The organism is Flavobacterium polysaccharolyticum (assembly GCF_038739875.1).
In the GTDB taxonomy this organism is placed as follows: Bacteria; Bacteroidota; Bacteroidia; order Flavobacteriales; family Flavobacteriaceae; genus Flavobacterium; species Flavobacterium polysaccharolyticum.
In genome coordinates, this window is sequence record NZ_JBCGDP010000024.1 from 1 (window position 1) to 57,671 (window position 57,671).

At 34.4% G+C, this 57,671-nt stretch carries 27 protein-coding genes (1 of these 27 running past the window's edge); 1 reads left to right on the plus strand and 26 read right to left on the minus strand.

All coding sequences use genetic code 11. The features are described 5' to 3' along the window. The 10 genes from WFZ86_RS17970 to WFZ86_RS18015 form a co-directional block, all read right to left on the minus strand. The coding region (locus WFZ86_RS17970) for a choice-of-anchor D domain-containing protein (RefSeq protein WP_342693215.1) at positions 1-1,582 on the minus strand (1,582 nt) is incomplete at its 3' end. Positions 1,583-2,295: 713 nt separating this feature from the next. Continuing rightward, complete coding sequence (locus tag WFZ86_RS17975) at positions 2,296-4,716, minus strand: glycoside hydrolase family 2 TIM barrel-domain containing protein (RefSeq protein WP_342693216.1); 2,421 nt, start codon at positions 4,714-4,716, stop codon at positions 2,296-2,298. Between the two features lie 117 nt (positions 4,717-4,833). Continuing rightward, positions 4,834-7,050 carry a glycoside hydrolase family 43 protein gene (locus WFZ86_RS17980; protein ID WP_342693217.1) on the minus strand — a complete coding sequence of 739 codons (2,217 nt, stop codon included), beginning with the start codon at positions 7,048-7,050 and terminating at the stop codon, positions 4,834-4,836. Between the two features lie 46 nt (positions 7,051-7,096). After that, positions 7,097-8,680: a glycoside hydrolase gene (locus WFZ86_RS17985; RefSeq protein ID WP_342693218.1), complete on the minus strand. Its 1,584-nt coding sequence runs from the start codon at positions 8,678-8,680 to the stop codon at positions 7,097-7,099. Between the two features lie 231 nt (positions 8,681-8,911). Further along, positions 8,912-10,555 (minus strand): glycoside hydrolase, encoded by a 1,644-nt coding sequence (locus WFZ86_RS17990; RefSeq protein WP_342693219.1) that lies wholly within the window; start codon positions 10,553-10,555, stop codon positions 8,912-8,914. A gap of 1 nt (position 10,556) precedes the next feature. Next, complete coding sequence (locus WFZ86_RS17995) at positions 10,557-12,164, minus strand: RagB/SusD family nutrient uptake outer membrane protein (protein ID WP_342693220.1); 1,608 nt, start codon at positions 12,162-12,164, stop codon at positions 10,557-10,559. 12 nt (positions 12,165-12,176) lie between these two features. Further along, the gene (locus WFZ86_RS18000) at positions 12,177-15,188 is read right to left on the minus strand and encodes a SusC/RagA family TonB-linked outer membrane protein (RefSeq protein WP_342693221.1); all 3,012 of its coding nucleotides are present in this window, start codon (positions 15,186-15,188) and stop codon (positions 12,177-12,179) included. 137 nt (positions 15,189-15,325) lie between these two features. Beyond that, on the minus strand, positions 15,326-16,723 hold the full coding sequence (locus tag WFZ86_RS18005; RefSeq protein ID WP_342693222.1) for a cadherin repeat domain-containing protein: 1,398 nt from the start codon (positions 16,721-16,723) through the stop codon (positions 15,326-15,328). A gap of 964 nt (positions 16,724-17,687) precedes the next feature. Next, complete coding sequence (locus WFZ86_RS18010; protein WP_342693223.1) at positions 17,688-21,764, minus strand: two-component regulator propeller domain-containing protein; 4,077 nt, start codon at positions 21,762-21,764, stop codon at positions 17,688-17,690. A gap of 105 nt (positions 21,765-21,869) precedes the next feature. Further along, a complete protein-coding gene (locus WFZ86_RS18015) occupies positions 21,870-22,139 on the minus strand; it encodes a type IX secretion system membrane protein PorP/SprF (RefSeq protein WP_342693240.1) in 270 nt (89 codons plus the stop codon). Here WFZ86_RS18015 and WFZ86_RS20450 point away from each other — a divergent pair. Then, positions 22,131-22,298 carry an integrase core domain-containing protein gene (locus WFZ86_RS20450; protein WP_425402887.1) on the plus strand — a complete coding sequence of 56 codons (168 nt, stop codon included), beginning with the start codon at positions 22,131-22,133 and terminating at the stop codon, positions 22,296-22,298. The two genes, WFZ86_RS18015 and WFZ86_RS20450, sit on opposite strands and share 9 nt — an antisense overlap. A 120-nt stretch (positions 22,299-22,418) precedes the next feature. Here WFZ86_RS20450 and ccrA read toward each other — a convergent pair whose 3' ends face one another. The 16 genes from ccrA to WFZ86_RS18095 all read right to left on the minus strand — a co-directional run. Then, entirely contained in the window at positions 22,419-23,666 is a 1,248-nt protein-coding gene (gene ccrA, locus WFZ86_RS18020) for a crotonyl-CoA carboxylase/reductase (protein ID WP_342693224.1), read from the minus strand. A gap of 62 nt (positions 23,667-23,728) precedes the next feature. Next, positions 23,729-24,427: a 4'-phosphopantetheinyl transferase family protein gene (locus WFZ86_RS18025; RefSeq protein ID WP_342693225.1), complete on the minus strand. Its 699-nt coding sequence runs from the start codon at positions 24,425-24,427 to the stop codon at positions 23,729-23,731. Between the two features lie 267 nt (positions 24,428-24,694). Then, on the minus strand, positions 24,695-24,871 hold the full coding sequence (locus WFZ86_RS18030) for a hypothetical protein (protein WP_342693226.1): 177 nt from the start codon (positions 24,869-24,871) through the stop codon (positions 24,695-24,697). Between the two features lie 197 nt (positions 24,872-25,068). After that, on the minus strand, positions 25,069-25,440 hold the full coding sequence (locus tag WFZ86_RS18035; RefSeq protein WP_342693227.1) for a hypothetical protein: 372 nt from the start codon (positions 25,438-25,440) through the stop codon (positions 25,069-25,071). Then, on the minus strand, positions 25,440-27,815 hold the full coding sequence (locus WFZ86_RS18040; protein WP_342693228.1) for a penicillin acylase family protein: 2,376 nt from the start codon (positions 27,813-27,815) through the stop codon (positions 25,440-25,442). Before WFZ86_RS18040 ends, WFZ86_RS18035 begins: the two co-directional genes overlap by 1 nt. A 153-nt stretch (positions 27,816-27,968) precedes the next feature. After that, positions 27,969-29,621, minus strand: coding sequence for a cyclic peptide export ABC transporter (locus tag WFZ86_RS18045; protein ID WP_342693229.1), 1,653 nt, complete (start codon positions 29,619-29,621; stop codon positions 27,969-27,971). Positions 29,622-29,763: 142 nt separating this feature from the next. Next, positions 29,764-30,492 carry a thioesterase II family protein gene (locus WFZ86_RS18050; RefSeq protein ID WP_342693230.1) on the minus strand — a complete coding sequence of 243 codons (729 nt, stop codon included), beginning with the start codon at positions 30,490-30,492 and terminating at the stop codon, positions 29,764-29,766. Positions 30,493-30,524: 32 nt separating this feature from the next. After that, a complete protein-coding gene (locus tag WFZ86_RS18055) occupies positions 30,525-32,900 on the minus strand; it encodes a TonB-dependent receptor (protein ID WP_342693231.1) in 2,376 nt (791 codons plus the stop codon). Between the two features lie 63 nt (positions 32,901-32,963). After that, entirely contained in the window at positions 32,964-34,586 is a 1,623-nt protein-coding gene (locus tag WFZ86_RS18060) for an MBL fold metallo-hydrolase (RefSeq protein WP_342693232.1), read from the minus strand. Between the two features lie 173 nt (positions 34,587-34,759). Then, positions 34,760-40,705 carry an amino acid adenylation domain-containing protein gene (locus WFZ86_RS18065; protein WP_342693233.1) on the minus strand — a complete coding sequence of 1,982 codons (5,946 nt, stop codon included), beginning with the start codon at positions 40,703-40,705 and terminating at the stop codon, positions 34,760-34,762. 99 nt (positions 40,706-40,804) lie between these two features. Continuing rightward, positions 40,805-43,867: a type I polyketide synthase gene (locus WFZ86_RS18070; protein ID WP_342693234.1), complete on the minus strand. Its 3,063-nt coding sequence runs from the start codon at positions 43,865-43,867 to the stop codon at positions 40,805-40,807. Between the two features lie 20 nt (positions 43,868-43,887). Next, the gene (locus tag WFZ86_RS18075) at positions 43,888-50,175 is read right to left on the minus strand and encodes an amino acid adenylation domain-containing protein (protein ID WP_342693235.1); all 6,288 of its coding nucleotides are present in this window, start codon (positions 50,173-50,175) and stop codon (positions 43,888-43,890) included. Positions 50,176-50,411: 236 nt separating this feature from the next. Continuing rightward, positions 50,412-51,401: a TauD/TfdA family dioxygenase gene (locus WFZ86_RS18080; RefSeq protein WP_342693236.1), complete on the minus strand. Its 990-nt coding sequence runs from the start codon at positions 51,399-51,401 to the stop codon at positions 50,412-50,414. Positions 51,402-51,481: 80 nt separating this feature from the next. Beyond that, positions 51,482-56,263, minus strand: a complete 4,782-nt coding sequence (locus tag WFZ86_RS18085) for an amino acid adenylation domain-containing protein (protein ID WP_342693237.1) — start codon at positions 56,261-56,263, stop codon at positions 51,482-51,484. A 63-nt stretch (positions 56,264-56,326) separates the two neighbouring features. Further along, positions 56,327-57,592, minus strand: a complete 1,266-nt coding sequence (locus tag WFZ86_RS18090) for a condensation domain-containing protein (RefSeq protein ID WP_342693238.1) — start codon at positions 57,590-57,592, stop codon at positions 56,327-56,329. 53 nt (positions 57,593-57,645) lie between these two features. Continuing rightward, positions 57,646-57,671 carry part of the coding region annotated (locus WFZ86_RS18095) for a condensation domain-containing protein (RefSeq protein WP_342693239.1) on the minus strand (this coding region is incomplete at its 5' end). Its footprint extends 2,658 nt past the window's final position, so 26 of the 2,684 annotated nt are shown.

Consider the following 57,671-nt stretch of genomic DNA (forward strand, 5'->3'; position numbering starts at 1 on the left):
CTGTAGTACTAGCTGTAACAACTCCCAAACAATTGTCGGTAGCCGTTGGTGGAGTAAGACTCGTAACACTACATTGTGCAGTAATCGTAGGAAGTGTAGCAACATCTGCAACAGGGGCTGTAGTATCTTCTACAGTGACTGTAGCTATTGATGAATTGACAATAGGACAGCTTCCGTTTTGAATTACTGCTCTAAATTGAGTAGTTTGGGTTAAGGAGCCTGGATTATATGTGCTACTTGTAGTAACAATATCATTCCATATAGAAAAAGGGCTAACAGAAGACTGCCATTTGACAACCGTTCCTGTTTGTCCAGTCAAGCTAAGTAAACCACTTGTTGCCCCTGAACAAATAGTAGAATCACCTCCAACGGAACCTCCAATAGTTGTTGGATCTAACAAAGTTATGGAAGTTGCTGCTGAGCCTGTACAACCTAAACTAGATATTGAAAAAGAGGTATAAGTACCTGATGACAAACCGGATAAGGTAAAAGCATTTGAGACAACATTAATATTTCCCGTAGTTGCTGTTCCGTCTTTAGAATAATTTAAGAGATAAAGGCCATTTGACAGATTGGTTGATGTAAATGCAATGCTACCATTTGTTCCTGAACAATTGGTAGGATTAGAGGCCGTACCCACCGTAAGAGAAATATCACACCCTGTACCTTGAATTGAGAAATTATAAGGATTATTATTACTATCATTGCTGGCTATGCTAACAGTTGCTGTCCTCAAGCCCGCTGCGGAGGGATTAAAACTAACTATAAAAGTGGTAACACCATTTGGAGCTACAGGGGAAATTGGTTGAGTAGTTACTGTAAAATCGGTTGCATTTACGCCACCTATAGTTACTTCGGGAGAACCTGTTAAATTTAGAGCCGCTCCTCCTTGATTTTCTATGGTAAATGTTCTGGTAATTGTTCCAGAGGCCACATCGGTAGAACCAAAATCAGTATGGTCTAGCGTAGATGGAGTATTGTCATTATTAGCAATAGAAATCATGTTGCCCTTGAGGTTGATTTCAGAATCACAACTGCCCCCTGTAATGTAATAATGCGGTGTGCAATTCACTCTTCGATTATTATAATCTTGTCCAAAAGGATAAGCTTTTCCTAATCCCCCTTCAATATTCAAATAAGAATCTGATGCTATAGTAGTATAAGTACCATTAGTGTACCGCACTCCAGCAGGTATAGTGCTATCATTATTAGTAATATAAAATGCGTAAGTCGTATTGGCCGGAATAGGGATACTTAAAGCAATGGGAATGGGTGTTTGATTATTAGTTCCTAAAGCAGTTACTGACGCACTTCCTGCTAATGTCCAAGCAGCACTGTTAGATTGCGAACCAACATATGTACCAGATTTGTAATAAATTTCAAAGATACCCGTACTAAAACCAATCATATTCATATCAAAACTGGTAATTGTAATTGGAGTTGCTCCAGTTACAATATTGAACATAACGCCTTTATTCGAGTTATCGCTGTTATATGGAGTAGAGAGAGAGAGATTACATTGTGCCTGAAGATTTAAAGCAATTAGTAAAAAGAAGAAGAAGAAGAAGTAGTTTTTTTTCATTTCGGTAGTTTGTTAATTGAATGACGATAAATACTTTTTAATCATTTTTTTTAGAACACCATTAGGTATATATATACATTTAATTAACTATTAAAATTACAATCATACGTTATTGTTTTGATTCTGTTATATAGCATTTTTTGCAAAAATAATAAACTAAAACTATCATACATCACTAATGTCACAAAGTCCATAAAAATAGGCATAAAACCATGTAATTAATGTTCATGAATATTACCATTCCTTATTGGTAAAAAATACTTTTAAAATTATTTTTTCAGTATGATTATTAATTTATCTTTTTTTTATAGTAAATTCAGATGCGATTCTTTGCTTGGTAGATTTAAAAAACTGCCTATGCAAAATAAAGTTAATCCCTAATAATTTTATAGCGTATTGTAAACTAACTTCATATCTACTAAAAAACCTTTTATACTCTACTACCTATATATCGATTCCTGAAACTTGCTGCATAAAAAAAGCTGCCCTTTTCGGACAGCCTCTTGGTTACACTCAGTCTATTATTACTATTATATTTGCTAATTCTCAGGTCTTCAATCAACCGAAAATTCTACTTCGGACATCATCTTCTTGACTATTCCGAAGTCTTGTATATTTATGCTTTCAAAATCAAGGATTTTTCTATTTTGAATCGCCGCTTTTCCTTATTAGTTTCTATAAAATGATTCTATCAACGGGCACTTAATTCTACCTTATTTTACTTGAAGCGTAACTTCAGCGGATTTTAACCAATTACTAGTACACTTTATTTTTATAGGTTCATTACCTTCCGTTGCCTGAATATAAGCTACCAAATGTCCGTGAAATGCTCTTTGAACATTGTCGGTATAATCGCCCATATCGCTGTTATTTCCAGCTTCTAATCCTAATAAAGTACCAGAACCGCTTATTGTACAAGTAATTTCGTTATCTGAAAGGATTACTGGGAATCCTTTCTCATCCACAACCTGCACTATCACTTTAGCAACGCCTCCTTTATTTATAGTGCTATTTTTTTCGTTAATCACTAAAGCATATGGCTGCTGTGAAGAAACTATAGCATATCGGCTTACTATTTTGTTATCATTACTAAGACCGATTGCTTCCAATTTACCAGAAGTGAAAGGAATATCCCAAAAAATAACACCTGTTTTTTCATCGTATTTTTTTTCTTCACCCACTAGTTTTCCGTTTAATTCCAATCGGGCTTTGGCAGCGTTAGTGTAGCAAACCACTCTTACCAATTGTCCGTCATTGTAATTATTCCAGATAGGCCAAGCGTCCTTAGAAAGTTCCTTTTCGTTATTGCTTATGTAAGTCCCAGCGTAAATCATTGGCTTGTCTGACCATAATGATTGACGAAAATAACCTCTAGGCTTAATAATTCCAGCCAGATCAACCAATCCAGAGTAGAATCCTCTGGATGGCCAAGCATTAGATTCTCCCAAATAATCAATACCTGTCCATAAAAACTGTCCAAAAATATGGTCATTGTTTTTTACGGCCAGCCATGGCTCCATATCATGAACATTCTCACTTCCAAAAATCACTCTGTTTGGGTATTTTTTATGATCAGAACCATATTTGCTTTCTGTATAATTGTATCCTGTAATGTCTAAAGCCCCAGGATATTCTGTTTCGTTAGACATAGCTACTCCTGCTAATCCAGCCGTTGTTGGGCGAGATGTATCATATTTTTTTACCGCTGCTACGAGACGTTTGGCAATTGCTCCAAGACGCATAGCATCTGGAGCCTCTTTTTTATAGCCTCCATAATTCGCTTGTCCGAAACCTTCTGTTCCTTTATCTAATACAGGATGTGAATAGGGGTCATTTGGATAATCAACTTCATTACCAATACTCCAGCCAAATACAGAAAGATGATTACGGTCACGGCGTACCATGTCCTCTAAATCTTTTTCGCCCCATTCAACAAATATATCATTAGAACCTTCAAACCCTGGGATTCCTTGATTCCAACCTGTTAACCATTTACGCTTAGGAAATTCCCATTCGTCGTAGGCTTCATTAAGGACTAAGATTCCCAATTCATCACAGAGTGTATAAAAATCAGGTGCCTGCGGATTGTGACTTGTACGAATAGCATTTACGCCTATTTGTTTCAAAGTTTCCAATCTTGTTTTCAATACCTCTCTAGGAACAGCAGATCCAAGCACTCCGGCGTCATGGTGTACACAAACTCCTTTCATTTTCATCCATTTGCCATTAAGAGCAAAACCTTTATTGGCATCAAAAGTAAATTTCCTAAAACCTGTAGCCGTAATTGTTTTATCAATTGGCTTTCCATCTTTTAAAACAATTGTTTTTAACTGATACAGATTTGGATGCTCTAAATCCCATAATTGAGGATTTTTTATACTTATTTTAGTTGCAATTTTATTTTCTTTGTTTGCTTCTACAACCACTTTTTGAGAACTTTTGGCTACTGTTTTTCCGTTGGTATCCAAAAGCTCATTGACAACCGTAAGATTTGTTTTTGAAGCTGAACCGTTTTCCAAAGCAACTTCCACATTCAAAATCCCAGTTCCATTGGTCACTTCTGGATAGGCATATACTCCCCATTGCCCAATATGTACTGGATTTGAATATACCACCCAAACATTTCTATAAATCCCCGAACCCGAATACCAGCGAGAATCAGCACTCTTACTGTGATCTACACGTACCGCAATACTATTGTTCTCGCCATATTTCACAAAAGGAGTTGCATCATAAGCAAAAGAGATATAGCCATTAGGACGTTTTCCTAAAGAATGCCCGTTGATAAAAACTTCACTTCGGTTGTAGACTCCTTCAAAATACAAATACACTTTTTCTCCTTTTTTATTTTGAGGAATATTTAAGGTTTTTCTATACCATCCAATACCACCTGGTAAATATCCTGTACAACTGGCCAAAGTTGGGCTCAATCTTCCCTCTACACTCCAATCATGAGGTACATTTACCAATTGCCACTTAGTATCATTGTAAGTTATGTTCTGCGCATTTGGAGCATCTTCAAGAGTAAACTTCCAATTGTCATTAATTTTTCTGGAATCTCCGAACGATATCTGGCAAAATGCCGATAAGCAGGAAAAAAGAAGCATTGGCAATGCAATTTTTTTAATAGTCATTGTGATTTATTTTAATTATTCATTCGTTTATGATGCAAAAGCTTTATTTTTTTGTAAAAAGCCTAGTAGAGAGTTTCTCTATTCCGTTAAAACATCATGTTTTTTTTTATGTAAAAGCTACTTTTTCAAAGGCTTATTTCCTTCGTGAGTAGGTGTTACCAAAAGGATAGCCCCATCTTTGTCAAACTCCATTTTATCAATACAGACTTCCCTGTTAAATCCTGCGGCATCCCCCATAGTAATTCCATTGGGATAATTGAAACGATGATATATGATATACCATTCATCTTTACCTGGAATCTGAAGGATTGAATTATGACCCGTTGCATAGATGCCAGCTTCTTTGTTTTTGGCTATAACCAAGTTGTTTTTGGGGATGGTAATTTTACCCGTTGGGGTATCGGAAATTCCATAACGCACGCGGTAATTTTCACTACGTGTATCGTCTTCTGACCATAAAAAATAATATTTTCCATTTCTAAAAAAGACCGTAGTTCCTTCACGAAACGTATCATCTGGAGTCATTACAGTAATCGATTCCGATTTTATCGAAATCATGTCGTCATTCAATTCTGCGCAAGCCATATAGCCGTTACCCCAATACAAATAATTCTTCCCTGTTTTTGGATCTGTAAACACCTCTGGATCTATTTGCTGTCCGCCTGACACCCCATTAGGTAATTTATCTACCAATGGTTTTCCTGAATCCACGAAAGGTCCTTCTGGCTTATTGGCAACAGCTACTCCAATTTTTTGTGCTGCAGTAAAATAGAAGTAATATTTAAAATCGTTACCAACTTTTTTCTCCATAATACAAGGAGCCCAGGCATTTCTATTTCCCCAAGGAACGTCTTTCTCGAGATCCAGAATAATTCCTTCATCAGTCCAATTCACCAAATCAGTGGAAGAGAATGTTTTGAAATACGTTCCAGACCAACCATCAAACCCATCACTGGTTGGGTAGATATAATATTTGGCTGTTTTTTCAGCATACATTATATCTGGATCGGCATAAAAACCGTCAAGTACAGGATTATTTGCGACTGAAGCGGAAACTGACCAAATTTCCGCAGGTCTACTTTCTATTGTAACCATATATTTCACAGCCCCTTTCGTAAAATCCTGAGCTGATTTGGGATCTATAGTAACACCAGGAAATTTTGTAAAATTTGGTTGGAATGCTGACAAATTGGTTCCCCATTTTACAGGCAAATGAACTTGTTTTGTATCACCATCCGCTTTGATATTAGTTTTCTTAACAACTGAAGCTTCAACACTAGTCAAAATATCTTTTGCAGTTCCCCATTTGCTTTCCAATCGAGCCAATTCATTTGCCGTTATTGGCATAACTGTTCCATGACGTGGATGGAAATTCATCGAAACTGTCTTGTCAATTACAGAGAAATTTTCAAAATCATTAGTTTTTGTAAACTGATATTTTCCTTTGGTATACAAATCATACATCAAAATGTAATCATTAGAATTATTCAATTTAAAAACACCAGCCCCTTCTACAGGATATTTGGTTTGCTGTATATATTTGTCTCTCAAAACATAGCCTTCAGTCAATTTATCCGATACGGCCACTTTTATACCTGCCCCTGATCCCTCGGTTTTGAAAAATAAATGGTATTTGTTGTTTTTATAAATAATTTCACCATCTATGCAGGCACCATTCGTTGGGCTAAAAAACAGCTGTTTTGGTTCGGTTTCCAAATCCGTAAAATCAGCATTGGCGTATGCATAATACATTTTGTCAATATCGTTTCCGTGTTGCATTGACCAATAAATCATATACTTTCCTTTTTGTACATCATATATTGTCTGCGGTGCCCAAACGCGTTTTAGATTTTCTTGGTTTGGATATTTTTTCTGAATATTGATAACAGCCGAACTCCAGTTTATCAAATCACTGGATTTTAATAAAACCATTGCTCTATTAGAATCCCAGCCTTTATCCGAAGTCATATCGGTGGCTACCATATAAAATGTTTTGCCATCTTCGCCACGCAGAATATGCGGGTCACGCACACCGCCAGTTGAACTTATTTGCTTCGAATCGATTACAGGCTGATTGTCATTTAATGCCCTAAAATTATACCCATCATTACTCACCGCAAAACGTATTGCCTCTTGATTCCCTGAATTACCAGTGAAATAGGCAAATAAATAGGCTTCTGTTTTTCTAATTGAACTCTTGGTTTCCGATTTAGGCAATTTCTTTTTCGTAAATTGTTGTGAATTGGCCGTTCCCAAAAAAGACAAAGCAACCACCAAAACAGCCAACTTAAAAATGCTTCTCTTTCGGCTTGATATTATTGAATTATAGTTCATATTTTTATAAGAAATCCGATTATATGCGATTTATTTCTATCCTACTTTATTGCAATTCACCAACAAAAGTGACAACTGATTTTGCTGGAATTTCAACGGCATCGATTTTCTGTATGTTGGCTCTTTTTAAATTAGCACTTTCGGAAGTAACATAGGGAGTCATCTCATTATTTTTTAGTGTCCCTTTTGTCAAATTAAAGGCATATTTCTGGTCTGACTTTCCACAATTTACCGCAACAACAACTAATTTTTTATTTGCCTTGTCTTTATAAGCCGTCAACATTACATCATTTGCTGCTGCCAATTCATCTTGATTAGGAACATCAATTCTGAGCATCCCAGGGCGTACGAACAATGAATAATTACCTAAAACCCAAAGCAGTTTTGAATCATGGAATTCACCGTCATTTCTAACATAATCAGGAGTTGTACCTCCTTTGCTTTTTCCATCATCGAGATAAATCAAGCCATCTTTATAATCCACTCTTGTAATTGATGTCCACCATTGCCATGAAGCCGCATTGGCAAGCGCAATATCATTGTGTATTAAGCGAGCTACAAACAAAGCTGTCTGCATTCCTAAATCTCGGCCACCTCCCGCTCCTCCTGGAATTTCAGCTTCTCCAGGATTCTCTAAAATACAATATTCCGACTGCCAATATTTTAAACCTGGATAGCGCTTCACATTTGCTGCAATCAATTTTCGGCTTAAAACCTGTTTGTCAATGGGCCAAGTTGTGAAATAACTGTGTGCTAAAATGGTATTTTTTACATTCGGTAATTTTGAAATATTGTTTTTTGAATTACCAAAAAAATAATCGATCTGGTTGTCGCGATTTTCACCATTTACATTTTCATACAAATAGTTGATTTGTCCTGCCTCGGCAATCACAATTTCGGTATTCATTTTTTTTGCTTTCAATTTTTCAGAAAGCGCTTTTGTCAAATCGTAAATTTCCTGATTAGTCGCCGGCGTTCCTTCCTGACTGTTTTTATCGCCATTATTGGCCATCCATTCCCATTGCGGTTCGTTTATTGGACTAACGTAATCAAACTTAATTCCCTCTTTTTTCTCTAATCCTTGAATACCTTGAACCAAGAAATCAGCAAACTTTGAAATTGCTCCTTCTTTCAAATTCAATTTATTCTTTTGAGTAGCAAAAGACAATCCATTGTTTGTCATATGTACAGGAGGACTGTTTGTAAAAATCAAATACTTCTCCACACCACGTTTTTTGGCAGCTTGCAAAAACCATCTTTGCCCTTCTTGTTTGGAGAAATCATACGTCCCGTCAGCGTTAAGAAAACATTCGCTTCGTCTCCATTCGTCAGAAACCTTACTGTTTTCACCTTGCTCAGTACTTCCTGCTCCGAGATTGAACCGCCAAATGGAAAGTCCAATTCCTTTTGGATTTCCTTGCGCATCAATTTCTTTGCTGAAAAGTAAATCGGCAATGGCGTTCTTCTTTTGTTCAGGCCAATTTTTCCCAATAAATTGGCATCGCCATGCATCCGACCCTCCAAAACCATCCATAGTCTGTACAATATGATCTAGACTAATTGTTGCATTTCTTTGTCCAAAAAACAACGAAGTCATCAACAATAAAAGTGGTATATATATTTTTTTCATACTAGATTAAAATAAAAGATAGTTAGTAGCTATCCACTGCAAAATAATGATTTGTTTTAGGGTTTTATGAGGGGCAAAATGGACAAATAAAGAGGTCAAATCCGTAATATCTCTTTTTTTGTATAAAAAATCTAAAAAAACATATCATGTCCAATGAATTGAACTTTTTATCATTAGCTACTCCTTACCATATGGTTTGCCTAAAAAATTTAGGCAAACCATTTTTTAATTTTATTTATAAGTCCCTACATAGGTCACCACTGATCTTGCCCCAATTTCAAAACTTGCGGCATCAACATCAGTTCCTTTTTTCAAACTTAGCGTTTCTGAAGTTGTATATGGCGTCAACTTATTGTTCGTTAAAGTTCCTCCAGATAGATTCAGTTTATAGGTTTTGGCAGTACTGCTAAAATTAACCGCAACGATCACTAGTTTTTTATTCGTCACATCTTTATAGGCCGTCAGCATTACATCTGTAAGAGCCGCTGCATTATTCAAACTTGGTATCTGAACTCTTACCATTCCGGGTTTTACGAAGAATGAAAAATTCCCCAAAGCCCAAAGTGTTTTGGACTCTCTAACATAGCCATCATTTTTGCAGTAATCTGCATTACCTGCTCCTTTGCTTGCGCCATCGTCAACGTGAATCAAACCGTCTTTGTAATCGCCTCGGCTTATCGCTGTCCACCACTGCCATGAAGTAACTCCACCAATAGCAATGTCTGTACTAACAATTCGAGCGGTCCAAAGGGCTAACTGCATCCCTAAATCTCTTCCTGCACCGCCTCCGCCTGATAATTCTGCCGTTCCTGGATTTTCAAGCACGCAATATTCTGAAGACCAAAGACTAAGCCCAGGAGCAATCAGTATTTTTGAAGCTGCTGCTTGTCTTGATGCAATAAGCGTACTCAAAGGCCAAGCTTGCCAATAACTGTGAGCCGATATTGTTTTCTTTACATTACTCATTCCAGCAATGTTTTTAGTAGCATTAGGTCCAAAGAAATAATCAATCTGATTCGATCTACTATTCGTACCACTCACTGTTTTGTACAATGGTTCGTATGCCCCGGCTTCGCCTATCACAATCTGGGCACTAAGTCCTTTTGCTTGTAATTTTGGAGATAAAGTAGCTACAAAACTGTACATATTAGCATTGGTAGCTGGAGAACCCTCCTGACTTGTTCCGTCCCACTCGTATTGTGGTTCGTTAAAAGGGCTGATATAATCAATGGTTAGACCATGTTCTATCTTCAATTTATCTATTGCATTGACCCAAAAATCAGCTAAATCAGGCATTTTGCCATCTTTTAGATTGTAAAACTCTTTGATACTTGCATGTGCTTTACCATTGCCAGTTAAATAAACAGGAGCACTATTGGTGAAAGCCAATAATTTTTCTACCCCACGCTCTCTAGCAGCTTTCATGAACCACACTTGTCCTGCTTGTTTACTCATGTCGTAGGTTACCCCGTCTGTGGTAAAACATTCGGTACGTCTCCACTCGTCTGTTATATCGCTTGCTTCTCCCTGCTCTGTACTTCCCGCTCCTAGATTGAAACGCCATAGGGACAATCCGATTCCTTTTGGATTTCCCTCTGTATCTACTCCTTTACTGAATAATAGATCCGCGATTTGATTTCTTTTCTCCAGAGGCCAGTTTTTTCCAATAAAATTACACTGCCAGGCATCAGATGCTCCAAAGCTTTCCATAGTCTGAAGGTTTTGGTCAAGATTTACATTCAAATCTCTTGCCGTTGAATTTACTGGCTTTGAATCATCTGTATTGTCAGATGAACTACAACTGATAAACGGAGTGCTGATTAAAAGCAAGCCTGCACATAGTAGGCTCGCTTTATAGTTTTTAATGCTATTCATATTAATACCCAGGATTTTGTTTGATTAAACCACCACTTAAATCTATTTCTAATTGAGGAATTGGCCATAGTAAATTTTTAGCAGGGCTAAAATTAATTCCTTTGTCTTGTGCTTCTTTTAGGTTAGTCGTTTCAAAAGGATCCGTAGAAGTCATGTTGTATTTCACAAAAGTTCCGTTAGGTCCCATCAAAGATTCTATAACTGGTCTTCCTGTACTTGGATCTTTTTCACGACGGATATCAAATAAACGCAAGCCTTCGAAAGCCAATTCTAAGCGACGTTCTTTGTAGATTTGTCTCAATAAATTTGGCCCTGCCAAACCTACTTTAGCGTCGAGTTTTACTCGGGCTCTGATCGTATTGATATCCGCCAAGGCACCTCCAGCATCCCCTAATTGATAAGCCGCTTCAGCTCTTGTCAAGTACATTTCAGCCAAACGGATCAACGGCACATTCAATGGCAAGTGACCGTCTTTTTTATCTAAGGCACGGCGTGTTGCAATTGGGATATAATATTTACGACAAATACGGCCTGATTTATTATCGTTCAAGCTGAATTTATGTGTTGGGTTTAATACCTCATCACCATAAGCTGCTTCTCCCCATTTTGTGATTGTGCTTCTGCGACGTATCACATCATTTTCTGAAAGATAAGCATTCTCTAGGTCGCTGGTTGGCATGCACCATCCCCAGCCATCGATAACATCTTTTGCATCATTGCTTGGGAAATTTTTCTTGTCCTCTCCTCTTGCTCCTGCAAAAGTTGGTAACATTGACCCTAAGCTCTTATCTTGTACAGAAGAAGACTGTGCTTCCAGAATTGATTCAACTCCGTTGTGATTGTTTACATTCCAAATGTTCAAAAAATCTGCTTCAAGAGCATAAGGGCCTTCACTAATCACTTTGTTTGAATATTGTTTTGCTTCTACCCATTTTTCCTGAAATAAAGATACACGAGCTAATAAAGCATAAGCAGCCCATTTGTTTACTCTTCCATTTCTGTTTACTTGAATCGTTTCTAATTTTGCAGCAGCTTCTTTAAGATCGGTCTCAATTTGTGCATAAACAGCAGCAGCAGGACTGCGCTCCAATTTCAAATCCGCAGTTCCAAGCGATGTTGTGTACAATGGCACCGCTCCAAAAAGATTCACTAATTCATAGTAACAATAAGCTCGAATAAATAATGATTCTCCAATATATTGATTCTTTTGTGTCTCAGAAAGTGGCGATACAGCCATTCTTTCTAAGCCAATATTGGCCGATTGAATGGTATAATAATGAGCCGTATAAATACTGTTCATCGATCCCATATTTTCAGGTGTAACAAGGTACTGAGCACAAGGTCTAAAAGCACCGCTATCCTGTCCAGTATTCCCCATCCAAGCATCATCTGTAGCTGTTTCATTTGTTAATCTTGGTGCCAATAATGCATACCAATCATTAGACAGCAACAATCTGTGCGTTAATTCATTGACATAATTTTCGCATTCCTGTACGGTTTGAAAATAGTTTTCTAGTGTTTGTGTTCCTCTTGCATCTTTTTCAATAAAATCTTCACAGGAAACTGTCAATACCGCCAATACTATTATCGATACTATTATTTTTTTCATAATTGTTTATTATTAAAATCCTACATTAACCCCCATCAAAATTGTTGGCTGCACTGGGTAATTCCATCCTCCAAATCCAGAGCCTAAAACCCCTCCGCCAACTTCAGGATCAACACCTGTATAGTTTGTCCATGTCCATAAATTTTGTCCTGACAAAGAAACTCTAAGTTTGTCAAGTCCAAATTGATTAAGGAAAGTATAGCCTACTTGAATATTTTTCATACGTACAAATGAACCATCTTCAACATATAAAGAAGAGAATTTGGTAAAGTTTTCGTTGTTATCATTTTTTGACAAACGCGGAACATAATTTGAAGTACCTTCTCCGTGCCAAGCCATATTTTCAAGTCCGCTTACTTTGTTTGTCAAACTTGCTCCATTATACAAATCAGCTATATTTTGATTGATCAATTCATTACCCACACTTGCATAAAAATTAGCCACGAGATCAAATCCTTTGTAAGCAAAATTCAAGTTTAGTCCCATTGTAAAATCAGCCCATGGAGAACCAATTTTTGTTCTGTCTTTATCATCCAGTTTACCGTCACCGTTCACATCTTTAAAGCGAATGTCTCCCGCTTGAGCATAAGGTTGTAATTTGGTTCCGTGTTCATCGGTATGTGCATTTAGTTCTGTTTGATTTTGGAAGAGACCGTCAGCAACATACCCGTAGTAGTATCCTGGCACTTCTCCTTCAACAGTCAAAGTTCTGTTACTTGATCCGTATAGTTTTTCTCCATCAATAGATAAAGCAACCATCTCCACATTCACCGTTGTGAATGTAAAATCAGCACCATATGAGAAGTCTCCTTTTTTATCTTTGTAAGATAAGATCAAATCAATACCATTCGATTTCATAGAACCTACGTTTGTCCAAATAGTTGAATATCCTGGAAATCCGCTATAGGTTGGAAATTGTTTTAAGAACAACATGTCTTTTGTTGTTTTTTCATAATATTCTATGGATCCCGATACTTTATTTTTCCAAAGTCCGAAATCAAGACCAAAGTTAATATCCTCAACGGTTTCCCATTTAATGTCCTTGTTTGCCATTGAAGAAGGATAAGAAGTATCTACAACTTCATTTCCAATAACATAATATCCTTGGCCAATGTTAGACTGGTACACTGAAGCTGGTAGATTTTGATTCCCTACTTTACCCCAACCCGCTCTTACTCTAAGATCATTAATTACGTCTTTGGTATTTTCCATAAAACCTTCGTTTGAAATTCTCCAAGAAGCTGATGCCGACGGGAAATTAGCCCATTTGTTATTAGCCATAAATTTTGAAGAACCGTCACGTCTGAAAGTACCTGTCAAATAATATTTACTGCCATAATTATAGGAAAGACGCGAAATATAGGACAATAAAGAACTTGACCAGCTGTTTCCACCACTGTTACGGTTTTTAGTAGCCGCATTTACCTCTCTCATCAAATCAGAGTTGTTTGGAACTCCTTCTCCATAGGCCCAAACATCATTACCGTTGTACTCCTCCATTGTAGCACCTACCATCAAAGAAGCATTGTGTTTTTCGGCAAATGATTTTGAATACGTTGCCGTAGTCTGCCAAGTCCAATCGTGATTCGTAGTGTTTCTTCTTTCCACACTATTGATTTCTGCTTTTTCGTGTGCCGCATCGATTACGAAATCTGGTCTAAAGATACTTTGTGTTTTATCCCCCACTTCAATAGAGCCCTGAGTTCGAAAAACCAGTCCTTTGATAGGTTCGTACTGCAAATATGAATTAGCATTCAAACTATACTGATCCGTATAATCATCATATCTCGCTACTGAGGCTACAGGATTCCATACATACGATGGAGAACGTGCATAAATGCTATACTCATTTTCTGTTCCGTTTAATTGATCTGCTGGTTTATAAATTGGCGTAATGGGATCAATTTTATCAAAATCAGCCCAGTTCCCCGGTGAACCCCAAGTTTCAAAACGTGGATTTAACGTGATTCCAAGAGAAATTTTATCAGAAAACTTAAAATCATTAGCAATTCTTGCAGTGATTCTATCCCATCCTCCAATTTTGTAAAAAGAGTCCGATTTATAATAGTTCAAACTCACGGCATAAGTGTTTTTTTCAGACCCTCCAGACACTCCGATAGACGTATTTCTTACTTCTGACGCTTTTTTGATTCCTGCATCCCACCAATTGGTCGTTTTACCTCTATATTGTTCTGGATTTGTCAAATACTCAGCATATCCAGCATTAGTATAGGCTTTATTAATAATATTAGCATAGCTTTCAGCATCGGCCATATTATAAGGATTATCCATTAACTGGAAACCACTACTCAAATCAACATTGAATCTAGGTTTTCCAATTTTTCCTTTTTTGGTTGTGATAAGAATAACACCATTTGAGGCTCGAGATCCATAAATAGCACTTGCAGAAGCATCTTTAAGCACATCCATTGATTCAATCTCATTGTTACTCAAAAAATTGATATTAGTTCCCATTGGAATACCATCTACTACATAAAGAGGATCGGTACTAAGGTTCACGGTAGAGATTCCACGAATCAATACTCTTGGCTGTGCGCCTGGCCCACCAGCTCCTGTAATTTGAACTCCAGCCACTTTACCTTGTAATGATTCGGTCGCGTTACCCACCGTCATTGTTTGGAGTTCTTTTCCTTTTATAGAAGAAATTGAAGTCGTTACATCTTTCTTTTTTACTGTTGCATACCCTACCACGACTACTTCATCTAAGTTTTGTCCCACTTGTTCTAAGACAACATCTAACGCTGTTCTATCGCCAACTGTAATTGTTTTGGTTGTAAAACCGATGAAAGAAAATTGAAGTTGTGCCTCTTTGTTGGGAACGACAATAGCATATTTTCCGTCATAATCAGTAGAAACAGAGGTTCCTGTGCCTTTCAGGATGATATTTGCACCTGGTATAGGTAAGGCACTTTTATCCTTAACCGTACCTTTCACTGTTATCTGAGCAAATGCTGTACAACTGCACAACACGGCTATAAATAACCCTATAAATTTATATTTCATATATGTTAATTTTTTATTATTAGCGGTCATATATGGTTTCGCCTTTTGTTTTGCATTTGCTCACACAAATTCGTTTTAAATGGCGATTTCATTTTCTGATATTTTGTTTATTACTATTATTGCTAGGCAATAAATCCTTATTTTTTGGTTATGAAAGCTCTCTCCAGTTCGGTATCTAGAATTACTTTGTACACTCCTGGAGCTGCAGGATACTTAGCGTTGCCATTATCCCCTGGAGACATCGTTGCAATACCATTTTTTATCAGTCTCCATGAAGGGCTCCACCATTGTCCAGTAAATGTTCCTTCCATCGTTCCAGTTAGTGTATATTCGCCAACTAATTGATATGGATTATCTGGATTGTTGGCTAAGTGTAATCCTGTTTGTGCCCATGCGTTCCAGGTATCCCAGTTAGCATCTTTGATACCGCCTCCACATATACTAACGAATGGTCTACGTTGTGCTTCATCATCATGCCATAGTCCGTTTGCCACATCTGCCCAAACTTTACTAGTCGGTGTATATTTTGTAACTGTATACGTTAGTGTATTTGGATTCACCTTAATTTTATAGTATCCTTTTGTAGGAAGGATAATTGGTGCAGAAGTAATATCATCTGTTAGGTTTCCTGAAGCATTCAAACCAAAACAGTGTGGGGCAAAATCAGACTCTTGACCTAAGAAATACACTTCTTTATTATTGGTATTTGCATAGTATTTGAATTCGAAATCCTGGCCGTTTTTGTCATGGAAATACATAGGAACCCCTACTGCATCAGTCGTCAGATTGGTACCTTTTGGCTGATCGCATAAATAAATAGCAGGATATTCATTGGTGGCCACTACATTAATATTTAATACTCCTGTGTTTGGTATAGCAAATTTATCTTTTGCCGTAATCGTCAAAACATAATTAGCGGCAGTTACTGGTAGTGCATAGGTTTTGTTAAAAGTATAGGATTGAGGCGAACCTGTTAGCTGTACCGTTTCATCAATACCTAAAGCCACGCATTTTACCTGAACAAAATCTATCCCTGAATTATCATTAACAATAAAATGCACTGGCATTTGATTACTTGTTGACAATAAAACAACTGCTCCTTCTTTTGGAGTAATCATGGCTATCGCTGGAGCATCAAACTCTCCGTCTAAACGCAGATTAATATCTTGATCCACTATGTTATTAGAAACGTCTGTTACTGTCAGTTTGATTTTAAAAGTTTCTGAAGTTCCTCTGTCGGCTGGGATTTCAAAGAAGTAACTCAAATCATAAGTTGTTACCAAAGGCTCCGTTGCAAAAGAGATTACTTTATCTAATGCGAGTTCTGGTATTTGAATCCGCACACTTCTTAATCCTAAATCATCTTTCAAAGCGGCTTTAATTTCAAATTTTCTGGTGGGAGCTCCATATATTTCTGTGGTAGCTACAGTAAGAATAGGTTTTTCTGAAGCTGGGAAATCATCTTTATTATCTTCACATCCCGTAAAGAAGAGTGTGAAAAAAGCAAGAAAAAATAAAAATTTAATTTTTTTCATTTCTTTAATTTTAAGGGTTATTTTTTCGGGTATTTATTTAAATACAAACAAAACGGATTGTTTTTGTCTGATTCACTAAAGCATATAATTATTTAGATGATACTTTTGTTTTTTGTGTTCGTTCATATTCAGTTAATAAGTTATCACTGTAAGGAAATTGTTCTTTGTTTTTTCTCATACGGTTCTTTTTAGGTTAATTATTAAGGTTTTGATTGTTTATAAGTGTTTTTTGGACATTTTTAATTTTTACGAAAAAAAATATTCGAAAGGACTATCAGACTAAGGATCAAACCAATATTCTTTTTTCCTTTGTGTTTTTTACTATTTCATCTTTTGATAGTACTTTAATTATCAATTTATGATTTATTATAGATTACGAAAACGTTTTATTGATTTGACTTTGCGGCTTCCTATAACTATTCTTTTACAAAATTTATTAAATTGATAATAATATAACGTTGTAGCAACTATAAGCGCAAAGTAATGATTAGTTGTAAAGTTTCAGGAGGGGTAAATTGGAAAAAAAAGGAGGGTAAAATTGCAATTACACAGTTTTTAGGTGATAAAAATACGAAATGACAAAAAATAACTACTATTTTATAAACGATGTGTAATTATTATTTTTTAGAACATTAAAAATTTTCCACGATATTAGAATTAAATTAAGAGTTAAGTCGACTTCCTATTGTTTCGCATCTTTAGTCTAAATCAAAAAATCCGCATAAGCATCAAAATATATGATATTCTTATACGGATTTTTTGATTTTAATATACCATTAAGTAATGAGAACAAAATATGTCATGTTTTTGCAAAGCCGCAAAGAAAGCCCTATTGACTGCGTCTTTGAACCTTTGCGAGAATACTGTTTAGTAAATTGTCAGTTAAATATTTTACAATCAAAATTGAAATAAAATATGATAATTTATATTGCTAACAACTTTGCGTTATCAGAAAAATAAAACACTATTTGATAGTATTCAAATCAGCATTAAAGGAGTTCTTGTATTTTTTGATGTATTCAGAAGGAGTCATTCCGAATAGCTTTACAAATTGCTGTCTGAAATATTTTGGATCTTCAAAACCCACCTCGGCACTTGCTTGGGCGATATTCATATTTTCAGTAAGCATTAGCATAGCAGCTCTTCGTATGCGAATGGATCGTATGAATGCATTTAGCGTTTGTCCAGAAATAATTTTAATTTTAGTATATAGTGTTCGATGACTCATCCCCATCTCGGCAGCAAAATTTTTAATAGAAAAATCATGTTTATGGATATTGGCTTCAATAATATCAATACATTTTTTAAGCATCTCTTGGTACTCTGCAGGAACTTTCTGTGTATTCTTTTTAAGCGTAATGCTATCCAAGAAATAGGTTCGTAAATTACTTCGACTTTTTAACAATGATTCCACACGAGCCACCAACAAATCGTCATCAAATGGTTTCGTAATGTAATCATCTGCCCCATCACTTATGCCTTGTAAATGCGTTTCGGGATTTTTTGATGCTGTTAATAATATTACCGGAATATGCGAAAGGCTACTATTTTCTTTTATTCGTCGACATAATTCAAGTCCGTCCATACCATCCATAGCAATATCGCTAATCACCAAATCTGGCATATATTTTTTTGTGCGTTTCAAGCCCTCCTCACCATTCTCTGCACTGTATATTATATACCTGTCTGAGAAAAGGCCAATCAAATAATTTCGTATGTCTGCATTATCATCAATAATCAGCAGCGTTCGTTTGTCAGTGAGCATTACTTTATGCCATTCGGTTTCAGATATTGTATTTGATGGAAGCTCCATACTTTCTTTGGTATCGTCTTCCATCAATTCTTCGACTAAAGGGCTCATTTTTGGTATAATTGTGCTAATTTGTACCTCTCCCAAATGGTCTTGGCCTTTTAAAAATCTTAATTTAAATACACTTCCCTCTCCCGGCTCACTTTTACAACTCACAGTTCCTTTATGCTTCTCCACAAAATACTTAACAATAAAAAGCCCTATTCCGAAGCCCGAGCTACCCCCTACAGGCGCTTTAGCCTTTACTTGCTTAAATTTTTCGAAGATCGTCTCCAAATCTGCTTTTGCAATTCCATTTCCAGTATCTGAAATTTCAATGATGGCATCCGTTTCTGTTTCTGTGAGCATCAGACCAATTTCTCCACCAACTGGAGTGTACTTAAAAGCATTTGATATCAAATTAAAAACTGATATCTCTATTTTTTCATAATCTCCAATTATTTTTATATTATCTTCTGGTATTTGAAAAGTATAATCAATATTTCTATCTTTTGCTTGATTCATAAAACAATGAAAGACCTCATAACATAGATCATTAACATTTACGACAGACAATCTCAGTTCGTCCGCATCATTTTCTGCTTTACGAAAAAGCAACAACTGATCTACTAAACTCAAAAGTCTCCTCGCATTCCGATGAGCAATGACTAGATCGCTTACAGTAGTACTATTTTCTTCATCCCTTTTTGTAATCGCTTTCTTCAGTGGGTTTATAATCATAGACAATGGCGTACGAAATTCATGCGATATATAAGTAAACATGGATGATTGTTTCTCTGCAATTTCTTTTTCTTTTATTCTTTCTAATTCTGCAATTTTTACTTTATACTTTAATATTTCTTTGTTTTCATTGTATTTGATGTACCCATAAATAATTCCCGCTCCAACCAGCAGATAGAAGGTATAGGCCCACCAACTTCTATACCATGGTGGTGAGACAATAATCGTAATTAAACGTTCCTCTTTATTCCATCCGCCCTTAAAATTGGTCGTTTTTACTTTAAATACATATTTTCCTTCTGTCAGTTTAGCATAATTAGCTTTTCTGTCTTGTCCCACATAATTCCATTGATCATCCCAACCGTCTAAAAAATAGGCATAATTAATTTTATCGGTATTATTATAATCTAGTGCTACAAATTCTATAGATAATGTAGTTTGATCGTAGGGCAAATCGATTTCTTTAATTTTACCAGAATCCCAGTCCGTAATCAGTTCATTTTTACTTTGTTCTATAGGCTGATTGTTTACATAAAAATCCGTCAGCAATACCTTATTGTTCTGATTAAATTGTTTAATATGTTCTGGAAAGAAAGAATTAAATCCATTTATCCCGCCAAAAAGAAATTCCCCAGTGGCCAATTTTAAACCAGCATTAAAACTGAATTGATTACTTTGCAACCCGTCGTTTACAGAAAAATTTCTAAATGTCCTGCTCTTTTTATCTAATCTACCAATGCCGTTATAAGTACTCATCCATAAATTTCCTTCCTTATCTTCTAGTATTCTTAAAATCGTATTAGACGGCAAACCATCATCTGTAGTAAGTCTTTTATACTTGTTGGTCTTTCTGTCCCATAACAAAAGCCCTCCTTCTTGAGTCCCTAGCCAAAGATTACGCTCTTTGTCCTCATGAATGCTTCTTATAGGATTTCCAATGGCAATTTTCTTGTATTTTCTTCTCTCTTTGTCAATTTCAAATAATGAGGTGTAATTGCCTCCCCAAAGTTTTCCATCACTTGTCTCGATAAGGCATTGTAAATTATCGATAGTTTTATCGTATACTACAAACGATTTTTTTATCTTATCGAATATGTATAAAACTCCCTCATTGGTAGCACTGGCCCAAATGTTTCCTTTAGAATCTTTATATACAAACCATATGTTTTTTTCAATTTGTTTGGTATATGGATTATAACATGAAAAATGGCTTATTGTATTCGTTACAGTATTAATTCGATTAACACCACCAGCCCAAGTTGATACCCAAATTGCATTAGTATTGTCTCTTATAATACTGGTAATAAAATTACTAGTGATTCTATGAGATGCATTGGCCGAGTTATTATAAACAACATAAGTATTTAATTTTCTGTTCCAATACTTTAAACCCGCTCCGTCCGTACCAATCCAAAGATTTTTTTTCTCATCTTCACAAAAAGAAAGTATAAAATTTTCGGCAGGCTCCTTAACTTTGGTATTGTATTTAATATGCTTAAAATATTTGGGACTATTACCAATCATGCTTATGCCCCCACGCAAAGTTCCAATCCACTTATTCCCGGCAAAATCTTCATATAGGCTCCATATCGAATTACTTTTTACAAATTGCTGCCCATTTACTAAATTAAAAGGAATCACTTTTTTAGTTTTATCGAATACTTTATAGATCCCACAACCATCTGTAGTGATCCACATTTCCTTTTTTTTATCGATGAGAATATTTGTAACCGTACAGTTATTTTTTAGACAATTACCCGAAAGTGAATTTGTCTTGACATTATATGCAAAGAGACCTTCGTCTGTTCCTAACCAAAGAATAGCATCTGAAGAAAGTTTCATACATTTTACTTCCAATGCTACTGATAAAACCCGTTCTAATTTGTTTGAATGATACTTATACTTACAAATACCTACATTTCTAACATATACCCAACAAACCGCATTTTTCGCATCATTTTCAAGTACCGTAGCGTTATAACTGTAAGCATCAGCTTTGGTATTAGATTGCTCTAGTGCTATCGATTTGCCTATTAATGATCCGTTTTCGTAGGCCAATACACCAAAATTTTGAGAAGCCACCAATACTATTTCTTCTGAAATCGACCGTATCTGGTGAATCACATCTTTCACTACATGCGTTTTGTTAGTAACTGAAATATATCGAAGAGGAATAAAAATAGACTCTTTTCTATCAAAAAAACAAGCTCCATTAGAACCTCCAACCCAAATGTTTTTTTTAGCATCACCCTCTACATTATAAATTGTATTGAACGACAAAGCATTTTTATCCTTAATCCTATTGCGATACACTTTAAAATTATATCCATCATATCGGTTCAAACCATCATAGGTTCCAAACCACATAAAGCCCTCTTTATCCTGATAAATTGTCGTAACAGAATTATTAGACAATCCATCGGAAATATCGAGAAACTTCACAGAAAATTCTTGGGAAAAACTAGTCAAAGAAAAGACTAATAAAACAAGATGTTGTACAAAATTTTTCAAGAAAATAATTTTAAAATTAGTGAATTGTATCAGGTGTGAAAAATACAATTATAATATAAAACTACCTCTAATAAAATAGTTATTGTACAAAATTAATTGAAGAGATTAATTACTCAAAGCCTTTTCCGAATCTATAATATAATTTAACACTAATCCAAAAGTGTCCGGAATTACAATATTATGAATTGATTTATTGTACGTACAGATGATCCTGAAATTATCTGAAAGATGAAATCCGGCCAGAACGTTTAGTGACTTAGAAGTTCTGTAGCCTCCGCCAAATTCTACTTTATTTTTGTAATTGATTAAAAGATTTAAATCGGCCTGAAATGGCGCTCCTTCTGCATATTTGAATAAAACACTAGGATTGACCAGGTCAAAGAACTAAGCGACCAATGGGTTAAAGACTATAATTACCACAGACCTCACCATACCTTGGAGGGAAGTAGTCCTATGACTTATAAAAAAAAAACAGTTGAAGGGCTTCGTTCTGCTCCGGCTACGCCTTCGCTTCACTCAGCCCTTCAACTGTAATAAACGGTAAAACATTGTTTGCTTTTAACTTGTACTAAAAATGGGAAGCTTACACAATAGTATTTTAGTTGCTTCTTTGGATGAACTTATAAAATTTAAGAGCCATGAATTCGTTTTTAGTTAGACTAAATTAATTACAACATTTCCATATTCAATAGTATTATCAAGCATTTTCTGATGTGCTAATGGTAATTCATCCCATGAAAATTCGCGAGATATAACGGGACGAATTTTTTTATCTTCAATAAGTTTATTTGCCTTATGCAATTCAAATAATGATGAGAAATGAGATCCCTGAATTCTTTTTTGGCGCATCCATACAAATGAAGCATCGAATGACATATTAAATCCTGATGTAGCCCCACAGAAAACAACCATACCACCTGATTTAACAACATAGGTACTTACTGGAAAAGTCTGAGATCCGATATGATCAAGAACAATATCAGGATTAACTTTCTTACCTAATATATTCCAAATTGCACTTCCAAATTTTCTAACCTCTTTTAAATATTCTTTATATTCTTCTTTTTTATTAATATCTGGTAAAGCTCCCCAACAATTAAATTTTTGCCTGTTAATATACCCCACAGCACCTAATTCCATGCATTTTTCTCCGCGCTCATCGCTGGAAGTAACTGCAACAGCATTTGCACCAGCTAATTTAATTAATTGAATTGCTGTTGCTCCCAAGCCTCCGCTTCCTCCCCATACCAATACATTAGTACCTGGCTTTAAATCGTTTGGCGCAAATCCGTATAGCATTCTCCAAACAGTAGCGTAAGTCAACATATATCCTCCAGCTTCAGCCCATGTTAAATGCTTTGGTTTCAGAAGCAATTGTTGTGCACGAACTTTTGTATACTGTGCAAAAGAACCGTACGGAGTTTCATATCCCCATATTTTTTGTGATTCACAAAGCATTGGATTGCCTCCATTACATTCTTGACATAATCCGCATGTTTGCCCACAGTGAACAATAACCTCATCGCCAATTTTAAATTTAAACTCTGGATTATTTTTTAATCCTTCTCCTATTTCCCATATGATACCAGAAGCATCACTCCCAGCTATGTGAAAATCTTTACCATGAAATGCTGTAGGTGACGCAGGCTCTCCTAATCCTGCCCATAGACCGTTGTAATTTACTCCTGCGGACATTACTCTGACCAGTACTTCATTAAATCCAAGTTTTGGAGTTGCAATAATTTCAAGTTGAAATGCTTTATCAGGAGTTCCATGATTTTCTGGTCGAATTACATAAGCATACATTAAGGCAGGTGTGTACCCCAATGGCGGGGTTTCATAAATTTCGTATAGATCCTTTAAAACTATTTCATTTTCAAGTTCAAGTGCTATTTTTTTCATAATTAAATTTGTTAACTTTTTATTTTACTTTGATCTTATAAGAAGTTTTCAAGAAAGTAAGGCTAAAATATTATATGTGATTCTTTGGCCTTTATCAGATCCCTCTTGGCGGTAATTGAACAGTACTTGTTGCCAATTTTAAAACTTTTTGTATGCCAAATACTATTTGCATAGGCTACATAACCTTTATCTATTTCAATTTCCGCAAGTGGAATTGACATTCCTTTCCCTATAGCTTTGATCACAGATTCTTTCTTGGTCCAGAATTCATAAAATTTATCTAATCCTTTTTCATTAATTTCTGCAAATTCACTGGATGAGAAAACGTTCTCAAACAAAGAATAATCTATTTCATTAATCTCCTCAATATCTATACCTATATCTTGTTTACTAAAAACACATACGACTGTGTTACCACTATGAGAAATATTAAAATTCAAATTGCTATCTACAACATATGGTTTCCCATAATTGTCTTTAATAATTTTATCAAATTGAAACGAATGATTACCTAATATATGGGATCCCATACACACCATTAATTTTCCAAATAAGCAATTGTATCTGTCATCTTCTCTTCTGTATCTAAGTACTTCCTGCCTGAATTTATGAGGTAAAAATTGCAAGTAATACTCGAGAATACCCTGATCGAAATTAGAATTACCTGAATACTGAAATAAATAATACTCATCTTCCTTTAAATCTATTTTCGGAACAGATTTAAAATCATTAAAAGCTAGGTAATGTGTAGAATTTTGCATAATACAATAAATGTGTATAAAAAATTTACAATGAGGTGTTTCATTATATATTTAGCATTAGACTTTACTAATATTTATTTTTTTGATTTCAATGACACTATGTATTATTGAATAACATGCTCAGTATTATTAAGTACAACTAACCAGAAGATACTATTTTAACTGTTTTATATTCCCTATGAATATCTACTGATCTTATCTAAATCAGTCCATTCAAAAACCTCTTAAAAGGTCAGAACTGATTCACTAACATTGAATGACCTTTTTTTATTTAACTTTATTTGCTCTAGAGGCATTATTAAACATTGCTACTCCCAAAGGACAAACTGAAACTTTTTTTGTAGTCGCCTCATATTCATTCGCTCCATAATTGATTAAATTTATTTTAAGTGCGCACTTTACTCCATTTTTGGTGCAATTGCATTTTATTTTACGATCTTTCATCTTTTTATTTTTTTTTCGTTATCGATCATGTTTTTAAAGAATAAGAGAATGAATTGGTATTTCAGAACAAAGTATGCTAGATTTGAAAGCCAATACTCTTATAGATGGTCTTCACTTTTGGAAAGAGACGACCATCATTAATTAGGATTATAATCATAAATAAAAAACTGTCTGACGATGCAGTTGTTTCTCAGGGTCTATACCTGACTGGCTCCTGAAAGTTTTCTTTCTGAAATAAGTACACCAATTTTATAACCAAAAAAGAAGAGAATTGCTGTGTTTAAAGCATTAAACAATGGGAAAAACACATAAATTAAAACACTTGAAAATCCTATATTAACCAGAAGTGCTTTAAGATAATCTACACGAGATTCGTAAATAAGAAATACCATAGTAAATAATACAATTCCAATAAAGAAACATTTTAAGAAAACTCTTTTTCGCTCGATTATAAAAGCAGCAACAAAACCCGTTAAAATAGTAAACAGTACTATTATATTATAGTCGTTTATTAGAAACTGAGCTAGTAATACAACTACGAATGGTAGGTAATTCAATATATTTTTCATTAGTTAAATTTTATAGTTTGTGTTATTTTTTCCAATTCTTTAGGGTTAGCTGCAAATTGTGCCTTTTTGTATTCACCTTTTCTCCACGGCTCTATTTGATCTCTGTAATGTTTTGAATTTATAATACCGCTCTGACCTCCAGCCAAAATCGTATTTGCTTGTATCTTTTTGTCTTTTATTTCATAAACAGCACGGAAAACTGGGTGAAATTTATCAGTATTGATATTGATTGTATTGATGTTTCCTCCTATGTTTTCAATTTCCTGTCCTAAGCCAGGCAGGAACAAAATATTATTGATATTGAATCTAGAGATATTTTTGTATGCAGTCTTTTTCCATTCACTTCCAAAACGTTTTACTAAGCTATCCTGTGTTTGTTCAAAAATAGCATCTACTATTTTTTGCTTATCAGAACCTCCTGCTACATTATAGGTCTTATCATTTAAATATTTTAAAAAATATTGTAATGAAGGTTCTTTTTTTACCTTAAGCTTTGTCTTTGCAAACTGTTTCGCTTCTTTTATCGCAACACCTCTCAATATTTCAAAAACTAAAGGCTGATTATCCTTACCTTCCATTCTCCCGTCCCATCCTTTTAATTTCATTATAATATCACTGTACTTCTCTTTTAGGGTATAATTCTTCATTAAAGTTTTAAAGTCATTCAGTGAAATGTCCACTACGTCACTTTGCATTTTCTGAATATCTTTTACGGTCCAGTTTTTATTGTCATTTAGTAAAGAATAAATACGATGAGCTCTATAGGTGTCACTTAAACCGTGCGCTCCAAAGTAAACATCATTCTGAATTGGCTGCTGATTTGCAGAAAACAAGAAGCCTTTTTCTGGATTATAAGCAGACCAAAAAGCAGCTAAGGGCTTCGTCTGAATGTGTTTTTTTGTACCATCCAACAATTGCCCTACATAGTCGGCACTCCTTTTGGGCAACTCACCGGCACACACAATCCCAATATTATTATCGACATCACTATAAGCAAAATTCTGAGGTGGGTAACTATATGTTTTTAACGCTGTTGAAAATCCTTCCCAATTATGACTTTGCATTGCTTCGAACATTGCCTTTACTGAATTGCTTTTTTCAGCAGCATACCAGTGTTGTGCATAATACTGACCGTCCTCTTCTTTTATTACTTTGCCTTGTATTGTGCTTCTATATTTTTCTATAAAGTCACTTTTCCCTTTTATTTTGATGGTGTAACTTTTGGTTTTAAAAGGAATCCATTTGCCTTCGTACAGATATAGGCTGTCATTTTTTACCTGAAGTTTATAGCGATCAACTAAATCCCATTCTCCATTAGTAATTCCCCATGTAATTTTATCATTATGACCACTTACGATTACAGGAACCCCTGGAATGGTAAAACCATAAACATTAAATTTACCAGCTACCAAATGGGCTTCATAAAAGGCTTCAGGCAAAGTCAGGTATAGATGAGGATCATTGGCCAGGATATTATTTTTCTCTTTTGTTTTAGTATTATTTACAACCCAATTATTACTTCCAATACCTTTATAAAATTTATTGTTTATCATTAATTTATCTCCTAAATCAAACCATGATTGCTCTTTTTCCTGTTTGTCGAAAGTAGTTATAGCTAAAGGTGTTGTGGCTAAATTTGGCAATTTAATATTTGACGGAGCCGTATTAGAAGGCAAAATAGTATTAATTCCTTTTGGCTGTAACGGATAAAAATAGTCTTTAAGCTGTTCTGGTAATTTTTTAAAAAGTTCCTGTTGCTCAACATGATGATCAAAATAGGTTAGTGTATAACTCATGTACCAGGTAAAGAGTAAAGAATACTCTGTTTTCCATTTTCTAGGTGCTGTTCCTAAAGCTTTATACAATGGATCTGCATTTTCGTTATTGTCCAGATATGCATTTACTCCATCTGAATAGGCTTGCAGATAAGCATAAAAGTTTGGATTTTCTTTTTTATAGGTTTGCAAAAGTTCTTCTGATTTTTGCTCGAACTCATAAGGTCTCCAGAATTTATCAGACTTTAATGTTCCTGAATGCAAAAACTCTGACAATCTTCCCTGTACAGTTCTAGATATCATTTCCATTTGAAAATATCTATCTTTTGCATGCATAAATCCTAAACCATAGGCTGCATCATTTTTTGAGGTACCATATACATGGGGAATTCCAGTATTGTCTACATAAATATCTAATTTTTTGCCACTATGAATTTCAACTTTTTCATCATTTTGTAACGGCACAGATAACAAACCTGTTTTATAAGTTGTTAACGATCCTAACGATCCAAATGGCCCTAGCCTAAACGTGGTTATAAATATCCAAACCAAAGATGATAGGACTAGAAGTACTATTTTAAAAATTTTTGCTTTTTTCATTTTCTTGAGATTATATCTTTAAATAATAAAGTTTATGATAACTTTCTTCGTTGAGCATCCTATTCAGGTTAATACAAAGCAAAAGGGTTCCAATCTATTATAACTTTGCAGTATAACATAGATTAGTGGCTCAATAAAAGAAGAATTATATTTTTAAAAGATTGCGGAAAGTTCTGAAATGTTTGTTTTTTCTAATTTACCGTATTCCATTTTGAACAAGGTATCTGCTGTATAATAATATCTGTCGTCATGAGTTATGGCAATGATCGTTTTATCATCATTCTGGACCAGCAAAGGAATAATTTCTGTGTAAAATTTATGCCTGAAATGGGGATCCTGATCTGCTGCCCACTCGTCAAGTACAATAATGGGTCTGTCTTCTAATAATGTATTAATTAAAGCCAGTCGTTTTCGCTGTCCCGTAGACAATTGTGTGGTCGAAAAATATCCATCTTCAATATGTACTTTTTCGTCTAACTCAAACAATTCGAGATATTTATTAACTTTTTCGTAATCAACGTTTGAAATTCCGTAGAACTCATCAAACAAATAAAAGTCACTAAATACTGGAGCAAAAAGATTTTTTATTTTTTCTATTTCTTTTAAAGGAACTAGTTCGTTATCTACATAAGCTTCGCCATTATCAAGATTAAAAAGATTTAAAACAGTGTTTATAAATGTGGTTTTTCCTTCTCCATTACCACCATATACATAAATAACTTCATTTCTTTTTATATCAAAATTAATGGGACCTACTGAAAATTGATTTTCACCATAAGAAAATGCATAGTTGCGTATTTTTAAATCTAAGAAATCTTTGTATTGTCCTTTGTTATCAAACTGTTTCAATTTTTCAAGTTTTGTAAGGTCTATTTTAAGCTTTTTCATTTTTTTAAGCGATACGTTAGCTCTGCTCATAACAGGAATAATCGTCATTACACTTACAATAGGCCCCATGAGGTACAATAAAACAAATATAAAGCTCACTTTGGTAGCTACGGGAGTCTGAAATACTGGTCCTGAATATACTAGAATAAAAGTAATCAAACCATAGAACAATAACTGACTAATAATCTCACTATTGAGATATTTCAAAAGTGCTGCTACATATTTTGTTTCTCCTGTGGTTGCTACTTTCATTAGTTTCTCATCATAAATCTGGGTTCCTTTGTCAGCGTTGATGTTGATCTCTTTTGCTCCGTTTAGAATACTGTTAAAAATGGCAATAAATGTTTTTTCCATTTCCCTTACTTCTTTTATTTGCTTATTACTGACTTTTGAGCGTATGGTATATACTACAACTCCCAGAGCAATCACAACCACACTGACTCCTAATAGTTTTAAGGATAAAAAAGCCATATAGACTAAACAAGCAAATATTAGGATTATAGACGAAAAAAAAGTAATAATCATTAAAGATGCATTCGAAATATGGTTCACATCTGTGGTTAATGTTGCATAGACTTCTTCTTTATATTCCTGAAGTTTTCTGTAAGGTGCTTTAAGTATAAGCTTTATTACATCTTTTCTGATATCCCAATATATTTTTTGGGACAACCTTATAATACCGCTTGCCAGCCATCTTCGTGAAATAAAAAAAACTGCAATTACTGCTATAAAAAGGTACAGGTAGTTTTGTAATGAAACTGTTTCTGTTGAAGTAATAGAATTACTTATAATTTTATTAATAATTGTAATAAAAGCAAACCCTGACAATCCTGAAATTATAGCGAGCACAGAGTATCCTATTAAGGGTCTTAAGGGTATGAGTTTAGAGTCGTTAATTTCTGATATATTTTTTTCCATGTTTTATAGTTTAATAAAATTATAAATAGTCCCCAGTCCCACGACACAGGGAAATCTATCTATTTGATTCATTTTCAGGTGGGATTATCATGCATGCTTGCGAAAGCATAACAAAATGTATTTAGTTTTACGAGAAAAGAGGTTATTTATACATACTTACCATCGAATAAGTAGCACATTCGTATATAATTTTTGATAATGCTTTTACCTGAGAATGAATAAAGAAATGATTTCCAGACAATACCTGATAATCAAATTTTCCACTGGTATACAGTTTCCAATTTTCGATCTCGGTAACAGTTTCCTCTTGATCGCCCATTACAGCAAAAATTGGGGTTTCTATTAGGAGCCCCACTTCTGAGAGTTTATCTTTTTCTAAGATTTGAAAATCAGCTCTCATGATAGGGCTAAAATAGTTGTACAAATCTTCATCTTCAAGAATTTCTTCGGGCACACCTCCTAATGATCTTAGCTCTTTTTTAAACTCAATATCGCCCAAAGCATGTCTTTGTTTATCATTAAATGAAGCTCCAGGACCCGGATTCCCAGAAACAATTAATATGTTTGGCGGATCTGAATGTTCTTCCATTTTTTTTGTAACCGATAAACCCAATGTCGCTCCCATACTATGACCATATATAATATAGGGCTGATTATTATTTCTTAAGCTTTTAATTTGTGAAACATAATCATGAATTGCATCTGCTTTTTTATAAAGATGTGATTCCTGATTTCTTTTACCTCTTCCCGGAAGTTCTAGAGCATGACATTCAAAATCATTCTGAATCTCATTTTTTAGAAAATCAAAAGAGTAACAACTACCTCCTGCAAAATGAAGCAGAAAAATCTGTATTTTTTGATTTGCATACATAGTAATTCTTTTTTAGATTTCGTTTAGGGATATTATTCTCTATTACTTTGATGTTCTTTTCTGTTTTTTGCCTTATTAAATCTATAGTTAAAGTTAAGATTCCATCTTGCTGCATTAAAGTTTGTCATCTGGCGTACTACAAAATCATTACCAATTGTTGTTTCTATAACTTTTCGGCTATTAAAAATATTACTTACTCCAAGTGTCAATGTCCCATTATTCTTAAACAAAGATTTTCCTAAGGCCATATTCATATAGTAATATGATTTTGTTCTCGTTTGAGCATTACTAACTGGTGCCTGATATTCTAATTTAGTTTGAAGTGTAAAATTTTTAGGAAACTTAACCTGACCTAATAGAGTTGATGTCCAAGTCTCATCGGAAAAATCAAGATTAGTTGTTCCTGTACTTCCTTTTTGATCAAAACTATAAGCATTAAAAACTGCACTTAACGATAACCATTTTGTTGGAGCATACTGAGCCGACATTTCCAATCCAAATCGTGTTTCTTCATCAAGATTTAATAAAACTGTCTCAAAAACATCATCTTCATTTTGTGTGGTAAAATATTGAAAGTTGTTTTTTGTCTTTGAATAATATAATGAAGGATTAAGTACCAATCCTTTTATTTTACTTAAAAAGCCTAACTCTATGCCATCTGTTAAGGAGGGTATCAAATTAATGTTACCAAAAATACGTGAGTTAAAATCCTGAAGTTCTGGAAAAGGATTTAACTGAAATAAATTAGGTCTATTAATACGCTGACTATAATTCAATTGGGCCGTTGTTTTCTCTGTCAGTGCATAACTTAAATTTACTGATGGAAATAACCTTGTATAAGTACTATCAGTGAGAACTTTTGCAGTATTTTGATCTTTAATCTCAATACTTGTATATTCTGTCCTTAACCCTAATTGATAACTGAATTTTTTTATCTTATTACCATATTGTGCATATGCTCCTAAAATCTGTTCTCTGTAATCCAAACCATTGTTAAAACCGTCTATTGGATTTACTACTCCAGCTGATTCTTCATTTGCTGCAAAATCAGTAGATACTAATCTGTGTTCCACTTTTACTCCTGTTTCAAAATTTGCTGTTTCGCTTACAGGTACTACAAAATCAGACTGAATCACAACATCATCATTTGCTCTGTTAGATTTTGTATTGATTACAGACTGATCTCCGTTATTAGGCGTAATTGTTCTTCGTTGGATATTAAAGTCTTTTGTACTATTCCAAAAATCATACTGACCGTCTATTGTGAATTTTTTGCCTGGCTTTTTAAAAGTTCTTGTATAGTTAAATTCTAATTGATTGTAACTTCTTTCTTCTTCTGAATCAGCTATTGTTCGAATATGCGTATTGTTAATTCCTTCACCTGAGAACTCATAATTCAGAGTATTTGTATCCTTATCTTTCGTCTGATTTCTATAAAATGCTGTTGTAATTGAATTATTATCATCTATAGCATAATCAAGTCCCAAATACACTAGTCCTCCATCATCATGTCGATCCTGATCTTCTCTCTGCATTAAAAAAAGATTTTTTCCATCTGATGTACTGATCTGATTTCTGGTGTTAAGCCCTACATAATCGGAATAGCGAACCCCAAAATTAGAAAACAAATTAAATTTCCCTTTTTTATAATTGATACTCCCTAATAGTCTATGATCAGCTGGTACTCCCGTTGACAAGGTAATACTACCGCTTAAATCTTTTTTATTATTCTTTTTTAGAATAATATTAATAATTCCAGCCGACCCAGCCGCATCATAACGTGAAGAAGGATTTGTAATTAACTCTATTGATTTTATTGATTCAGCCGGAATTTGTTCTAATCCCTGAGTCGACGTTAATCCTGATTTTCTACCATTAATAAGAATAAGCACATTACTATTTCCTCTTAGGCTTACGCTACCACTAGGTTCTACTCTAACAGAAGGCACATTATCTAACACTTGTGTTGCTGACCCTCCTTTTGAAGCAAGATCTTTTCCTACATCAAATACTTTTTTATCTAGTTTTAGTGCCATTTGAGAAGTTTCTGATGTAATAACGACTTCCTCAAGAGAAGTTGTCTTAGATTTTAACTTAATAGATCCAAGATTAATAATGGATTTGGAACCATCAACGTTTAATGTTATGGTTGAGCTTTCAAAACTTAAAAATTGGAACTCGATCGTGTACTTTCCTGTTTTGATTCCTTCAATTTTGAACACTCCTTTATCATTAGTAATCACTGTTTCTACCATCAACGCATCCTGCTTGACAATAACCGAAGCATAGGCCAGCTTTTCATTTGGATCCTCTCCGGTTAGTGTTCCTGAAACCTGAATTAGTGATTGGGCGGATAGGCTAGAGATCCCTAAAAAGACTAGTGCATAGGTGAATATTGATTTTATCATAATATTAATTATTACTTATTTGCGGAATTAAGAACTTTTATACTGTTTTTATCAAACACTTAACTAATAAACTAGACTGTTTTTGTATTCAACTATTTTCTCTCCATAAAGTCTCTCTGGTTCAATATTATTGGCTACACAATACTCCAGCAACTTATTTGATTCTACAATTGGAATTGACTCATGCGTATATTTAATTGAGCTTATATATTTAAGCCAGGGCTCCATACCCATAGCATATACAAAGACTTCACTAGGCTTAAAAACATCCACCAATGCTTTGGCCTGTTCAAAATTGCATCCTGCCAATCGTCTAGATTCGTCTTTGTCTCTGGCTAAAGTTTCTGGCATTAGTGGTCCATACAACCAGGATAATGGTGCTCCTTCACATTCCATTCCTAAAAAGATGATGTTGATATCTCCCATTACTTTATGAATACGCTCGTACAATTTTGGAGATACGTTGCAGGAATCAGCAGCAAACAATACTTTTAATCCATCTTTGTAAGATACATGGTGACATAATTTACTTCTTACATCCAGATCGCAGTGTTCTCCAACAAATGGCAATCCAGTAATGGAACAATCTTCAAAATGAATGGTCTCCATCTCTCCCAATTCGATAATGTTTTTAAATCCTATTCGTTCAAACATTAGTTTCAGGTTTGGATCCTGAAGGAACCCTCCATTGCTTTTAGGAACAATAATGTTTTTGATCTTGCGTCTAAGGCGTAATAAAGTCTCAAAGAGAATATGATCCTGATGATTGTGTGTTACCAATACGTAATCAATAGATTCCGGTAAATCATCATAAGAATATCGGGATATGTCCGACTCATAGCCATAACTAACTAAAGGATCTGCCAATATTGTTGTGTTCTTGGTTTCGGTAAGAATACAGGCATGGCCGAAATATCTTGTCAGCACACCATCTCCGGTATAACGCTCGTATTTCTTCGATTTTTCTGTTGTGAAAAAAGATTTAAACAAAGGAATATCTTCCGGCTCAATCTCAAATATTTCTGCAATTTCTTTAAATGTCTTTGGGTGATCTTCCATTTCAAAAAGCTGATCAATTTTTTCACTTTTAAAAGGCAGATTTATCCTTAAAATATTTTCTCCTGGTAATTTTGGTGTACTCAATACAAATGATCTCGAATCATCGTCATGTACTAAAAACAAATTGAAACTCTGAAGCGACTCTTTATAAAACTCTGTTTCGTATAGTAATGACTCAAAAATACGGAATGAAGGATTGTTGTTGATGTCATAGACCAATTCTACAAGACCTTGCAAACTTTCTGGTATTTTATTATATAAATCAATAAGCGCGTATCCTTTGGCTTCTTTTTTTAACATATCGTTAAGCGCAAATACATCTTCTCTCAATTGCAAAAGATCAGCACATTGCTCTTTCGTATTTTCGATAAGCCCTTTTATTTCATCTACTCTTTTTCCATCATAATCAATAAAAGGACCTCCTAACATTTTTGGTGTTTTTACCGCCGCCGCGTGAATCATAGGGTTTTGAACATATGATGTCATAATTTTCAAATGTCGGTCTTTAATATTCATTGCTGCAGTAGCTGGCGATATTAAGTGTGGCCAAGCATACCAATTGTCTACCAAAGGTTCAATAGCTAAATTCTTTTTAATGTATACTAAATCATGATTTTGGATTTCCATTTTTTCTAATTTTCAGAGTTTGGTTAATAAATATTGTTGTTATTTAAATTGATGTATTTGATTAAAAATTACGCACAAGATGCTTCCAGAATATTGTAAATCAGGCTTTTTTTATATGCCTATTACCTATTCTCGTAAAGTGTCGAAACATTGTTTCGGTTTATCGGGTAATCCTAAAACATTTCTTGTGAAAGTTCAAACAAGTATTTTTTGAAGTCAAAGTCTTTAGGAAATAAGTTATTGTACTTTTCTAAAGAGCAGGAAATGCTAACCTCAACAGCATTTGAATAACTGTTACAAATTAAATCTACTCCCTGCGTAAAATCGTTTTTAGAATAAGTCACTTTATTTTCTGTTGCAGCAAACTCCAGCTGTTTTTCATTTTCGGTGATAATAAAATTCAGAAGCCCTCCTATTTCGCTTTTTACCGAAACTTCATACATGCGTTCTATGTCTTCGCAAATTACTTCGTAAGGAATTTGCTGATGCATAAGTGCCTCCATATAAGCATTATAAACTTCTTTAATATAACTACTTTCTGTTGCATCAGAGGACTTCAGAACCGGTAAAGGCAGAAAATTATTAACAACTCCCAGTACTTTATGGCTCTCAATATCTTTAGCCCCTAATTCACGAGCCTGAACCAAAATTAGTTGTAAAGCCTTATCTGTATGTCTGTAAAGGATTAACTGATGCAGAGCTGTGAAAAACGCAGAAGACGTCAGACCGGTTTTGCTTATTATTTTTGAGAAGTCTATAAAACTATCTCCTGTTATCCAGACAGTCTGCTGTATACAATCCTGCAAGCCAATCGGGTCATCCTCAGTCGTTTCTTTTCTTACGACATCCTTCAGAGTTTCCAGCCAGTATTTTCTATGCTCATTTGCTTCTGTCGTATGCAGGTAGGCCTTTTGCCAGATCGCAAATTCATAGTATAAAGTATGGCTTTTTTCTAAAGGCTTGTCATTAAAAAAAGCTCTTAGATTTTTGATCAAAAACTTATTTGTAAAAGCATCCGTGAGCGCGTGATGTATACTTAGATATATACAAGAGTTTTGATTTGCCTGATTTTCTATATCCTGAATGAGAAGTACTTTGATTAATGCCCCTCCAATTACGTTAAACGGTTTTGATAGTAAAGAAGTAAATTGCTCCTGATCGATTGTAGTTGCTTGATGAAAATCAATTTCAACTTCTGAAGAAGGCAACATACGCTGTTTTACAAAATCATCTTCTTTATAAAACTGAGTTCTCAAAATTGGAAAGATCTCAATAAAGGATTTAAACTTTTTTAGGAAATCTTTCTTTGATCCAAACTTAGGCGCAACTATAGGACCTATAATACCTTGTGACATTGTCTTACCTAATATGAAATTCTGATTAGGTGTAAGTTCAAAATCAGCTGCTGTATTGATTTCCGGATCTTCACTGATATGTGCCTGACTTTCACTGAGTATGGTTAAATGGTTTACCAGTGTTACCAAGTGGTTTTTAAAGTTGCCCGATAATTTATCCATTACTTCCTTTTCAAATAGTAGAGAAGAATATCCAATTCCCATTTTAAGCTCTCCTGAGGAGATCATTCCAACTACACTCAATCCTAAATTGTTATGATTTTCAGAACTTGAATTGCCTCCTAAACTCTCCGTTCCGTACTTAAATATGGCATCTTTTTCTGACGACACATTGTATCCAAAATCTCCCAGATAGTTGTATTCCAGATCAAAGGTCGTATTCAACTCTACATCATCATTTAGAAATTTCAAAGCACTATATCCTATCCCTTTATTTGGAATTTTTGACAGATCTTCTTTTACCTTCAGTAAGTTTTCTAAAGCTTCCTCTTTTGATACATTTAATACAAAAGGATAAAATGATGTAAAGTACCCAACAGTTCGGCTAATATCAATAGTATCAATAATCTCTTCTCTACCGTGACCTTCCATTTGAATGATTACTTGATCTTTTTGCAATGTATCTTTAATTGCAAGTCCAAGACAAGTCAGGATTACATCATCTATCTGCGTGTTGTGTAGAACATGGGCTGAAGTTTGTAAAAGAGTGGTACTTTCTTTATCTAAAACCATAACCGTTGTTGAATCGCAGTTCAGTTTATATACTTCACTTTCCTCCAATGGTCGCAAAGGACTTCCTTGTTGTAGACATACTTCCTGCCAATACGAAAGTTCTTCAGTGTTTTTCAGTTTCTGAGCGTATTCTTTCAGTTCACTTGCCCAACTTTGGTACGAACTTGTTTTATAAGGCAATATATATTGATTACCAGCTTTTATATGTGTATATAAATCGGCAAAGTCCTGTAATAAAATCCTCCAAGAAACACCATCTATGACTAAGTGATGAATAATAAATCCGATACGATCGCCATCTTTTAATTTAAAATGAACAATTTTTACTAACGGCCCATTTTCAAGATTAAAAGAAGATTGCAGCTCTATTCCAATTTTTTTAATATTGTTTAAATAGTCATCATCTTTGCGTAAGTCATAAAAATGAATAGTATAACTGTCTTCTTTGTCGTTTTTGTTATACTGTTTTCTTTCCTTATTTTCAACTGGAAATACCATCCTCAATGCATCATGATGTTTGACCAACTGCTGTATACAGTTCTTTAAAACCCCAGCATCTACTTCGTCTTCTGCTTGAAGTAATACCGTATGGTTGTAATATTGAGGCGCATTAAAAATCCTGTTTCGTACTTTACTAAAGAAGAATTCCTGAATTGGAGTCAGTACCACATCTCCTTCTACTTCAGACTGATCGAGAACCTGATCGCTTTTTTGTAACAAAGGCACAAGGTCTTCTAATTTTGGATTTGAAATAATGTCACCTGCTTTAAGTACATACCCATACTGTTTTAATTTTGAAACGATCTGGATTGATTTTATAGAATCTCCACCAATGCTAAAGAAATTATCTTTAATCCCAACTCCCTCTTTCTTTAAAACTTCTTCCCAGACACTTACTAACAATTTCTCTTCAGAGGTAGTTGCCTCAACAAATGCGTGATTATCTTCGACGACAGTAGCGCTATGTAACGCAGGCAATGCTTTTTTGTCAATTTTTCCATTAATAGTAAGTGGCATTTGCTCTAACTGTACATATTTTTGAGGAAGCATATATTCCGGAAGAATCTTGGACAGGAAAGATCTTAGATTTCCGGCGCTAATAGGTACTGATGCAACAATGTAAGCGACAAGTTCTTTGGACTCCTCATACCCTTTTTCTACACAAACTACTGCTTCCTGTATATCTTCATTGGCTAACAATTGTTGCTCTATAGCGGAAAGCTCTATACGGTATCCTCTTATCTTTACTTGTTCATCGTTTCGTCCTTCATAAAGAATGTTTCCTTCTTTGGTCCATTTTCCTAAATCTCCGGTTTTGTATAATTTCCCGCTTCCTTCAAAGGGATTATCAATAAACCTTTGGCTGGTTAATTCTTCTCTGTTCAGATAACCTCGTGCAACTCCTGTTCCTCCAATACATATTTCGCCAACCACGCCCGTTGGAACCAAATTGTTGTATTTATCCAGAATATAAATTTTGGCATTTGATATTGGTTTTCCAATAGGAATATTGCGGTATGCGAGTGTATTTCCTTCCGGCATCTTGAAAATTGTACCGCAAACACTTGTTTCAGTTGGTCCGTATGCATTATAGTAGGTACCGTATTTAAAGTATGGTTTTAAAATTTCATAATCCGGTGCTTCTCCTGCAGTAATTAATATTTCTAATCCTTTTAAATCATCAATATCTACCAGAGCGATGTAAGAAGGAGGCAATGTGGCAATGTTAATGTTACTTTTTTTTATAAATGCGGTCAGTGTTTCTGCATCTTTTCGTTGTTCTTCACTTGCCATATAAAGACTTCCTCCTGAGAGAAGAATCATAAAAGTTTCCCATACTGAGGCATCAAAAGAAAAAGGGGCGAACTGCAAACCTCTGTTGTTTTTGTCTAACTTAAAGTAGTCAATTTGAGAAAGGATTGTATTTATAATCTGACCGTGTTCAATCATAACACCTTTTGGCAACCCGGTAGATCCGGAAGTATAAATAACATAAGCTAAATCTGCAGGAGTTATTTCAACTTTTATCGGATCACAATCACTAGCATCAAAAACGATATCAACTGCCATTAATGCTCCAGTATAAAATTCCAAATCAAACATGTATGATGTTGTTGTCACGAGCAATTCTAATTGTGTATCAGCAACGATATGTTCTTTTACCTGATTAGGCATCTCAGGAGCAATAGGAACATAGGCACATCCCAGTTTTAAAATCGCAAGTATCGAAATAATATTCCACTCATTACGATCCAATTGTATCCCCACAAATTTTCCTTTTTCAATTTCGTAGTATTTATGGATATAGCGAGCTAAATCAGCTGAGGCTTCGTCCAGCTCTTTGTAGGTAAACTTCTTCTTCCCTACAAACAAGGCGAGTGCATCAGGAGTTTCTTTAACTTGTTTTTCAAACAATGATAACAATGTTTCTTCTGGAGAATAATCTAAAGTTATATCATTAAAATCCAATAATAACTCTTCACGCTCATTTATAGACAAATAATCAATATCCTGGATCGGTGTATTGGGATGTAAAATTATTCTCTCCAACAATTGCTTAAAGTGAATAAGCAACGCAGTTACATACTCAGATTCAAAAACATCTGCGTTGTATACTAAATGACAAGCCAGATAATCTCCTTCTTCGATAAAGTTGATGTCTAAATCTGTTAATACTGAGGTTTCTCCTAATCTTCTTATCTCTTTTATCTGCTCTTCACTTATCTGATGGTTATGGTTATTTTCTACTGCGTTTTGAAGCAGAATCATAACATCAAACAAAGGAGACCTTGACATGTCTCTATTGTAATTGATTAGTTTTAATAAATGGTCGAAAGGATAAAACTGACAATCCAAGGCTGATAATGTATTTTCTTTTACGGTATCAAAAAAACTGCTAAATGTTTGCTCCGGATTAAGTTGATTTCGTAAAGGCAATGAGTTGATATAACAACCTATTTGTTCTTTTAAATCGGCATGATCACGTCCTCCAACAGCGGTACCGATAATAATGTCGGTACTGTTAGTGTACTTATGCAGCAATACATTCCATACAGCCAACAATCCCATAAAAACACTTCCTTTTTTGTCCGAGCAAAGTTTTTTAAAACGAGCTGTAGCTTCTTTAGAAAGATAGGATTTAAGTGCAAATCCGTTAACCGTTGTCACCGCTGGTCTATTCTTATTATTTGTAAAGTTAATTACAGGCAACTCTCCTGAAAATGTTTCTTTAAAATATGCTTCTTGACTTTTAAATAAGCCTTTTGAAAGTTGTTCATTTTGCCAAGCTGCATAATCTTTATATTGAATTTTTAATTCTGAAAGCTGATTTGGAACGCCTGTCTCAAAAGAGGTGTAGAATGCAAAAATGTCTTTAAATAAGATATCTAGAGACCAGGAATCACTTATTACGTGATGGATATTGCAATAAAAAACAAATTCACGATCCTGTAATTGAAATAATTTTACCCTTATTAGAGGCCCCTGACCAATATCAAATGGCTTTTCGATGTCGTCTTTGGTAATTTGCTGTATCTGTTCTCTTCCTTTATCTAAATTTCTAAAGTCAAAAAAATCTACGTTAAAACCAATCGCTTCTTTTCCAAGAATATGTTGTCTTATTTGCCCTTCTTCATTGATTCTAAAAACTGTACGCAAAGACTCATGTCGCTCTATCGTACTAAAAACTGCACGTTTAAGATTAGCAACATTAATCTCCTCCTTAAGGTTAATAGAATTCGGAATTGCATAATTGAATCCTTTTGTTTCTGTATCGATAAGAATAGAAGAGAGCATTCTCAGCTGGCTGAAGGATACCTCATAACTCTCCTGTGATTCGACTTTGGGAATACAGTTATGCTTGTTTGAAGAACCGTATTTTGTAAGGTAAGAAACGATCTCCTGCTTGTTTTCTTTTATTTTTGTGATAAGCACCTCATCAATTACTTCATCTTTAAAACCAAGCTTAAGATCTGTACCATCCAGTGTTACCGTAATGTTATTTTCATATATTTCGTTTAATAAATTGACCATTGCATTTCGTTTTTGGGTTATAAGACAGTTCGTCTACAAATAATAAATAGTGTTGTTTGTGTTGCAACCTGAAGCAAATAAAAAAGAAGACTATTCTTTCTAGATGGTCATTACTGATCTGTAGCTGTTTTCTTGTTGTGGAATAGTAACAATTTTCAACCCCATATCTATTTCGGCAGCCAATTCTTTTATAGTTGATTTTTGGTAGAAATCTTTGATTTTGATTTCTATATCAAAATTTTTCTGAATGAGTTTAAGCATGGTAACCCCTTTTAAAGAGTTGCCTCCCAATGCAAAAAAATCATCTAAGATTCCCATTTCATCTCTACTAAAAAATGTTTTCCACATTTCAACAAGTTTTTTCTCAGTATCCGTAACCGGGGCAATATAGTTTACAAAAGACACTGCGTTCTCATCTGGATCTTCCTGAAATGCTTCACTATCATCAAAGTGTTCAAGTGCAAATGGAGTTGTCAAAACCGGAGTTTCAGCTCCAGATAAATTAAAAAACTCAAATGGGTTAACTTTTACAGGAAGTTTTGTTTTATTAAATGAGTAACCTGGCACTGAAACCTTATAGGGCTTTTGTTCTCCGTAATATGCTTCCCAATCGATATCGATACCATTGGTCCATAATTCTCCTATTTTTTTCAGAAGATGTTCTTGGTCGTGAATTTCCTGTTTTGGATGTCTAATCAGATTGATTGCCGTTTTATTAGAAATCAGATCGTGTTTTTGTTGATGGAAAAGGGTTGTTAATGTATTTCCGGGACCTATTTCGATAAAAACGGTATTTGGTTCTTTTAACAATGTGGTTAAACCATCCGAAAATCGTACTGTGCTTCGCAAATGATCGATCCAATATTGAGAAGACATGGCTTCTTCGGGAGTTATTAATGCTCCCGTTAAGTTGGATACAAAAGGAATTTTAAGCGTCGAGAATTCAACCTTTTTCAGTTCCTCTCTAAATTCTTCCAGTACTGGATCCATTAAAAAAGAATGTCCTCCTAAGGAAATTTTTAATTTTGAACATAAAATTTCTTCTGCTTCAAATATCTCTATAAGTGTCTCTATAGCATCTTCAGTTCCTGATAAAACACAAGACTCCGGTGAATTAACCACTGCCAAAGCAATCTGACGGTTTAAATATTTTTTTATTTTTTCTTCCGAAAGTGATACACTCAACATGCTCCCTTTAGAAGATTTATTCATCAATAAAGCACGTTTTGCAACCAGTCTCAATCCTGTTTCAAAAGAAAAAACACCACTTAAACAGGCGGCCACAAATTCGCCCGTACTATGTCCTATCAGTTTGTCAGGCTGTATTCCCCAACGGATTAACTGTTTGGCTAATGCATATTCAAAAACAAATACGATAGGTTGTGTAAATTCATTTTTATTAACATCGAAACCTCCTATGTCTGTATCTTCTTTATATAAAACCTTTTTAACATCAACCCCTGTCAGTTCGTTTATGATTGAAAAACCTTCATCCATAAGCTGTCTAAAATAAGGCTCATTTTCATAAAGGTCTTTTCCCATGTTAAGATACTGTGCTCCTGAACCAGTACACATAAAAACTACTTTACGTTTTTGATCTAGTTTTGCCGAATAAAGTGCTGTGCTTAACGGGTCTTTTAAAATTTCTAAGGCACTTTCTTTAGAATTGCTTACTAAAAATCGGTTGTACTTAAATTGGCTTCTGCCCGTTTGAAGGGTATAGGCTATATCTCTAAAACTATTGCTCTCCTTGTTTTCCAGAAACAAGATTAGTTTTTCCTGATAGGCATTTAAAGACCCCACTGACTGTGCCGAAAAACGCAATAATTTATAGGACTTATCCGATATGGTTTCTTCTCTTTCTGGAGCTTCTTCTAAAATGACATGAGCATTATTTCCTCCTATACCAAAACTGCTAACACCTGCTCTTAAAGGTTGATTGTTAACCGAATTCCATGCTGCTAACTCGGTTTGTACTTTAAAAGGCCCTGATTTAAAATTAATTTCGGGATTTGGATTTTTAAAATGTAAGGACGGCGGAATCATTTTATTTTTTAATGACAGTGTGGCCTTCAAAAATCCTGTAATTCCCGCCGCAGCGTCAAGATGTCCAATATTGGTTTTAACTGATCCTAAAGCACAGTGATGATTAGCATTATATCCAAAAGATTTATTTAGTGCTTCTACTTCAATAGGATCTCCTAACTTTGTTCCTGTACCATGCGCTTCGATATAGGTTATAGACTCCGGGGTTACTTCTGCGATTTGTTGGGCTTGTTTGATACACTCGTATTGCCCGTTTATACTTGGAGCGGTGTAACCTACTTTTCTGTTTCCATCATTATTTACCACTGAAGAACGAATTACAGCGTAGATTTGATCGTTATCAGCCATAGCATCTTCTAATCTTTTTAAAATGACTACTCCTGCGCCTTCTCCGGACACAATTCCCGATGAGTCTTCATCAAAAGCTTTACAATGACCGTCTTTAGAATTGGTCATTCCTTCCTGATAAGAATGTCCTCTGTATGGTTTTGAATAGATTCGTATACCTCCCGCTATTGCTATCGAACATTCTCGCATAAGCAAAGAACGACAAGCCTGATGTACCGCTACTAAAGAACTTGAACAGGCCGTATCTACATAATAACTTGGTCCTCTAAGGTTTAGATTATAAGAAATCAGTGTACTGATAAAATTTTTGTTAGAGATCTGATTCAGGAAAAATGAATTAACATTGTCATTGGTGGCAATCATGGTATAGGCTCTCCAGTTCATATTGTCTGATGCAGATAAGTACAAACCTATTTTATCTTTGTAAGTCCTCGGATTGTACCCTGCATCTTCCAATCCCAGCCAAACCAGTTCGTGCATCATGCGTATTTGAGGATCCATAGCCATAGCTTCTTGTTTGGTGTATCCAAAAAAAGAATAATCAAAACTATTAGGATCATTCAGAGGAGCTTGTGCTTTTATTAAACTAGGGTTTGTAAGATCTTTTTCGCTTACTCCAACAGCTCTTAATTCATCATCGGTATAAAAATGAACTAATTCTTCGCCGTTTTTTAAATTTTCCCAAAACTCATTAATAGTATCTGATTTAGGATATTTACCTGAAACCCCAACAATAGCAATATCCTTTTTTCTAATTTTATTGTCCATAGTAATTAAATTGTATTGTATTACATTAAGCTTATAAATTCATCAAAAGCCTCTGATATATCTTCCGGCTCTTCCAGATTGTTTTTTTCCTGAGAATCAATCGTGTCTAAATATTGAACAAACTCTTCTATATTAGGGTTTTCAAACAGCGAAACTACTCTAACATCCAGTTCTAATTGCTTATTAATTTCGTTCATAATTTTAACAATCTTTATAGAGTTGGCACCAAGATCAAAGAAGTTATCAAGTATACTCACTGTAGTTGGCTCTATTTTTAACTCTCTAGCTATAATCTCTATGATTACTTTTTCTTTTTGAGACTGAGGGGCTATATATTGTTTTTCACTGACGATCTTAATTCCTGGAACATTTGCTAATTGTTTTTTATCAATTTTTCCGTTTATTGTTACGGGCAACTGTTCTAACACTATAAATGTTGAAGGAATACAGTAATGAGGTATAGTGTTTTTAAGAAACACTCTTAACTGCTCCAGTGACAATGACTCTTTTGTAATGATATAAGCGATTAAACTTTTGATATTAAACTCATTGATATCTACCTGAACAACAGCTTCATTAATATGATCATGGCTCGTCAAAACTTGTTCGATTTCACTTAACTCTATTCTATATCCTGAAATTTTTACTTGGTCATCTTTTCGTCCTAGGAATTCAATATTACCATCAGGAAGCCATTTTCCCAGATCACCAGTTTTGTATAAACGTTCATTTTCTATAAAAGGATGTGCTATAAATTTTTCAGCTGTAAGTTCTGGCCTATTTAAATATCCTTTAGCCAATCCCGTTCCGCCCACACATATTTCTCCTACTATACCAACAGGTACAATTTTATTTTCTTTATCAAGAATAAAAGTTTGTGTATTAGCAATTGGTTTTCCAATTGGTATATTTGCTAATGGCAATTGATCCCCTTTTAACAAACCATACATCGCGGAACAAATACTGGTTTCCGTTGGACCATATGCATTATAATAATTCCCTAATTCCAAGTATTCTTTTACCTTGTTGTAAACAGGAGGTTCGCCAGCTGTAATTAAAGTTTTAAGCTTTCCTAAGTTTTTTATACTCATCAAACTCATATAAGACGGCGGAATAGTTGCTATATCGATTTTCTGTTCAACGATATATTTTTCTAACATTTTAGGATCATTTCTGTGTAGAGTATCGATAACACACAAACAAGCACCTGATAAAAGAGCAGTAAATATTTCAGATATCGAAGCGTCAAATGAAAAGGAAGCAAACTGTAATCCGTTATCATTTGCCGATATATCAAAAAGAGCTATTTGCGCCAAAATCGTATTGACAATTCCCTTATGCTCAATCATTACTCCTTTAGGGTTTCCGGTTGAGCCCGAGGTATAAATGATATAGGCTAAATCATCTGGAGTAAGATTTACACCATTTACTTCATCACTATAGTTAAAAGGTTTAAAATCATTTACAATATCAAATACAGTTCCATTGTAATTATCTATGTAAGTTACAGAAGATTGATCTGAAATGAGTAACCTGATTTTGGTGTCCTCATAAATGTAAGATTTGCGAGATTCTGGATATGCAGTATCAATTGGAATATACACTGCACCAGCTTTCATTATTCCTAAAATCGAAATAATAACATTGGCATTTCTTTCTAGTTCTACTCCTATAAAGTCTCCTTTTACAACTTTAAAATCATCTTTTAAACAATTTGCCAATTGATTCGAAAGTCGATCCAGCTCCTTATAACTATAACTTAAGCCATTAAAAAACAAAGCTTTATTTTTATAATATTTCAAAGCTTTACTGGTAAACAAATCGATTAAGGTTTTATCCTTAGGATAGGAAACTACATTATTATTAAAATCATAAATCAATTGATGTCTTTCACTTTCGGATATATACTCTATATTTTTTATTTGCTCCTCCGGATTTTGCAAAAGTACTTCTAGTAATTGTTTGTAATGATTGATAAACTTAAATACGGACTCTTCTGAATACAGATCAGTATTATAAGTAATGTTAAACGATAGATAATCTCCCTGTTCCTGAAATGCAATATCCATATCAAACTTAGCTACTTTATATCCTTTATTTTCTATTAAAGAAAAAGCTGTATTATCAAGAATCTCATTTTCGTTAATATCTCTAATGTTTTGCAACATCAGCATGACATCAAAGATGGCGCTTCTGCTAGTATCGTTTCGAATATCTAGATCGTCTACTAAACGATCAAATGGATACATCTGATGCTCAAAAGACAAAATTGTATTTTCTTTTACAGTGTTGTAAAAAGAATCAAAACTATCTTCTGCATTTACAATGTTTCGCAACGGAAGCGTATTGATATAAAAACCAATCTGATGGTTTAAATCTACGTGATCTCTTCCAGCAACAGGCGTCCCTATAATCAAATCATTATCAGATGTATACTTATAAAACAAAATATTCAATACAGATAATAACCCTACAAATAAGCTACCCCCTTGATTTTGCCCGTACTTTCTAAGTTGATTTGTAATTTCTGGCGAAATATAGGTCCTTAGACTATTTCCGACATAAGTTTTAACGGCTGGTCTTGTTTTTTGATAAGGAAGATCCAAAGTAGGTAGTTCTCCTGCCAGGCTTTTTAACCAATAAGCTTTATGAAAATTATTTTGCTCCTTTTGTAATTGTTCCTGCTGCCAAACTGAATAATCTCTGTATTGAATTTTTAATAATGGTAACTCAGGTTCTTTACCTGCTGAATAATACTCATAAAAAGCCAATACATCTTTCTCAAGTACATCCATTGACCAACCATCGCAAATAATATGATGCAGGTTGTAATAAAATATATAATCCTGATCAGAAAGCTGTAAAATACTGGCTCTTACCAGTGGTCCATTTTTTAAATCAAATGGTACATTAGTATCCTCTTTTATATACAATGACACATTTGTTTCCTGATGCAAATCAGCTCTATAATCAATATAATTTACAATAAAACCTAACTCTTTTGTTGTTTTTACCACTTGTCTTACTTCTCCCTCATCGTTAACTTTAAATACTGTTCGTAAGGCTTCGTGCCTATCTAGAGTGGCTTCTATAGCTTGTGAAAGACAGGATAAATCATACGATCCTTTTAAAACTGTCTGAAAAGGCATGTTGTATACTGCCATACTTCCTATCGTCTGACTTAAAACCCATAATCTTCGTTGTCCAGCTGAGACAGGATAATCAGCAGCATCTGGAACTTTTTGTATGGCAGTATGTACAGTTACTTCGGTATTTTTGATGAGGTTTGCATGTGACTTTATGGTCGAATTTGCAAATATTTGTTTTAATCCTAATTTTACTTCAAATGCTTTATGGTATTGGTTAATTAACTGAATTGCTTTAAGGCTATGACCTCCCAATTCATAGAAATCATCTAAGGTTCCTATTTGATCTACTTGTAGTATTTTTTTCCATATTTCTACAATTTGAGCTTCGATTTCATTTGCTGGCTCAACATATACAGCACGGGATATTTTTCCTGTATTTAAAGTCAGTAATTGTTTTTTATCAACTTTCCCGTTTACAGTTAATGGAATTGCATCTACCAGTAAAATTACCGAAGGAATCATATATTCAGGTAATTTGTACTCCAAATATCTTTTTACCCATTTTGTATCTTCATTTTGGGCACATACAATATAAGCAACTAGCTCTTTTTCGCAATTATTTCTGTCGTCAGCCAAAACAACTGCCTGATCAATTGCTTCATGCTGCATAAGTTGCTGTTCAATTTCGCTCAGCTCTATTCTGTACCCTCTTATTTTAACCTGATCGTCTTTTCTTTCTTTGTAGATTATGTCTCCATTATCCAGCCATCTGGCGATATCTCCAGTCTTATAAGACGATAATTCTCTTGTATTTATAAATCGTTCACTGTTAAGTTCAGGACGGTTTAAATAACCTTGTGCAACTCCAGCCCCTGAAATTATAATTTCTCCATATACTCCCACATCGCAAATATTTCCACAAGGATCTGCAATCGTGATAAAGGTGTTAGCAATTGGTTTCCCTATACTTACATGAGACTGATCTGGAGTCATTTCTTTTACGATACAACCAACAGTGGTCTCGGTAGGTCCATACTCATTGAATATGCGGATATTTCGATCAATATTCCACACATTTTGTAATTGATTTTGCGTTAACTGTTCACCACCACAGATGACTATTTTTATATTTGTTTTTTCGATATTCAATTCTCTTAACAATGAAAGATGTGATGGCGTGAGTTTTAAAGTATCAATCTGAGGATTGGTAAAACTTTCCGTCAGCAATTCGTTGATTGTTTTTGCATCAGATCCAATCCATAATTTCTTACCTCTTGTTAAACTGGTGAAAAGAGAAGTAATCGTAAGGTCAAAAGAAATAGAAGTAATTAATCCCCAGTTTCCAGTTTCAGAATCTTCAAAATAATACTCATTAGACCATTGTATATAATTCAAAAGATTAGCATGCGTTATCAGACATCCTTTAGGATTTCCTGTAGAACCAGAAGTATAGATACAATAAGCAATATCTTGTGGATCTACTACATTAAAAATTGAAGGATTTACCTCTGCCTGAAAAATCTCTTTTTTTGACGGGTCAAGAATTCTAATATCAGAAAAATTGTTTACTGCTGAAAGAGGTGGCGTAGTAACTAAAACAGTACAAGCGGCATCTTGAAGAATGAACTGTATACGATTTTTTGGATAGGCTATATCCATAGGAATATAGTAGGCTCCAGCTTTAAGAATTCCTAAAATACTAATTACAAAATCTGGCGAACGGTCTAATAAAACCGCAACAGCATCTCCTTTTTTAATACCGTATTTCTCAATCAAATATTGGGAAAACTGGTTTACTTTTCGGTCTAATTCCTGATAAGAAACTGATATGTTTTCATCAAATAGAGCTGTATTATTGCCTTGTGATATTACTTGTTGCTCAAAAATTGTTGTAACAGAATTAAAAGACTCATAGAGTTTCACTGTATTATTTGCAGCCGCTATAATAGCCTGACCTGCCAGATTATTACTCTCGTTTGTAAAAAAGTTTTTAAGCTGTGCAGCAATTAAATTTATTGCTCCGATCGTGTAACAAGAAGCATCATAATATAATTCTATTACCAATTTATCATCATAATCAACTACACTAAGTTTAAGTTCAAAAACATCCGTAACACTGTATATATCTCTTATTTTTAGATGATTTGATGAGTTATTTTGGTTTAACTCCAAAAACTCGAAAACATACTTAAAGATTGTTGCATCACTTACCTTTTTGTCGTGAATTCTGTTCACATAAAAATAATCAGACCACATTTTGGTTTCTTCAACTGATTTCTTCAGGTGAGCATTTACTTCTTTTTCCGATAATGTAGTTAAATCTTTTAGCTGAATAGGAAGTGTCTTTGACACTAACCCAACTGTATTTTCTAATTCATTATAAAATCTTTTGAAAGGAAGATATCCAAGAGTGAACGAATCCTCTCCAAATCTGGATAAATAAACTGCATATTTAGACAACAGTATATGTTCTACTGAACAATCCTCCTGAATAGATTTTGCTTTTAAAGCCTCATAAGCATTATTTTCAATCGTGCAAACGGCTTGTCTTTGTGGTGCAAAAAAATCAGTTGTTTTATTTTTAAACGGAACAATATCCTGAGTTAAATCTATAGTATAATTTTTCCAAAAATTAATACCCTCTTCTTCAGGATTGCTAAACAATTGCTGCTGCCATACTGCGAAATCCTGATATTCTACAAATTCTCTTGCTTCTTTTTCATACAAAATTTCATTTTGCAGAGCTTTTGAGAGTTCGTTGCATAAAAAAGTAGCACTGTAAGTATCTGCCCAAAATGAAAATAACCGTACTACCAATACTTGATTGCCATCAGAATCTTTAAGTAAACAAATACGCAGTGCATCATTTTTTAAAGGATTATATTGCTCTCCAAGACATTCCTGTGCTTGTGCCTCAATAGTATTTTTATCTAGTGTTTGTACTGTTCGTTCTGCTATTCTTTCCGTCATTTCAGATACTATCTGAACGGGGAAAACTGCATTTGAAGTCATACTCATTTTAAATAGTAGTGTTTCATTTTTGCTTACTACACGTGTTAAACCACGTTGCAACTCTTCGATTGTTACTGCGTTTCCAATATCAATAACAACCTGATTATAATAAGCCTGTACATTACTTTTTGCTACACTCCATAAATTCATCTGATTTATAGATAGCTGATATCCTTCAATATTATTTAGTATTTCTTTTTCCATCATGTTAGTAACTTATTAATTTAGCATTTAGACTATCCAAACATATCTTGGATGCTATTCTGTTTTTGGTTTTTACAATAAATTCGTAGGTTGTAATTCATAATTAAACACACCGAGACATAAATTTTATGCTTTAAGAACAAGGCAAACAAGTGCATTTCTTGCAAAAACTATATGTATTTAAAGCCACTAAACACCTTTTATAAAAGTGTAAAATCTATCTATGTGTTTCCAAAAGGTTAAAATAAGGACGCGATGATTTGTCTACTACCTTCATAAGGATTTCTCCCATGTGACATGAGCATATTATCAAGGAATAATACATCTCCTTTTTCCCAGGGGAATACAACGGTTGCTTTTTGATAAGCCACTCTTATTTCTTCGATTTCTTCTTTAGAAATTTCACTACCATCCCCATAAAATGTATTATTAGGAAGATGATCATCCGTTACCAATTCAAAGAAAGAAGCTTCGAGTGCGTGCTTATTAAAGAAATAAGCGTGATTGAACCATACTTGATCTCCTGTAGCTGGATGTTCCCATATTGCTTTTTTATTCCATGTCAGTACTAGATTGGTATCGCTTTTCCATTCATAAGAAATCCTCTGTTCTTTGCAAGTAGCCTCTACTTCTGTTTTGTCCTCTGTTTGAAAAACTTCAGTCCATGATAAACCGCATCCTTCGTTGAGATTTCTAACATACTTAACTCCTTTTTCAAAAAATTTAGTTTTTGTTTTTTCACTTAAATACTCCAATACTTTTTTATTATCTGCGATTGGAGTTTCTCCTTGTTTATCTGCTGGATCTATACAACAAAAAACAATATTACTTGGATGAGAGGGTGCATAGGAGCTCTCGCTGTGCATTTCGATATGATACTCTTTAGGATAAGTTGTAGTATGGTATACATTTTTCCCAACAGCATATCTCGGGGATGATCTTAAATTATATTCCAAAGGTGTATCTGCATATAATTTACTGAAATCTTCAAATTTCTCAACCGTATTAATATGAAAGCCTCTGAAAAGTATAGCTCCGTACTGATTTACTTTTTCTTCAAAAAGAGATCTATTCTGAGCCAACCAATCATTGAGCTGTAGTCCTACTGTGGATGGCTTAATTACTAAGGGAAATCCTCCGTTACCAGGCCATACAGCATATTCTACATTTGTCGAATCTGATACTTTTTGAGCTTTAATACCTTTTAATTTTTGTATGCTAGTTATCATAATTTTTTTTATTTTTTTAAATAGCTGCAGAACTGTTATTATTAGCGCTATTTCATTTATATAAATTACATAGACAGTTTTTATTTTTTAACCAACTTGAATTTATTAACATTAAGATTCCGAAGGTTTTGTCTAGTCTCTTTCTGAAAATCGATATCACCAATTTTTTCTTGGGTGTTATCTAGTAAGAGCGCTAACAATTTTTTAAAATTATTCATAAGACCTTTAATCATATTTTGGCTATAGAGGTCAGTATTGTAATTAATATCAAAGTATAAATAGGTTCCTATTTCTTTAAAATTAATAAGCATATCTAGTTTTGCCCCTCTTTCGTTCTCAACCACAATCTGATCAATTTCGTCCTGTGTAAACTGATATTTATTGTTGTTGTCTACTGTATTGTGGTAAGAAAGCATTACATCATAAAGAGGATTACGACTCGTATCACCCTTTATCTTTAAGTCATCTAGCAAGTTGTCGAACGGATACATCTGGTGTTTGGTGTTTTCAAACATAACATCTCTTACTTTATCAAAAATCTGATCGAAATTCTCTTCAGCATTCAACTGATTACGAATCACAATATTGTTGAAATAAAGTCCGATTTGATTCTCGAGATCTACGTGATCTCTTCCAGCAATTGGTGTTCCTATGAGAATATCCTTTTGGTTGGTATATCTGTAGAATAATATATTCCAAAGGGCTAATATTCCTGTAAATAATGTTCCTTTATTTGCTTTACAATACGCGTCAAGTTTACTCGTGTCGGTGTCTGAAATTAAGGTTCGTAGGGTCTCTCCATTATTCGTCTTTACTTTTGGCCTCGCTTTCTGAGTTGGTAAATCCAATATTGCTCTATCTCCAGACAAGGTTTGTAGCCAATATTGTTTGTGATGTTCAAAAGCATCATTTTCCAATTGCTCTTTTTGCCAGACAGCAAAATCTTTGTATTGAATACCCAAAGACGGAAGCGACACAGCTTTATCATTTTTGTAAGCATTATAGAAAGCTAAAACATCTCGCTTTAAAATATATTTTGAAACACCATCTCCAATAATGTGATGCATATTGTAATAGAAAATATGATCGCTATCTGAAATTTGTAATAGTGCAATTCTCAATAAAGGTCCTTCATCAAGGCGAAATGGCTGTAAGGCATCTTGCTTCATATAGGACTCCACTGCTTTCTCGATATATTTTTCTCCTCTAAAATCAATTTCTTGAATTGCAAAATTAATTTCTGAAGGGGAGCATATCCATTGTCTTACTTCTGCATTTTCAGCTTCTTTAAATACGGTACGCAATGTTTCATGACGTTCTATAACGGCATCAATGGCTTTCTTTAGAAAAGGAATATTATAACCTTCCAGAATTAGATGCGCTGGCATATTGTAGGAGATATTGCTTTCTTCAGACTGGCTCAAAACCCACATACAATACTGACCGCTGGAAAGTGGATAATTAGCTTGTTGCGCCGCAGGTTCTATTTTTTCTATTGTAGTTTCAACAGAAGCTCCAAATAATAAGGCACAATGCTCCTCAATGGTTTTATTAATGAATAAATCTCTTAGTTCTAATTTTACTCCGTACTCTTTATGATATCTTGTAATCAGCCTTGTAAGTTTAAGACTGTGTCCGCCAAACTCAAAAAAATTATCTAAAACGCCTATACGTTCTCTGTCTAAGATCTCTTTCCAAATGGTTACCAACTGCTCTTCGTTTTTATTGCGGGGAGCAACATATCCAATGGCATCCGTTCCTTGTGTGGCTACTTTTGGCAAAGCTTTTTTGTTCACTTTTCCATTAGAAGTGAGCGGTATTTCATCCAAGGAGATGCATATTGTAGGCACCATGTATGCTGGTAAACTTTCTGAAAGATACTCTTTAAAATTATCTAAGGTATATCCCTCTTTTATCACCACATAAGCTACTAGTTCTTTAGAAAAATATTGATCTTCGTGCACAATAACAGCTGCCTGATTTGCGTATGGACACACATTTAAGACAGCCTCTACTTCTCCAAGTTCTATTCTAAATCCTCTAATTTTAATTTGCTTATCGTTTCTTCCTAAATACTCAATATCTCCGCTAAAAAGTCGTTTCGCAATATCTCCAGTTTTATAAAGACGTTCTTCAGGATTAAACGGATTATTCATAAAACGTTCTTTTGAAAGTTCAGGACGATTTAAATATCCTCTGGCAACTCCCGCTCCGGAAACGAATAACTCGCCAGCAACTCCCATAGGTACCAGATCCAAATTTTCATCTAGAATATAGCAACTCATAGTTGGAATAGGTCTTCCTATATCGCTTATATTAAGGCTGATTTCTCGAGTTCCTATTTTTTTGAACGTTACATGCACTGTTGTCTCTGTAATTCCGTACATATTAATAAGCACACAGTTTGGATATTGAGTTGCCCAAGGTCTAAGAACTCCAGGCGTAAGCGCCTCACCTCCAAAGATAACATAGCGTACACTCAATGCTTGTTTTTTATCGGTAACTTCTTCTTGTAAAGCATTAAATGCCGAAGGGGTTTGATTCAGTATGGTTACCTTTTGTTCCTCTAAAAGCCGTGCAAAAGCTTTGGTATCTTTTGCAACAAGTTCAGGAACAATTACTAATCGACCTCCATATAACAAAGCTCCAAATATTTCCCAAACCGAGAAGTCAAAAGAATACGAATGGAAAACACACCATACATCTTTTTCGTCAAAATCGAACAAAGGCTGATCAGTAAAGAAAAGTCTAACCACATTACCATGTTCTATCATTACTCCTTTAGGAACTCCAGTAGTTCCTGAGGTATAGATTACATAAGCTAGATTAGACAATGATAAATCTAACTCTAAGTTAGTTGCTTCGTAGTTTGAAAAGAGAGCATCAGCTTCATCTAAATTAACCAAATGAATATGATCTTCTAGTTTTAATACTCCAGTGCTCTTTGTGCTTACCAATACAATTCTTGAATCGATATCATTAAGAATAAAATTAATACGCTCAGTAGGATATTCTGGGTCAATTGGTACATAGGCTCCTCCTGCTTTTAGGATTCCTAAAATCCCGACAATCATTTCAAAAGAACGATTGATGCACATTCCTACCATGGTTTCTTGACCTACTCCATGTTCTTTTAAATATCCTGCTAGCTTGTTGGCTTTTTCATTTAATACCTTATAGGTCATTCCTTCTCCGTCAAATGTCAGCGCAATGGCTTCTGGATTAGCAGCTACTTTCTCTTCGAAGATTTTTATAATATTCCGATCTTCTGGATATCCGGTTTCTGAAGCGTTGTATGTTTTAGTAAGCGCTATTACTTCTTCTACTCCCAACATATCAAAATCGCCTACAGTAGTAAACTTCTCCTCTGCCATATTGCATATGGCTGTTCTGAAATGCTCTGTGATCATTTGAACAAATGCTTTATCCATAATCGAACTGTTGAAAGTAAAATCAATAGTTAATTTATCTTTCAGCATAGGCTGAATAGAAAGTAAATAGTTATTGTTTTCTTTTACATTAACACTATCTATTTCCAAAACAGGTTTACGGGAACTGTCCCCGCTTTTAGACGGATAGTTCGTAAACGACAATAAAGAATCAAAACAATCTCCTTTAATATCATTCCATTGCTGGATTTTACTAAGAGACGTGTGCTGAAAATTTCTTGCTTCTACAGAAGTTTTTTGAAGCATGTCTAAAAAATCTGCAATAGTCTGATTATTGTCTATTTTCGCTCGCAAAGGAATCGTATTGATGTATAACCCAACTTTTCTGTCATAATTTAAATCTGCAGGACGTCCAGAAACCGTTACTCCATACACAATATCTTTAAGACCTGTATATTTAGACAATAAAATAGCCCATACTGCTTGCGTCAGTGTATTGGGTGTAACATGATTGGATTTTGAAAAATCATTGATTTTTTGTGTTAAGGATCTGTCAAAATCAATGCTGATACGTTCGTATTTTCCTTTTCCTTTATTACGTTCGTGCGATGCTTTACAAAATGGCAGTAAAGATGGTTCACTGAAGTCCTGCATGTAAGACTGCCAGAATGCTTTTTCTTCAAAAGCATCTATCGATTTAATATAGTTTATAAAATCCTCATATCGGTCTTCTTCTTGAACGTCAATTGGTGTATTGTACATTAGATTGGTGTACGCTCGTATTACTTCCTGAATGATTACCTGTCCGGACCATCCATCCCAAAGTACGTGGTGTTTTGTCCAGATCATTTTAAAAGCTTCCTCACCAAATTTAGCAATAGTGATACGCATTAATGGCGGATTAGTAAAGCAGAAGTCCTCAAATCGGTCCTGATTTTTAAGTGTTATGAACTTTGCGTCTTTTTCTTGATCAGTATCGTTTGTTAAATCAATGAATCGCAACGGAACTTCCACTTCTTTGTTAACAAACTGAATTGGAATGTTTACTTTATCATAAATAAATCCAGTTCTAAGAATAGTGTGGTTATTAATCACATTTTGCCAAGCTTTTTTGAACAGTTCTATATTTAATTTAGAGGAAAAGCTAACATCAAACTGAGTGTGGTATGTTGTGTTTTCTTTAGACTCTGTATTATATAAATAGGTACTATGAAACAAGATACCTTCTTGTACAGGGCTCAATCCATACATCGAAGAAATATTTTTTCTGTCTAGTTTAAAATCTTCTTTCTTTAAATATGTAATGACATCTGCCTTATTTTCTTTGATAAAAGAGGTGATATCAGGACGTTCTGTAATAGTTTTAATATCAGAAGGAGTCAGTTTTCCTTCTTTTCCTAATAAGATTAAATCCTGCCCATCAATTTTAAGTTCGAATCCAAGACTTTTTAATTGTTTTATGAATTTTTCCATGATTTTAAAATATGTTTTCTAATAGTAGCGTAATGAATCTTTTCTTTGAGTATGTAATTGCACTTAAAACAAAGCGATACCTCTTAACTCTTCTTTATGTACTGTGGCTGTTTCAAGAATATTTTTCATACTTTCTAGAAATATCGCAATGGTTTCTGGTTCAAAATAGAGATCATTATAGGTGAGTATAAAATCAAAAGTGGTCTCTTTTTCCTGTACCAAAAGATTAAAATCATACTTTCCTAATCCCTGATTTTTATATTCAAAAGGCTCCTCTTGATCTTCTATCACAGCATCATACTGATCGTATAGATATAAAACATCAAAAAGTGCTGTTCTGCTCATATCTTTCTTAGGGTTAATCTCTACAACCAGTTTATCAAAAGGGATTCCCTTATTATAATCTGCCGTTTGCCAAGTGTTGGCCACAACCGTACAAGCATCAGATAATGTTGTGCTCTCTTCCAGAACAGATTGCAGTACCACGAGATTTTCGATAGCACCTACAGTAGATGCCGTGAGATGATTACGCATGTCCATAAGGGTTCCAATCACGATATCAGAGAGCCCTGAGAATTTAGCTAAGGCCATTTTATAAACCGCCAGCGTTACTATTTGTGACGTAGTACCATTGATTGCGGCAAAAGATTGTAAACGATCTTTACTAAAAGAAAAAGCACTTGTTGCTGCTTTATAAATGTGTACCGCCACTCTTTCTATATCTGTGGGAAGGTACAATACCTGAATATTCGTCAATCGTTTTCTCCAATGTGCTACCAGAATTTCAGTCTCATAAGGATCAACAGCTTGTTCCCATTCTGAAAAGTCTTTGTATTGCATGGTAAAGCCTAACGAATCTTCGGGGCGATTTATAAAACTCAAAAAATCTTCCTTTAGAATTCCAAGACTGTAACGGTCAACAATCGCGTGGTGGAATACAAATAATATTCTGGTGTGATTTTCCAGACGTTCGAAAAAGGCTTTTACTAGTAATTCATTTTCAAAATTGAAAAATCCTTTACGCAATTTTTCCTGATTCTGTTTAAGATCAGACTGCTCGGTCAGCAAACTTTCTATTATAATTTCCTGAGGTGCTTTAATGGTTTGAAAAATCTGGTCACCTTCTTTTATTATGGAGGTTCTCAAGATATCATGGCGGTTGATTAATTTTGTAAAAGCCCGATAAATCTCTTCGGTGGTTACCACTTTTTCAATTGTTAAGCTCAAAGGAATGTTGTGATAAACAGGTCCTCCTTCATAAAGGTAATCTCTTTCAAAATGATCTATAAACCACATCCTTTGCTGGTGATAGGAAACAGGTAATTTCATATGTTTTTGGATTTAGGTAATTAATGTTAGGTAAGGTTCTTAAAAAACAGTACTTAGAATCTCAGAACACTTTCATTCT

Coding starts and splice junctions, on each gene's coding strand:
- WFZ86_RS18070 (WP_342693234.1), bottom strand. CDS start 43,867: ATGGACAATAAAATTAGAAAAAAGGATATTGCTATTGTTGGGGTTTCA.
- WFZ86_RS18075 (WP_342693235.1), bottom strand. CDS start 50,175: ATGATGGAAAAAGAAATACTAAATAATATTGAAGGATATCAGCTATCT.
- WFZ86_RS18040 (WP_342693228.1), bottom strand. CDS start 27,815: ATGAAAAAAGCAAAAATTTTTAAAATAGTACTTCTAGTCCTATCATCT.
- WFZ86_RS17995 (WP_342693220.1), bottom strand. CDS start 12,164: ATGAAAAAAATAATAGTATCGATAATAGTATTGGCGGTATTGACAGTT.
- WFZ86_RS18045 (WP_342693229.1), bottom strand. CDS start 29,621: ATGGAAAAAAATATATCAGAAATTAACGACTCTAAACTCATACCCTTA.
- WFZ86_RS18090 (WP_342693238.1), bottom strand. CDS start 57,592: ATGAAATTACCTGTTTCCTATCACCAGCAAAGGATGTGGTTTATAGAT.
- WFZ86_RS18005 (WP_342693222.1), bottom strand. CDS start 16,723: ATGAAAAAAATTAAATTTTTATTTTTTCTTGCTTTTTTCACACTCTTC.
- WFZ86_RS18035 (WP_342693227.1), bottom strand. CDS start 25,440: ATGAAAAATATATTGAATTACCTACCATTCGTAGTTGTATTACTAGCT.
- WFZ86_RS17985 (WP_342693218.1), bottom strand. CDS start 8,680: ATGAAAAAAATATATATACCACTTTTATTGTTGATGACTTCGTTGTTT.
- WFZ86_RS18025 (WP_342693225.1), bottom strand. CDS start 24,427: ATGCAAAATTCTACACATTACCTAGCTTTTAATGATTTTAAATCTGTT.
- WFZ86_RS18050 (WP_342693230.1), bottom strand. CDS start 30,492: ATGTATGCAAATCAAAAAATACAGATTTTTCTGCTTCATTTTGCAGGA.
- WFZ86_RS18080 (WP_342693236.1), bottom strand. CDS start 51,401: ATGATAACTAGCATACAAAAATTAAAAGGTATTAAAGCTCAAAAAGTA.
- WFZ86_RS17975 (WP_342693216.1), bottom strand. CDS start 4,716: ATGACTATTAAAAAAATTGCATTGCCAATGCTTCTTTTTTCCTGCTTA.
- WFZ86_RS18065 (WP_342693233.1), bottom strand. CDS start 40,705: ATGGTCAATTTATTAAACGAAATATATGAAAATAACATTACGGTAACA.
- WFZ86_RS18060 (WP_342693232.1), bottom strand. CDS start 34,586: ATGGAAATCCAAAATCATGATTTAGTATACATTAAAAAGAATTTAGCT.
- WFZ86_RS17980 (WP_342693217.1), bottom strand. CDS start 7,050: ATGAACTATAATTCAATAATATCAAGCCGAAAGAGAAGCATTTTTAAG.
- ccrA (WP_342693224.1), bottom strand. CDS start 23,666: ATGAAAAAAATAGCACTTGAACTTGAAAATGAAATAGTTTTAAAGGAT.
- WFZ86_RS18085 (WP_342693237.1), bottom strand. CDS start 56,263: ATGGAAAAATTCATAAAACAATTAAAAAGTCTTGGATTCGAACTTAAA.
- WFZ86_RS18055 (WP_342693231.1), bottom strand. CDS start 32,900: ATGATAAAATCAATATTCACCTATGCACTAGTCTTTTTAGGGATCTCT.
- WFZ86_RS18030 (WP_342693226.1), bottom strand. CDS start 24,871: ATGAAAGATCGTAAAATAAAATGCAATTGCACCAAAAATGGAGTAAAG.
- WFZ86_RS18000 (WP_342693221.1), bottom strand. CDS start 15,188: ATGAAATATAAATTTATAGGGTTATTTATAGCCGTGTTGTGCAGTTGT.
- WFZ86_RS17990 (WP_342693219.1), bottom strand. CDS start 10,555: ATGAATAGCATTAAAAACTATAAAGCGAGCCTACTATGTGCAGGCTTG.